Source organism: Pseudomonas sp. PvP027 (genome assembly GCF_017833005.1).
GTDB lineage: Bacteria > Pseudomonadota > Gammaproteobacteria > Pseudomonadales > Pseudomonadaceae > Aquipseudomonas > Aquipseudomonas congelans.
The window spans coordinates 2,425,172-2,482,540 of the sequence record NZ_JAFIBK010000001.1; the positions used below are offsets into that span (position 1 = coordinate 2,425,172).

At 57.7% G+C, this 57,369-nt stretch carries 52 protein-coding genes, 4 tRNA genes and 1 pseudogene (2 of these 57 only partly in view); 37 read left to right on the top strand and 20 right to left on the bottom strand.

Annotated elements, in window-relative coordinates:
- The 3 genes from JOE33_RS10150 to JOE33_RS10160 all read right to left on the bottom strand — a co-directional run.
- Positions 1-655: the 5' portion of a polysaccharide biosynthesis C-terminal domain-containing protein gene (locus JOE33_RS10150; protein ID WP_187625651.1), read on the bottom strand. 632 nt of this gene lie to the left of the window's left edge; the window shows 655 of its 1,287 coding nt (coding positions 1-655); its start codon is at positions 653-655; its stop codon lies beyond the left edge, outside the window.
- 161 nt (positions 656-816) lie between these two features.
- A complete protein-coding gene (locus tag JOE33_RS10155; RefSeq protein WP_080009322.1) occupies positions 817-2,100 on the bottom strand; it encodes an O-antigen ligase family protein in 1,284 nt (427 codons plus the stop codon).
- Between the two features lie 194 nt (positions 2,101-2,294).
- Entirely contained in the window at positions 2,295-2,684 is a 390-nt protein-coding gene (locus JOE33_RS10160) for a pilin (RefSeq protein ID WP_187625650.1), read from the bottom strand.
- Positions 2,685-2,909: 225 nt separating this feature from the next.
- On the opposite strand from JOE33_RS10160, the gene pilB reads away from it, so the two are divergent.
- From pilB to yacG, 5 genes are read left to right on the top strand one after another with little or no spacing between them, the layout of a single operon-like run.
- Entirely contained in the window at positions 2,910-4,604 is a 1,695-nt protein-coding gene (gene pilB / locus JOE33_RS10165; protein WP_187625649.1) for a type IV-A pilus assembly ATPase PilB, read from the top strand.
- Positions 4,605-4,606: 2 nt separating this feature from the next.
- The gene (locus JOE33_RS10170; protein ID WP_010437866.1) at positions 4,607-5,824 is read left to right on the top strand and encodes a type II secretion system F family protein; all 1,218 of its coding nucleotides are present in this window, start codon (positions 4,607-4,609) and stop codon (positions 5,822-5,824) included.
- Position 5,825: 1 nt separating this feature from the next.
- The gene (locus JOE33_RS10175) at positions 5,826-6,698 is read left to right on the top strand and encodes an A24 family peptidase (RefSeq protein ID WP_187625648.1); all 873 of its coding nucleotides are present in this window, start codon (positions 5,826-5,828) and stop codon (positions 6,696-6,698) included.
- Positions 6,695-7,318 carry a dephospho-CoA kinase gene (gene coaE, locus JOE33_RS10180; protein ID WP_096124562.1) on the top strand — a complete coding sequence of 208 codons (624 nt, stop codon included), beginning with the start codon at positions 6,695-6,697 and terminating at the stop codon, positions 7,316-7,318. Before JOE33_RS10175 ends, coaE begins: the two co-directional genes overlap by 4 nt.
- Positions 7,315-7,524 (top strand): DNA gyrase inhibitor YacG, encoded by a 210-nt coding sequence (gene yacG, locus JOE33_RS10185; protein ID WP_002552020.1) that lies wholly within the window; start codon positions 7,315-7,317, stop codon positions 7,522-7,524. The genes coaE and yacG overlap by 4 nt, the downstream gene beginning before the upstream one ends.
- A gap of 126 nt (positions 7,525-7,650) precedes the next feature.
- Here yacG and JOE33_RS10190 read toward each other — a convergent pair whose 3' ends face one another.
- Positions 7,651-8,112: a hypothetical protein gene (locus JOE33_RS10190; protein WP_163031783.1), complete on the bottom strand. Its 462-nt coding sequence runs from the start codon at positions 8,110-8,112 to the stop codon at positions 7,651-7,653.
- 126 nt (positions 8,113-8,238) lie between these two features.
- Here JOE33_RS10190 and JOE33_RS10195 point away from each other — a divergent pair, with 126 nt between their 5' ends.
- From JOE33_RS10195 to JOE33_RS10260, 14 genes are all read left to right on the top strand, one after another.
- On the top strand, positions 8,239-8,868 hold the full coding sequence (locus tag JOE33_RS10195) for a DUF1780 domain-containing protein (protein WP_122694368.1): 630 nt from the start codon (positions 8,239-8,241) through the stop codon (positions 8,866-8,868).
- The gene (locus JOE33_RS10200; protein WP_096139863.1) at positions 8,865-9,398 is read left to right on the top strand and encodes an MOSC domain-containing protein; all 534 of its coding nucleotides are present in this window, start codon (positions 8,865-8,867) and stop codon (positions 9,396-9,398) included. Before JOE33_RS10195 ends, JOE33_RS10200 begins: the two co-directional genes overlap by 4 nt.
- Positions 9,399-9,614: 216 nt before the next feature.
- Positions 9,615-10,913: an NAD(P)/FAD-dependent oxidoreductase gene (locus tag JOE33_RS10205; protein WP_003392712.1), complete on the top strand. Its 1,299-nt coding sequence runs from the start codon at positions 9,615-9,617 to the stop codon at positions 10,911-10,913.
- 640 nt (positions 10,914-11,553) lie between these two features.
- Positions 11,554-12,768 (top strand): methyl-accepting chemotaxis protein, encoded by a 1,215-nt coding sequence (locus JOE33_RS10210; protein WP_163009672.1) that lies wholly within the window; start codon positions 11,554-11,556, stop codon positions 12,766-12,768.
- A gap of 9 nt (positions 12,769-12,777) precedes the next feature.
- Complete coding sequence (locus JOE33_RS10215; protein WP_002553206.1) at positions 12,778-13,146, top strand: response regulator; 369 nt, start codon at positions 12,778-12,780, stop codon at positions 13,144-13,146.
- Between the two features lie 23 nt (positions 13,147-13,169).
- Complete coding sequence (locus tag JOE33_RS10220; protein WP_003347075.1) at positions 13,170-13,460, top strand: STAS domain-containing protein; 291 nt, start codon at positions 13,170-13,172, stop codon at positions 13,458-13,460.
- 46 nt (positions 13,461-13,506) lie between these two features.
- Positions 13,507-15,624 (top strand): chemotaxis protein CheA, encoded by a 2,118-nt coding sequence (locus JOE33_RS10225; protein WP_187625647.1) that lies wholly within the window; start codon positions 13,507-13,509, stop codon positions 15,622-15,624.
- A 30-nt stretch (positions 15,625-15,654) separates the two neighbouring features.
- Positions 15,655-17,310: a methyl-accepting chemotaxis protein gene (locus JOE33_RS10230; protein WP_010437763.1), complete on the top strand. Its 1,656-nt coding sequence runs from the start codon at positions 15,655-15,657 to the stop codon at positions 17,308-17,310.
- Positions 17,311-17,346: 36 nt separating this feature from the next.
- Positions 17,347-17,886 (top strand): chemotaxis protein CheW, encoded by a 540-nt coding sequence (locus tag JOE33_RS10235; protein WP_005745466.1) that lies wholly within the window; start codon positions 17,347-17,349, stop codon positions 17,884-17,886.
- Positions 17,887-17,895: 9 nt separating this feature from the next.
- Complete coding sequence (locus JOE33_RS10240) at positions 17,896-18,705, top strand: CheR family methyltransferase (protein WP_122591274.1); 810 nt, start codon at positions 17,896-17,898, stop codon at positions 18,703-18,705.
- Positions 18,702-19,235 (top strand): chemoreceptor glutamine deamidase CheD, encoded by a 534-nt coding sequence (gene cheD, locus JOE33_RS10245; RefSeq protein WP_010437761.1) that lies wholly within the window; start codon positions 18,702-18,704, stop codon positions 19,233-19,235. Before JOE33_RS10240 ends, cheD begins: the two co-directional genes overlap by 4 nt.
- Entirely contained in the window at positions 19,198-20,274 is a 1,077-nt protein-coding gene (locus tag JOE33_RS10250; RefSeq protein ID WP_010437760.1) for a chemotaxis response regulator protein-glutamate methylesterase, read from the top strand. The genes cheD and JOE33_RS10250 overlap by 38 nt, the downstream gene beginning before the upstream one ends.
- A 199-nt stretch (positions 20,275-20,473) precedes the next feature.
- Positions 20,474-21,001 carry a hypothetical protein gene (locus JOE33_RS10255; RefSeq protein ID WP_245227889.1) on the top strand — a complete coding sequence of 176 codons (528 nt, stop codon included), beginning with the start codon at positions 20,474-20,476 and terminating at the stop codon, positions 20,999-21,001.
- A gap of 14 nt (positions 21,002-21,015) precedes the next feature.
- A complete protein-coding gene (locus JOE33_RS10260) occupies positions 21,016-21,459 on the top strand; it encodes a YetF domain-containing protein (protein WP_054992652.1) in 444 nt (147 codons plus the stop codon).
- Between the two features lie 49 nt (positions 21,460-21,508).
- On the opposite strand, the gene JOE33_RS10265 is transcribed toward JOE33_RS10260, so the two are convergent.
- From JOE33_RS10265 to JOE33_RS10275, 3 genes are all read right to left on the bottom strand, one after another.
- The gene (locus tag JOE33_RS10265; RefSeq protein WP_187625646.1) at positions 21,509-22,180 is read right to left on the bottom strand and encodes a haloacid dehalogenase type II; all 672 of its coding nucleotides are present in this window, start codon (positions 22,178-22,180) and stop codon (positions 21,509-21,511) included.
- Between the two features lie 104 nt (positions 22,181-22,284).
- Positions 22,285-22,440, bottom strand: a complete 156-nt coding sequence (locus JOE33_RS10270; RefSeq protein WP_003317799.1) for a hypothetical protein — start codon at positions 22,438-22,440, stop codon at positions 22,285-22,287.
- A 151-nt stretch (positions 22,441-22,591) separates the two neighbouring features.
- Entirely contained in the window at positions 22,592-23,512 is a 921-nt protein-coding gene (locus JOE33_RS10275; RefSeq protein ID WP_187625645.1) for a LysR family transcriptional regulator, read from the bottom strand.
- 132 nt (positions 23,513-23,644) lie between these two features.
- Here JOE33_RS10275 and JOE33_RS10280 point away from each other — a divergent pair, with 132 nt between their 5' ends.
- From JOE33_RS10280 to JOE33_RS10290, 3 genes are read left to right on the top strand one after another with little or no spacing between them, the layout of a single operon-like run.
- Positions 23,645-24,139, top strand: coding sequence for a DUF1440 domain-containing protein (locus JOE33_RS10280; protein ID WP_054992655.1), 495 nt, complete (start codon positions 23,645-23,647; stop codon positions 24,137-24,139).
- 56 nt (positions 24,140-24,195) lie between these two features.
- Positions 24,196-24,765: a hypothetical protein gene (locus JOE33_RS10285; protein WP_054992656.1), complete on the top strand. Its 570-nt coding sequence runs from the start codon at positions 24,196-24,198 to the stop codon at positions 24,763-24,765.
- A 20-nt stretch (positions 24,766-24,785) separates the two neighbouring features.
- Positions 24,786-25,802: an SMP-30/gluconolactonase/LRE family protein gene (locus JOE33_RS10290; protein WP_187625644.1), complete on the top strand. Its 1,017-nt coding sequence runs from the start codon at positions 24,786-24,788 to the stop codon at positions 25,800-25,802.
- A gap of 102 nt (positions 25,803-25,904) precedes the next feature.
- On the opposite strand, the gene JOE33_RS10295 is transcribed toward JOE33_RS10290, so the two are convergent.
- Positions 25,905-27,482, bottom strand: coding sequence for a carbohydrate porin (locus JOE33_RS10295; protein WP_187625643.1), 1,578 nt, complete (start codon positions 27,480-27,482; stop codon positions 25,905-25,907).
- A 167-nt stretch (positions 27,483-27,649) separates the two neighbouring features.
- Here JOE33_RS10295 and JOE33_RS10300 point away from each other — a divergent pair, with 167 nt between their 5' ends.
- The 7 genes from JOE33_RS10300 to JOE33_RS10330 all read left to right on the top strand — a co-directional run bounded on the left by JOE33_RS10300 (position 27,650) and on the right by JOE33_RS10330 (position 36,494).
- Positions 27,650-28,924, top strand: coding sequence for an ABC transporter substrate-binding protein (locus tag JOE33_RS10300; RefSeq protein ID WP_187625642.1), 1,275 nt, complete (start codon positions 27,650-27,652; stop codon positions 28,922-28,924).
- A 21-nt stretch (positions 28,925-28,945) separates the two neighbouring features.
- Entirely contained in the window at positions 28,946-29,908 is a 963-nt protein-coding gene (locus JOE33_RS10305) for a sugar ABC transporter permease (protein ID WP_032613190.1), read from the top strand.
- Positions 29,905-30,747, top strand: coding sequence for a carbohydrate ABC transporter permease (locus tag JOE33_RS10310; protein WP_096103063.1), 843 nt, complete (start codon positions 29,905-29,907; stop codon positions 30,745-30,747). Before JOE33_RS10305 ends, JOE33_RS10310 begins: the two co-directional genes overlap by 4 nt.
- A 27-nt stretch (positions 30,748-30,774) precedes the next feature.
- Positions 30,775-31,920, top strand: a complete 1,146-nt coding sequence (gene ugpC, locus JOE33_RS10315; RefSeq protein WP_338125251.1) for a sn-glycerol-3-phosphate ABC transporter ATP-binding protein UgpC — start codon at positions 30,775-30,777, stop codon at positions 31,918-31,920.
- Positions 31,917-33,431, top strand: a complete 1,515-nt coding sequence (locus JOE33_RS10320) for a glycoside hydrolase family 32 protein (protein WP_187625640.1) — start codon at positions 31,917-31,919, stop codon at positions 33,429-33,431. Before ugpC ends, JOE33_RS10320 begins: the two co-directional genes overlap by 4 nt.
- 67 nt (positions 33,432-33,498) lie before the next feature.
- A complete protein-coding gene (locus JOE33_RS10325) occupies positions 33,499-34,491 on the top strand; it encodes a LacI family DNA-binding transcriptional regulator (RefSeq protein WP_187625639.1) in 993 nt (330 codons plus the stop codon).
- Between the two features lie 383 nt (positions 34,492-34,874).
- Entirely contained in the window at positions 34,875-36,494 is a 1,620-nt protein-coding gene (locus JOE33_RS10330; protein ID WP_122591280.1) for a methyl-accepting chemotaxis protein, read from the top strand.
- Between the two features lie 150 nt (positions 36,495-36,644).
- On the opposite strand, the gene trpC is transcribed toward JOE33_RS10330, so the two are convergent.
- Complete coding sequence (gene trpC, locus JOE33_RS10335) at positions 36,645-37,445, bottom strand: indole-3-glycerol phosphate synthase TrpC (RefSeq protein WP_122591282.1); 801 nt, start codon at positions 37,443-37,445, stop codon at positions 36,645-36,647.
- 556 nt (positions 37,446-38,001) lie between these two features.
- Here trpC and JOE33_RS10340 point away from each other — a divergent pair.
- Positions 38,002-38,442 (top strand): MEKHLA domain-containing protein, encoded by a 441-nt coding sequence (locus tag JOE33_RS10340; protein ID WP_032613206.1) that lies wholly within the window; start codon positions 38,002-38,004, stop codon positions 38,440-38,442.
- 142 nt (positions 38,443-38,584) lie between these two features.
- On the opposite strand, the gene cysC is transcribed toward JOE33_RS10340, so the two are convergent.
- Positions 38,585-39,214, bottom strand: coding sequence for an adenylyl-sulfate kinase (gene cysC / locus JOE33_RS10345; RefSeq protein ID WP_122590309.1), 630 nt, complete (start codon positions 39,212-39,214; stop codon positions 38,585-38,587).
- A gap of 193 nt (positions 39,215-39,407) precedes the next feature.
- Between cysC and JOE33_RS10350 the strand changes: the two genes are divergently transcribed.
- Positions 39,408-41,489, top strand: a complete 2,082-nt coding sequence (locus JOE33_RS10350) for a M10 family metallopeptidase C-terminal domain-containing protein (protein WP_122578935.1) — start codon at positions 39,408-39,410, stop codon at positions 41,487-41,489.
- Positions 41,490-41,948: 459 nt separating this feature from the next.
- Here JOE33_RS10350 and JOE33_RS10355 read toward each other — a convergent pair whose 3' ends face one another.
- The 3 genes from JOE33_RS10355 to JOE33_RS10365 form a co-directional block, all read right to left on the bottom strand.
- On the bottom strand, positions 41,949-42,581 hold the full coding sequence (locus JOE33_RS10355; protein ID WP_054992671.1) for a LysE family translocator: 633 nt from the start codon (positions 42,579-42,581) through the stop codon (positions 41,949-41,951).
- A 63-nt stretch (positions 42,582-42,644) separates the two neighbouring features.
- Complete coding sequence (locus JOE33_RS10360; RefSeq protein ID WP_187625638.1) at positions 42,645-43,808, bottom strand: beta-methylarginine biosynthesis bifunctional aminotransferase; 1,164 nt, start codon at positions 43,806-43,808, stop codon at positions 42,645-42,647.
- A complete protein-coding gene (locus tag JOE33_RS10365) occupies positions 43,805-44,857 on the bottom strand; it encodes a 2-ketoarginine methyltransferase (protein WP_187625637.1) in 1,053 nt (350 codons plus the stop codon). Before JOE33_RS10365 ends, JOE33_RS10360 begins: the two co-directional genes overlap by 4 nt.
- 790 nt (positions 44,858-45,647) lie before the next feature.
- Here JOE33_RS10365 and JOE33_RS10370 point away from each other — a divergent pair.
- Together JOE33_RS10370 and JOE33_RS10375 are read left to right on the top strand one after the other, a co-directional pair.
- The gene (locus JOE33_RS10370; protein ID WP_187625636.1) at positions 45,648-46,616 is read left to right on the top strand and encodes a ParB/Srx family N-terminal domain-containing protein; all 969 of its coding nucleotides are present in this window, start codon (positions 45,648-45,650) and stop codon (positions 46,614-46,616) included.
- A 297-nt stretch (positions 46,617-46,913) separates the two neighbouring features.
- A pseudogene (locus JOE33_RS10375) lies at positions 46,914-47,243 on the top strand (TraI domain-containing protein); the annotation flags it as partial.
- A 706-nt stretch (positions 47,244-47,949) separates the two neighbouring features.
- Here the strand turns inward: JOE33_RS10375 and JOE33_RS10380 are convergent.
- The 7 genes from JOE33_RS10380 to rluD all read right to left on the bottom strand — a co-directional run bounded on the left by JOE33_RS10380 (position 47,950) and on the right by rluD (position 53,092).
- Positions 47,950-48,026, bottom strand: a tRNA-Pro gene (locus JOE33_RS10380).
- A gap of 97 nt (positions 48,027-48,123) precedes the next feature.
- Positions 48,124-48,199: transfer RNA gene (locus JOE33_RS10385), tRNA-Lys, on the bottom strand.
- Positions 48,200-48,204: 5 nt separating this feature from the next.
- Positions 48,205-48,281 (bottom strand) — tRNA-Pro (locus tag JOE33_RS10390).
- Between the two features lie 29 nt (positions 48,282-48,310).
- Positions 48,311-48,386, bottom strand: a tRNA-Asn gene (locus tag JOE33_RS10395).
- Positions 48,387-48,680: 294 nt separating this feature from the next.
- A complete protein-coding gene (clpB, locus tag JOE33_RS10400) occupies positions 48,681-51,245 on the bottom strand; it encodes an ATP-dependent chaperone ClpB (protein ID WP_054992674.1) in 2,565 nt (854 codons plus the stop codon).
- A 159-nt stretch (positions 51,246-51,404) separates the two neighbouring features.
- Positions 51,405-52,133: a peptidoglycan editing factor PgeF gene (pgeF, locus tag JOE33_RS10405; protein ID WP_187625635.1), complete on the bottom strand. Its 729-nt coding sequence runs from the start codon at positions 52,131-52,133 to the stop codon at positions 51,405-51,407.
- Positions 52,130-53,092 (bottom strand): 23S rRNA pseudouridine(1911/1915/1917) synthase RluD, encoded by a 963-nt coding sequence (gene rluD, locus JOE33_RS10410; RefSeq protein WP_187625634.1) that lies wholly within the window; start codon positions 53,090-53,092, stop codon positions 52,130-52,132. The genes pgeF and rluD overlap by 4 nt, the downstream gene beginning before the upstream one ends.
- A gap of 149 nt (positions 53,093-53,241) precedes the next feature.
- Here rluD and JOE33_RS10415 point away from each other — a divergent pair, with 149 nt between their 5' ends.
- The 4 genes from JOE33_RS10415 to JOE33_RS10430 all read left to right on the top strand — a co-directional run.
- Positions 53,242-54,264, top strand: coding sequence for an outer membrane protein assembly factor BamD (locus JOE33_RS10415; protein WP_010427430.1), 1,023 nt, complete (start codon positions 53,242-53,244; stop codon positions 54,262-54,264).
- Positions 54,265-54,383: 119 nt separating this feature from the next.
- Entirely contained in the window at positions 54,384-54,623 is a 240-nt protein-coding gene (locus JOE33_RS10420; RefSeq protein WP_011266590.1) for a PP0621 family protein, read from the top strand.
- Entirely contained in the window at positions 54,613-56,205 is a 1,593-nt protein-coding gene (locus tag JOE33_RS10425; protein WP_054992677.1) for an ATP-binding protein, read from the top strand. The genes JOE33_RS10420 and JOE33_RS10425 overlap by 11 nt, the downstream gene beginning before the upstream one ends.
- Before the next feature lie 2 nt (positions 56,206-56,207).
- Positions 56,208-57,369, top strand: the 5' portion of a protein-coding gene (locus tag JOE33_RS10430; protein WP_187625633.1) for a sigma-54 dependent transcriptional regulator. Its footprint extends 176 nt past the window's final position; only the first 1,162 of its 1,338 coding nucleotides appear in the window; it begins with the start codon at positions 56,208-56,210; its stop codon lies beyond the right edge, outside the window.

A 57,369-nucleotide genomic window follows, 5' to 3' on the forward strand; every position in this document is an offset into this window, starting at 1 on the left:
ACACAAGAGGGGCTTTGATCAGCGTAGGTAAATGCCGACGAAACCCTACGAATGTCAGCAACAGACCAACCCCCCAGGCGGAGAAGATCGCGACAGGCACCAAGCCAAAGATAGCGATGCTGGAGAGAATCATCAGCACGCTCATACTTCTGGCACACACCAGAAAAAACGCGTCCTTGCCAAATTCTCCGGCGCCCTTGAACCACGAGGATAACCAGGTAACCAGCGTCATTGCGCCAAAAAAAAATACTGCGGCCGCCAATGAAACGCCATCCAGCCAGCGAGTCGCAAGATAGGCACAAAGCATCAGCATTGCGCTACTGACGAAAAGGTGCAGCAGAGCCTGGCTTGGCAGGACGTGATTCAATGCTTTCAGCGCAGCTGTAGGGGATGTTCTTTCACGCAGCAGCAGAGTCCTGATACCTGCGTCTTGAATCAATGCCAAAAACATCGCCAGAACATAGATGTAGGTGTAAGCGCCAAACGCATCAGGCCCCATGCTACGCGCCAGAAAAATTGAAAGCCCTAGCGAAATCGCAGCACCGTAAATCGTCGACATCCACTGAACGATCAGCGGGCTGCCTTTCTTTAACAAAGCAAGTAGCGAAAAACCCGGCGGTATTTCCATATCCGGCAAAGGCATCTTTGGAGACATCAAATACATCCGAAAGAAAAGGCTTTTATTTAAACAGCTACAGAGCGCCCAAGCTGCTGACTCAGGCTGCCTTACACGGTGGAGTGTGCAACAGATGAGGGTTCACCCATCGTCTCACCGAGCTACACAGCATAAGGAAAATGCTAGCAGAAAGCCCTGTGTTAGCGTCCGGGTGGAACCGCAATGACACCCTGCATCCAGAAACGAGGAAGGTATCGCCCACCGAAGTCTTCACCAAATTGCTGTCTGCGTGCGTCCATGTCGGGCAGGTCGCGAACAATGGTGTAGAGAATCATGCCTGTCGCCAGCGTCAGACAGACCAGCCACGCGCGACCGAGCACAACATTGGTCGGCCCAGGCACCTTTTGCCATTCATGCAACGCCAACAGCCAGCCTACAATGATCGCCAACCAGAGTTGTGAGTAAGGCATGACGATCACGCCATCGACCATGGACTGGGTCAGGGCACCAATGAGACTGGCGAACAGGCACAGGCGCATCAGGTCAACAGGCTCAAGGGACAGCGCACGCTTATGCACTAGCACAGCGGTGGTGCTCAACCCATACAGCGCCAGACCTGCCACACATAACGTCGAGGGAATCCCCCACTCACAGGCCCATTGCAGAATGGCCTGATGTGGGTGCGCCGCCACGGCATTCCATATATCAGCGAAATGCATGGGACCAAAACCAAGGAGCGGGCGCTCTTTGATCATTTCCCATGCTTGTTGCCAGAGGATTTCGCGCGCGGACAGAGACGTGGTCAGACGGTCGCCGGCGAAATTGCTGACTTCGATACCTAGCAAACCTGGCAACACGCTGAACAGCAGAGTGAACAGCAGGAGCCCCGTCGAAGCCGCGCCCAACTGCCAACCGGCCCAACGGCGTCCGGCAAGTCCGAGGCAGAACATAACTGCAACTGCGGCGGCCATGCCCAGCCATGTACCACGAGTTCCTCCACTGATCGCGATCATCCACCAGAGACTGGTCAGACAGAACAAACCAATTTTGATCGAGCGCCGCGTACAGGTCAGTAGTAGTGGCAGCACCAGTAAGGGCAAAGTGAAGGTCTGGAATTGACCATAGAAACGCTTGTTGGAAAAGCCGTCGAGTAGTAGGTCGGTGTCCAGGATACCTGCCGAGCCAAGAAATGCCGCTGTAGAGTTGGAGATAAACTGGATCGTTTTGACAGAGCAGATGAGGATGACAAAGCCTATAAAGGCACGATCCATCTGGTCACCATGAAGCCGCCTTTGCAGGGAGATTGCAGTCGCAATGGCACAGGAAAGTAATAAGACTGATAGTTCAGTCAGAGCCCACAGAGGCTGGCGAGCCGCAAAACTGGAAAGCAATCCTCCAGACAGCACGAGAAAAAAAACAACCTTAGTAGGAGAATCAAACAACAAAGCGGTTGAACGGCTAGAAAAAAATAAAAACAAGATCAAAACAGATAACGAACCGATAAAAAACTGCGTGAGGCGCTGAGTGTCGTGACTAGAATTATCTGGTATACACACAACGATGAGTAGCGCACAGCAAACGGATAAAAAAAACCCTGAATTTTTAGCCTTGAAAAACAACTTATCCTCTCTTCATCATAAAAAGAGGACGCAAGAGCGTCCTCTTCAACATAAATTACTTAGGAGGCTGCTCCAGTACAGGCACTGATATTAGCGTTTACCGGAACGACGGTACATGACCAAGTAATACTAGCGCCTACGGTAGCCACGTCTGGCGGAGTGGGCTGAAGTCTGACCGTGACTGCGCCCTTAGTAGCTGTCAGAAGACCGCTACCTGTGCAACCTGAGATAAGAGTAGTTCCGGTACCGCAAAGAGCAGCACCACTTGAGCCGTTCGACCAGTTTTCTGAAACAGCCAATTTAGCTGAATCCAAGCCAGCAAGCAGAGCAGAAGCCTGCGCGCGCAAGGTATAGTTTTGATAGGAAGGAATGGCCACTGCAGCCAAAATCCCGATGATCGCAACAACGATCATCAGCTCGATCAACGTGAAACCTTTTTGTGTTTGCATGCGTACTTCTCCAGGCGTCAATAAGGTAGTGCCTTGACTCTGGGCAAGCATAGCCCGTGCCAATACTGGGTAAGTCGCTACTCACTGCTTTGTGCCCTGACATTGACAACGGGGCAGTATCAGAAACCAGCAGAAACTGACAATTTTTGTCATATGCCTCGCTGCCAATTGGCAGCATCGCCCGACTAAGCTATAACCCTCACACTGTCTGTGTCTGGTGGTTATATGACTGATGCTGTCCTCACCGGTTTGGCCAAACAATTGGTCCTGGCCGAGCTCCTTACTGAACCTGTTGCGCAGCAAGCGTATCAACAGGCGCGTCGTGACAAGATTTCGTTGGTCAGCTATCTGGTTCAGAACAAACTGGTCAAAAGCCTGACGCTGGCAGAAATGGCTTCCGATCAGTTTGGCGTGCCATTCATGGACCTCGCCAGCCTGGACAAGGAAAGTCAGCCTAAAGGGCTGGTCAGTGAAAAGCTGGTTCGACAGCATCACGCTCTCCCCCTCTGGCGACGCGGCAACAAGCTGTTCATCGCCATATCAGACCCGACTAACCATCAGGCAGTGACTGATATTCAGTTCAGCACCGGCCTGAACACTGAAGCGATTCTGGTTGAAGACGACAAGCTGACCATTGCCATAGACCGTTTTTTTGACACTGAAAGCGGCCTTGGCGAGTTGGCAGACATTGATTTGGGCTTGGACATCGAGCCTGCCAGTGACAAGGAAACTTCACTGGCAACTCAGAGTGACGCCGACGATGCTCCTGTCGTGCGCTTCGTCAACAAGATGCTGATGGATGCCATACGGCTGGGCTCATCCGACCTGCATTTTGAACCTTACGAAAAGATCTTTCGCGTGCGCCTGCGCACCGACGGTATTTTGCATGAAGTGGCCAGACCACCGATCCATCTGGCCAACCGAATTGCTGCGCGCCTGAAAGTCATGGCCAGCCTCGATATCTCTGAGCGGCGCAAACCGCAGGACGGCAGGGTCAAGCTGCGCGTATCCAAAAACAAAGCGATCGACTTCCGTATGAATACGCTGCCAACACTGTGGGGCGAGAAGATCGTGATGCGGATTCTCGACCCGACCAGTGCGCAGATGGGCATTGATGCGCTGGGCTACGAGCCGGAACAGAAAGCACTGTATCTAGAGGCGCTGAAACAACCACAAGGCATGATTCTAGTGACCGGCCCGACGGGGTCCGGCAAGACTGTTTCCCTGTATACCGGCCTGAATATCCTCAATACTGTGGACATCAACATCTCTACAGCTGAAGACCCGGTGGAAATCAACCTGGAAGGTATTAATCAGGTCAATGTCAATCCGCGTCAGGGACTGGACTTTTCTCAGGCACTGCGCGCATTCCTGCGTCAAGATCCCGACGTAATCATGGTCGGCGAGATACGAGACCTGGAAACTGCCGAAATCGCCATTAAAGCCTCGCAGACCGGTCACATGGTGTTATCTACCCTGCACACTAATAGTGCTGCAGAAACCCTGACGCGCTTGCATCATATGGGTGTCGCAGCCTTCAACATCGCTACAGCCATCAACCTCATCATTGCCCAGCGGCTGGCGCGCAAGCTCTGTAGCCATTGCAAGAAAGAACTCGATATACCCCGGGAAACGCTCATCCAGGAGGGCTTTCCGGAAGAGAAGATCGGCACGTTCAAAATCTATGGCCCAGTAGGTTGTGAACATTGCAACGGCGGTTACAGGGGCCGGGTCGGTATTTATGAAGTGGTGAAGAAAACCCCTGAGTTGGAACGTATCATCATGGAAGAAGGCAATTCGCTGGAGATTTCCAGGCAGATGCGCAAGGACGGCTTCAATGACTTGAGGACCTCCGGCCTGTCGAAGGCCATGCAAGGCATTACCAGCCTTGAAGAAGTCAACCGCGTGACCAAGGATTAAGCATGGCCAGCAAGGCAGTTAAAGTCAGTGTTTACACATGGGAAGGTGTAGACAAAAAAGGCGGCAAACTCAGTGGTGAAGTGAACGGGCACAATCTTGCGCTTGTGAAGGCGCAGTTGCGCAAGCAAGGTATCAATTTCACCAAGGTACGTAAAAAGCCCGTATCGATCTTTGGCAAAGGCAAGAAGATCAAGCCGCTGGACATTGCATTCTTTTCTCGGCAGATGGCAACCATGATGAAGGCTGGCGTGCCGCTTCTGCAGTCATTTGACATCATTGCCGAGGGCGCAGAAAACCCGAACATGCGTGCGCTTGTCGGCTCACTAAAGCAGGAGGTCTCAGCAGGGAACAGCTTTGCGACTGCGCTGCGACAGAAACCGGAATACTTCGATGATCTGTTTTGCAACCTGGTCGATGCCGGAGAGCAGGCCGGGGCGCTCGAAAGTTTGCTGGACCGCGTGGCGAGCTACAAGGAAAAGACAGAAAGGCTAAAGGCCAAAATCAAGAAGGCGATGACTTATCCTACCGCCGTATTAATTGTCGCGTTTATCGTATCAGGTATTTTGTTGATCAAGGTCGTGCCGCAGTTCCAGTCTGTGTTTGCAGGGTTTAACGCGGAATTGCCAGCGTTCACATTGATGGTCATCGCGCTTTCGGAAGTCGTTCAGCAGTGGTGGCTGGCAATAGTTATATTGTTTTTTATCAGCTTTTTCATGTTTAAGCGCGCCTACAAACGGTCTCAAAACTTTCGCGATAGTATCGACCGCTTTCTTCTGAAAGTCCCCATTATCGGCCCCCTCATTTTCAAATCGTCCGTCGCGCGCTATGCACGGACACTCGCGACGACCTTTGCAGCAGGCGTCCCGCTGGTCGAGGCTCTGGATTCGGTCGCCGGAGCCACCGGTAACGTTGTATTCAGAAACGCGGTCAATCAAGTCAAACAGGATGTCTCTACTGGCATGCAGCTGAATTTCTCGATGAGATCAACAGGTGTATTTCCAAGTCTGGCGATACAAATGACAGCAATCGGGGAAGAGTCCGGTGCGCTTGACGCCATGCTCGATAAAGTCGCGACTTACTATGAAGAAGAGGTCGACAATATGGTCGACAACATGACCAGCCTCATGGAACCGATGATCATGGCGGTGCTGGGTGTTATCGTCGGCGGCCTTGTGATTGCCATGTACCTCCCCATCTTCAAACTTGGAAGCGTCGTCTGACATGCCCCTCCTCGATTTCCTGGCCAGCTCCCCCCTGGCCTTCGTCACCACCTGCTGCATTCTCGGCCTGATCATCGGAAGTTTCCTCAACGTGGTCGTCTACCGCCTCCCGATAATGATGGAGCGCGACTGGAAAGCCCAATCCCGAGAACTGCTCGGCCTGCCCGCCGAACCCGATCAACCCGTGTTCAACCTAAACCGCCCCCGTTCGAGCTGCCCGCATTGCGCACACAAAATCCGCCCGTGGGAGAACCTGCCGGTCATCAGCTATCTGCTGCTGCGCGGTAAATGTTCGCAGTGCAAAGCGCCGATCAGCAAACGCTACCCGCTGGTCGAGCTGACCTACGCAGTGTTGTCGGCCTACGTGGCGTGGCATTTCGGTTTCGGCTGGCAGGCGGCGGCGATGCTGGTACTGAGTTGGGGGCTGCTGGCGATGAGTCTGATCGATGCCGATCACCAGTTGCTCCCTGATTCTTTGGTGCTGCCACTGCTGTGGCTGGGCCTGATCGTCAACGCTTTCGGGCTGTTCACCTCGCTGAACGATGCGCTATGGGGAGCGGTGGCCGGTTATCTGGCGCTGTGGTCGGTGTTCTGGCTGTTCAAGCTGGTGACCGGCAAGGAAGGCATGGGTTATGGCGACTTCAAGTTGCTGGCAATGCTTGGCGCGTGGGGCGGCTGGCAGATTTTGCCGTTGACCATCCTGCTATCGTCGCTGGTGGGCGCGGTGCTTGGGGTGATCATGATGCGTGTGCGCAGGGTGGAAAGCGGTACGCCGATCCCCTTTGGTCCTTATCTGGCCATTGCGGGGTGGATCGCTTTGCTCTGGGGTGGTCAAATAACCGACTCTTACATGCAGTTTGCCGGTTTCAGATGACTCACCCTGATGAAAAACCCTGGATTCTTGGCCTGACTGGCGGCATCGGTAGCGGTAAAAGTGCAGCGGCGAAGTGCTTTAGCGACCTTGGCATCGACACTGTGGATGCCGATCATGCCGCCCGCTGGGTAGTCGAGCCCGGGCGCCCGGCGCTGGAGCAGATAGCGGCGCACTTCGGTAAAGACGTGTTGCAGGCCAGCGGCGAGCTGGATCGTGGCGCGCTGCGCAAGCTGATCTTCGAAAACCCTGAGCAGCGACGCTGGCTGGAAGCGCTGCTGCATCCGCTGATCAATCAGGAAATCGTCAGCCATCTGGCCAAGGCCAAATCGCCGTATGCCATTCTGGTCTCGCCACTGCTGGTCGAGTCCGGGCAATACCGCATGGTTCAGCGGCTGCTGGTGATCGATGCTCCGGCGCACCTGCAGATAGAACGCACCATGCTGCGCGACAGCTCCAGCCAGGAGCAGGTCGAAGCCATTCTCAAGGTGCAGATCCAACGTGAAGACCGCCTGCGCCATGCCAATGATGTGCTGGTCAACGACCGCGATCACGCTTGGCTCACCCGCGAAGTCGAGCGGCTGCACCATTTTTACCTTACTTTGCGTGGAGGCCAATCATGAGCCAACCAATGACCGTTCAATGCCCAACCTGCGACGCCCCGGTGGAATGGAGCGCAGCCAGTCCGAGCCGCCCGTTCTGCTCCGAGCGCTGCAAACTGATCGACCTGGGGGCATGGGCTTCTGAAGAACATGCGATTCCGGTGAGTCCGGATGCTGAGGATGAGTTGTTCTCGGGTGATCTTGAGGCTCCGCATAGGGGGCATTGATAACAAGCCAGTGTGAAGCCACTTGCTAATACGCAACCACGAGGGCTGTCTTTCAGCCGCATCTCAGGACGCCTGTGATGGCCCTTTCGCGAGCAAGCTCGCTCCCACAACGCTCATGTCTCGCGATCACTCACGCTCCAGCGCAGCCCTCAACGCATCAGCACTGCCAAATTGCTGCTGACTGACCAACTGCCCGTCGCGCAACTGTAACCACAGCACCTTATCGTCATCGCCTGCGTACTGGGGCACGATGCGTGCCTCTCGATCAAGCATCACGCGATAGCTGTAATCCCGCATTTTAGGGATGGCGAACATTTTGGCGATGATGGTTGGCATTTTCTGGATGTCAGCGACAAACACCGTGTGGCGTGATTCCAGAAAGCCTTTTGGCTTGTCCTGAAGGGCGGCATTCACCAACTTGGCGGCGTCCATGCTGCGTGCGACCAGCAGGGTTTGCGTCTGGTTGTTCAGGGTGTAGGGCTGGTCGTATTGATCGAGCAGTGTCCAGGAGGACAAACGCTCACCGACTTGCAGGGCGTTGGCGGTGAGCGGCAGCAAGGCCAGCAGCAGGATGGGAATGAGCTTCACAGGTCGATCCTCGGTAAAGGCAGCGCCTGCGGACATCTATCGCAAGCGATCAAAAAATGAATTGCCAGTCTACACCCCTGCATTCACTCTTCCAGTCATGGCAACTTGAACGCTAAGCTTGGCCCTATGGATGACTCAGACTACCTGCGCCTGTTGACGATCCAGGCCGAACAAGCCAACGCCTTTCTGTCCAATGCGCGGAAGTGGGAGCGCGAGCGCTGGGTTTGTCAGCGTCTGTTACAGGGGCTGAACATTGCGCATCGCAGTGAGGACTTCACGCCTGCCAGTCAGGAGCCGCCGGATGTGCTGTTTCGTGACGGGCGCTTCGAGGTATTTTTTGTGCTGGATGAGGGGCGGCGTCTCAATGACGAGTGGCGCGAGGAGTTGGCGCGACGACGAAGCGCGTTCTCGTTGAGTCAATTGGTACGTCGGGAAGCCAAGCCCAAGCGGATTCCTGCCTCGGAACTGCTGCACCGACTCGCCCCTACCCTGCGCAAGAAATCCACCAACTATCGCGAACGCGGGATTGACCTGGGCGGGCTGGATATCATCGCCTTCGCCAGTCTCAAGCGCGAGGTGCTGGACCTCAACAGTCACTTTCCACCACCGACCGAGTACCTGCGTCAGGGCTGGCGCTCGTTGTCGCTGGTGGGGCCGACCTTCGCTCGGGTATTGTTCGCGCATCCCGGCGCTCCGGATTTTCTGCGTACCAATCTGGGCCGCAGTGTCGTTTTCGATGTTGGAATCAGTTTATGAGCCCCTTGCAGGAACTGCTGGCCGATGTGCCTCAACAAGGTCGCGTGCGCTGGATAGGCGTGCGCCCGCAATCGCGGGTCGAGATGATCGAGCTGGATGCCGTCGAAGCGCGTCGCGAAGCGGGTCTGACCGGCGATCACTCGCGGCCCGGCCCGCGCAATGCGCGGCAGGTGACGTTGATCCAGTGGGAGCATCTGGCGGTGGTCAGCTCGTTACTGAACCGCGCAGCGGATAACCCTATCGTGCCGCAGGATTTGCGGCGCAATCTGGTGATCAGTGGCATCAACCTGTTCAGCCTGAAGAATCGCCGCTTCCGGATCGGCCAGGCGATTTTCGAAACCACCGGCTGGTGCCAGCCTTGTGCACGGCTTGAGCAGCGCCTCGGTCACGGGACGTTCCAGGCGGTGCGCGGGCATGGTGGAATTACCGCGCGGGTGTTACAAAGCGGAATCATCCGCCTGGACGACACGCTGCAGGTCGAGCCGCTGGAAATCACCGATCCCTGGCCCCCTGCCCGACAGCACGCCTGAGACCACGGATAAATTGAGCAGACACCTGAACCCGGAACCGCAAAGGTGTGTCGAAGAGTACCTTCAGGCACACCGGTATCCAGTCGAGCGCAGGCCGCTCCTGACCCGGGCAGTGTGGTGATGAACCCTTTATTGAGCCTTCTGACGCTATGAGCTGCCTTGCGCTCGCGAAGATCGAGCTCCCCCCGAATTCCTTAAACCTTCCGAGTAATCCTTATGACGCATCGTATTGTTATCGTTGGCGGAGGCGCTGGCGGTCTGGAGCTGGCTACCAGTCTGGGCAAGACCCTGGGCAAGAAAGGCACAGCCAGTGTCACGCTGGTTGATGCCAACCTGACGCATATCTGGAAACCGCTGTTGCACGAAGTGGCTGCCGGTTCGCTCAACTCGTATGAGGACGAGCTGAACTACGTGGCTCAGGCCAAGTGGAACAACTTTCAGTTTCAGCTCGGGCGCATGACCGGACTGGACCGCGCCAGCCGCCAGATTCATTTGGCCGAGACGCTGGATGAAAACGGCGCAGAACTGGTTCCGGCACGCAGCCTGGGTTATGACTCGCTGGTCATCGCGGTGGGCAGCACTACCAACGACTTCGGCACCAAGGGCGCGGCAGAGCACTGCCTGTTTCTCGACAGCCGCAAACAGGCCGAGCGTTTTCACCAGCAACTGCTCAACCACTACCTGCGCGCCCACGCAGGCCAGGCCGACAGCGCGCAGGAAATCACCGTGGCCATCGTGGGTGCTGGTGCAACCGGTGTCGAGCTGGCGGCAGAGCTGCACAACGCGGCGCATGAGCTGGCGGCTTACGGGCTGGGTCAGATCAAGCCGGAAAACCTGCGCATCACGGTGATCGAAGCCGGGCCACGGGTGTTGCCCGCGCTGCCAGAACGCATCGGCGCGCCGGTGCACAAGACGCTGGAAAAACTCGGCGTGACGGTGCTGACCAATGCAGCAGTCAGTGAGGTGACGGCTGATGGCTTGATCACTGCTACCGGGCAGGTCATCCCGGCCAGCTTGAAAGTCTGGGCGGCAGGTATTCGTGCTCCAGCCTTCCTGCATGAACTGGATGGGCTGGAAAGCAACCGGATCAATCAGCTGCAAGTGCTGCCGACGCTGCAAACCACTCGTGACGAAAATATCTTCGCCTTCGGTGACTGCGCAGCCTGCCCGCAAAAAGGCACCGACCGCAACGTCCCTCCCCGCGCTCAGGCAGCCCATCAGCAGGCATCCTTGTTGGTCAAGTCACTGCGCCTGCGGATCGAAGGCAAGACGTTGCCGGAGTACACCTACAAGGACTACGGCTCACTGATCTCGCTGTCGAGCTTCTCGGCAGTCGGCAATCTGATGGGTAACCTGATGGGCAGCGTGATGCTTGAAGGCTGGCTGGCGCGGATGTTTTACGTGTCGCTGTACCGCATGCACCAGATGGCGCTGTACGGCACCTTCCGCACCCTGATGCTGATGCTGGGCAGCAAGATCGGCAAAGGCACCGAGCCGCGGATGAAGCTGCACTAAGCCACGCCAGACGAAAGGCGTACGGGAGAACACCATCGTGCCCATGCTCCGCGTGGGCACGCCGTTCTGGACGCTCTGCGTCCGCTCTTGAATTCGCCTGTGCAGCGCAGAACTTGCGACGCAGAGCGTCGTGAAGCGCATTCCAACGCTGGAGCGTGAGGAACGATAACCTCGACTATCGTGCGGCGCTCTGCGTCGCATGCCGTTCCGGACGCTCCGCGTCCTCTTGCGACGCGCAGCGTCGTGAAATGCATTCCCACGCTGGAGCGTGAGGAACGAGAACCTCGACTATCGTGCGGCGCTCTGCGTCGCATGCCGTTCCGGACGCTCCGCGTCCTCTTGCGACGCGGAGCGTCGTGAAGCGCATTCCCACGCTGGAGCGTGAGGAACGAGAAGTGCACGGGAGAACACTCTCGTTTCTGAACGCTCTGCGTCCTCTCCTGAGTGAGTCCGGCTGTTCTGCCAGCGCGTTTACTGCGCCGACTTGCGGTGCCCCGAATACCCGCTATTTTTAACAGGATAGGGTTGTGCGCCAGGCGATCAGACGGAAGGCTCTCGTACTGGTATCAAGTTTGTCTGCGGCGCGCAGATAACCATTGAGTCGTGTACAACGCTGCACTGTTCAGGGATCGAACCCATGATGTCGAATCAATACAGCAGTACTCCTGCAGAAAATCATCCGCGTTTCATCTGGTTCTCACTCATTCCCGTCATACCCGCCATTGCCTGGATCCTCACGCAGTTCGGCACGGGTATGGCCAATCTGGTGGCTTGCGCTGCACTGCTGGCGATCGGTCTCGGCGCTTGTGCCTGGGCTGCGCGTTCACAGCAGAACGAAGTCCGCCGCGCCGTGGCTCAGACGCTGGATCACCACCAGGCGCATAGCGCTCAAAGCAGCGCCATGGCGTCCAACGCCCAGTTCAATGAAATCCTCCTTGGTGCCATGCCGATCTGGGCCAAGCAGGTCGAGAGCTCGCGCCAGCAAACCGAAACCGCGATTGTCGAGCTGAGCACGCGTTTCATGGGCATTTCCGAGCGTCTGCAGGAAACCGTGCAGGCGTCGCAACACGCTGCCGGTGAGCTGGACGGTCAGAGCGCCGATGGTGCTCTGAAAGTCTTGTCGCAGAGTGACAGCGAGCTGAGCCAGGTGATCGACTCGCTCAAATCCACTCAGGCCAGCCGCGACCAGACGCTTTCTCAGGTCCGCAGCCTCACCGCCTATACCGGCGAATTGCGCACAATGGCCGCCGACGTCGCTGCGATTGCCGCACAGACCAACCTGCTGGCGCTCAACGCGGCCATCGAGGCGGCGCGCGCCGGTGAAGCGGGTCGCGGCTTTGCCGTGGTCGCCGACGCAGTGCGCAGCCTGTCGAGCAAGTCCAGCGAAACCGGTCAGCAGATGTCCGCCAAGGTCGACATCATCAACAACGCCATCACCCAGCTGGTACAGGCCGCATCGAGCGGTGCCGATCAGGACAGCCATTCGGTGGCTGCTTCCGAACAAAGCATTCAGAACGTACTGGAGCGTTTCCAGAGCATCACCGGCCGCCTGGCCGAGTCCGCCGACCTGCTCAAGCAAGAGAGCTACGGGATTCGCGACGAAATGACCGAGGTCCTGGTGAACCTGCAGTTTCAGGACCGGGTCAGCCAGATTCTCGCCCACGTACGCGACAACATCGACTCGTTGCACGCACACCTTCTGCAAGCCAGCCAGTCCCCCGATGAGGCCGTCGCCATCGACGCCCGGCAATGGCTGGCGCGCATGGAGTCCACCTACGCGACCGACGAGCAACGTCGCACTCACCGAGGTGAATCGGCAGCACAGCAGGATTCGCAGGAAATCACGTTTTTCTAGGAGTAAATCATGGCTAAGAGTGTATTGGTGGTCGACGATTCAAGCAGCGTCCGGCAAGTCGTCGGTATCGCGCTGAAGAGTGCCGGATACGACGTTATCGAAGCCTGTGACGGGAAGGATGCACTGGGCAAGCTCACTGGGCAGAAAGTGCACCTGATCATCAGCGACGTGAACATGCCGAACATGGACGGCATCACCTTCGTCAAGGAAGTGAAGAAGCTGGCCAGCTACAAGTTCACGCCGATCATCATGCTGACTACCGAATCCCAGGAATCGAAAAAAGCCGAAGGTCAGGCCGCAGGCGCCAAGGCGTGGGTCGTCAAACCGTTTCAGCCGGCACAAATGCTTGCAGCGGTTTCCAAGCTGATCCTGCCCTGAGACCCAGGCCCATGGAGGCCAGCATGCCCACGCCAGACGAGAACGCCACCGACACTGCACGCGTGCAGATAGACGGCGAGTTGACGATCTACACCGTGACCGAACTGGCCGCCAGGTTACTGCCACAGATCGGCGCAGCTGCACGCCTGGAGGTTGACCTCTCACAGGTCACCGAGATGGACGGCGCCGGCCTGCAACTGCTGGCAGTTATCCAGCGCGAAGCCGGCAAGACCGGGACTTCGCTGCACCTGACCGGGCAAAGCAAAGCGGTCAGCGAAACCTTCGAGTTATGTAATCCGGGTGTCGTGCTGTAGCGCGTCCATTTGCAGTACTGCCCAGTGATCGATCAAGGAAGTCATCGTGAGTATTAATCTCGATCAGGCACAGCAGACGTTCATCGTCGAAGCGCGTGAGCTTTTGCAGGCCATGGAGGAATCCCTCCTGCAACTCGAAAGCGAGCCCGGCGACCTGGACGCGATCGGCGCGGTTTTTCGCGCAGCGCACACCATCAAAGGCTCGGCCGGACTGTTCGGGCTGACGCCTATCGTCAGTTTTACCCACATCGTCGAAGACGTGCTGGATCGCCTGCGTGAGGGCAGTGTTTCGGTGAGCGCCGACCTGATCGCCGTGCTGCTCAAGTCCGGCGATCACATGCTTGAATTGATCGACGTGGTCGCCAGCCGTGGCGAGCAGTTGCAGCAGCCTGCTCTGGAGCGCGAGGCGGCGCTGCGTCAGGCACTGCAGGTGTTCCAGGCACCGGCCAGCGCCGGAGCCGCTGACAGCGCGAGTGCGCCGGTGGTCAGCGACGATGAACAGTCAGCCGATAGGCTCTGGCATATCTCGCTACGTTTTGGCGTGGATGTGTTTCGCAACGGCATGGATCCGCTGTCGTTCCTGCGCTACCTCAATACCCTGGGGCAGATGGTCCAGGTCACGACGATAACCGACAGCATTCCAGCAGTTGAGGCGTGGGACCCGGAATCCTGCCACTTGGGTTTCGAGATCGATTTCCTCTCTGCTGCCGGACACGCAGCAATCAATGAAGTCTTCGATTTCGTGCGTGAAGACTGCGCGGTAGAAATCACCCCAGTGAACCAGACGCCAGACCACGTCGAGCCTACTGGCACAGAACTGGTCTCGCAGCCCGAGCACAGCCCTATGGTGGCCAGCGGCGAACTGCTGGGCGATCAGCGCGCAGTGCCTCGTACGTCCGCAACGGCAACGGCAACGGCAACGGCTGTAGAGCGCCCTTCTTCGGCCAGCGAGCAAAAAAACAAGGATGGCCGCTATGTGCGCGTCAACGCCGACAAGCTCGACGAACTGATCAATCTGGTCGGCGAGCTGGTCATTGCCAGCGCTGGCGCCAGCCTGCTGGCCAAGTCGTGCGACAACGACCCGCTTCAGGAAGCCAGCTCGACGGTATCGGGGCTGGTCGAGCAGATTCTGGATGGTGCGCTGCACCTGCGCATGATCCCCATCGGCGACACCTTCAATCGCTTCCGCCGTGTAGTGCGCGATGTCAGCCAGGAACTGGGCAAGGATATCGACCTGATTATCAATGGCGCGGAGACCGAACTGGACAAGACCGTCGTCGAAAAGATCGGCGACCCGCTCATGCACCTGCTGCGCAACTCCATGGATCACGGCATCGAGAGCGCCGAAGCGCGTCGCGCGGCGGGCAAGCCGGCCAAAGGTCATTTGAGCCTCAATGCGTACCACGACTCGGGCAGCATCGTCATCGAAATCGCCGACGACGGCGCCGGACTCAACCGCGAGCGCATCCTCGACAAGGCCCAGCAACGCGGTCTGGTGGCGGCCGGCGCAAGCCTCACCGATCAGGAAATCTACAACCTGATTTTCGAGCCCGGCTTCTCCACCGCCGAAGCCGTCACCAACCTCTCGGGGCGCGGTGTCGGCATGGACGTGGTCAAGCGCAACATCACCTTGCTGCGCGGCACGGTGGATCTGGACAGTCAGCCCGGTCAGGGCACCATCGTGCGCATCCGCCTGCCGCTCACGCTGGCGATCATCAACGGCTTTCTGGTCGGTATCGATCAGTCGACTTACGTGATCCCGCTGGACATGGTGCAGGAATGCATCGAACTGGACGAACACAACCGGCAGTTGACCCGTGACAGCGGCTACCTGGACCTGCGTGGCGAAGTGCTGCCGCTGGTCTACCTGCGCGACCACTTCAATCATGAAGGCCCGGCCGCGCGCCGCCAGAACGTGGTGGTGGTGCGTTACGCCGAGCACAAGGCCGGGCTGGTGGTCGATGACCTGCTTGGCGAGTTCCAAACCGTTATCAAACCTCTGGGCAAGCTGTTCGGCGCGCTGCGCGGCATCAGCGGCTCGACGATCCTGGGCAGTGGTGCGGTGGCGTTGATTCTCGACATACCCGCCCTGCTCAACCAGATCGTACAAATGGAGGCCCGCTCGACCCAGGCGCCTCAACCTCTGCTGCCCACTTCTCGCTGACGGATTCGCAATTCCCAAGGAGTTACTTCAATGAAATGGTTCTACGATCTGAAGATTTCCACCAAGCTGATTACCTCGTTTCTGGTGGTTCTGGCGTTGACCGCGGCCATGGGAGTCTTTGCCATCATCCAGCTCGGCCAGGTTAACCAGGCCGCTCAGGACATCAAGGAAAACTGGATGCCGTCCATGCGTGCGGCTTCGGGCATGCGCTTCTTCGCCGCCAACTATCGCTTGAAGGAAAACCGCCACATTGCAGCTGACACCGCCCAGGAAAAGGCGCAGATGGAGCTGGAAGCAGCGGACGCTCGCAAACAGTTCGAAACCCGCCTGGCCACCTACGACAAGCTGGTGGTCAGTGATGAGGATCGCCAGTTGTTCAATAGCGCTACCGCGACATGGACTGCGTACCTCAAGAGCAGCGGCGAGCTGTTCGACATGTCGCGTCAGGGCCTCGAAGCCCAGGCACGAGCACTGCTGAGGGGCGATTCCAAAATGCACTTCGACGAATTGACCAGCCAATTACAAAAAATGGTCGAGCTCAACGACGCCGGCGCGACTGTCGCGGGTGACAAGGGTACGAAGCTGTATGAAAACGCACGCATCTCAATCGTCGTCGTACTGGTTGCAGCCTTGTTGATCGGCCTGGGTCTGGCGCTGTTCATCGCCCGGATCATTTCCCGCCCGCTGAAAGAGGCTGCAACTGCCGCCGAGCAGCTGGCAGAAGGCAATCTCAACGCCCACATCGGCCACGGCTCCAAGGACGAGACCGGCATGGTGCTCAACGCTATGCGCAACATGGTCGGCAAGCTGTCGCACATCATCGGCGAAGTGCGTAATGCCGCCGACAACCTGGCCAGCGCCTCGGAAGAAGTCAGCGCCACTGCACAGTCGATGAGCCAGGCCACCAGCGAGCAGGCCGCCAGCGTCGAAGAGACCAGCGCGTCGGTCGAGCAGATGAGCGCCAGCATCAATCAGAACACCGAGAACGCCAAGGTCACCGATGGCATGGCCAGCAAGGCCGCCAAGGAAGCTACCGATGGCGGCGAATCGGTGCAGCAGACCGTCGTGGCGATGAAGAAAATCGCCCAGCGCATCAGCATCATCGACGACATCGCTTACCAGACCAACCTGCTCGCCCTCAACGCTGCCATCGAAGCCGCGCGTGCCGGCGAACATGGCAAGGGCTTCGCGGTTGTGGCCGCCGAGGTGCGCAAGCTGGCCGAACGCAGCCAGGTGGCCGCGCAGGAAATCGGCGAGTTGTCGTCGAGCAGCGTGGACATGGCCGAGAAGGCCGGCAAGCTGCTGGACGAGATGGTGCCGTCAATCAACAAGACCTCCGACCTTGTGCAGGAAATCAGTGCAGCGTCAGAAGAGCAGGCTGCCGGTGTGGCGCAGATCAACACCGCCATGACCCAACTCAACCAGGTCACCCAGCAAAACGCATCGAGCAGCGAAGAACTGGCGGCCACCGCTGAAGAAATGAGCAGCCAGGCCGAACAACTGCAACAGGCCATGAGTTTCTTCACCCTCGACGCATCGCCAAGGGCAGTCGCACAGAGCGGTAATCTCGACAGCCGCAACAGCCCGAGCCGTCAGCCTCCGCGCCCGCCGCAACAGGTTCAGCGCAAGGCATTTGCGCAAAGCATGGCGGGCGCCCCGGACGAATCGGAATTCACCCGTTTCTGATTGCCGGCTTCGATAGAGACTCCAGGGGAGAACGACATGGGCTCATTGGTCACGACTCGACAGACCGCAGCGACGGTCGAAGAAGAGGCGCAGTACCTGACTTTCATGCTCGGTGGCGAGATGTTCGCCATCGGCATTCTGGGCATCAAGGAAATCATCGAGTACGGCAGCCTGACGGTGGTGCCGATGATGCCCGCCTTCGTGCGCGGAGTGATCAACCTGCGCGGCGCTGTGGTGCCGGTGGTCGATCTGTCGGCGCGCTTCGGGCGACAGAACTCGGACATCACCCGGCGCTCGTGCGTGATCATCATCGAGGCCAACAGCGAGGACGGCCAGCCGCAGGACATCGGTCTGCTGGTCGACAATGTCTCGGCGGTGCTGGAGATTCCGGCGTCGCAGATCGAGCCGCCGCCGAACTTCGGCGCGCGAATTCGCGCCGACTTCATCAGCGGCATGGCCAAGGTCGACGGCAAGTTCGTGATCGTTCTTGAGGTCGACCGCGTGCTGTCCATAGATGAAATGTCCAGCCTCGCCGAGGCAAGCCAGTCGCTGCCGCCCGACGTCGACGCGACCTGAGGTCTGCACATGCCTGATACAGCGTCGCTCACCGATCGCGAATTCGGCCAGTTCCAGAACTGGCTGTACAACGCTGCGGGCATCAAACTCACGCTGGCCAAGAAAGCGCTGGTCGCCGGCCGTCTGTTCAAGCGTCTCAAGCATTACGAGCTGGACAACTATGGCGAGTATTTCAAGCTGATCATGACCGATCAGCGCAACGGCGAGCTGCAAGTGGCGCTGGACCTGCTGACCACTAACGAAACGTATTTCTTCCGCGAGCCCAAGCACTTCGATTTTCTGCGTCAGCAGGTGCTGACCAAGGTGACACCCGGCAAGGTATTCCGCATCTGGAGCGCCGCCAGTTCGTCCGGCGAAGAGCCCTACAGCCTGGCCATGACCCTGGCCGAGCAACTGGGCAGCACACCTTGGGAAGTGGTCGGTTCGGACATCAGCACCCGCGTGCTGAGCAAGGCGCGCAGCGGGCATTACCCGATGGAGCGCACCGAAACGTTGCCGCAACCTTTGCTGTTCAAATATTGTCTGAAAGGCATAGGTCGCCAGGAAGGGACCTTTCTGATCGACAAGTCGTTGCGCAGCCGGGTCAGCTTTGTGCAGGTCAATCTCAATGACACCCTGCCGGATCTGGGCGAGTTCGACGTCATTTTCCTGCGCAACGTGATGATTTATTTCGATCAGGAAACCAAAAGCAAAGTGGTGGCGCGGTTGATCCCGCGTCTCAAGCCAGGAGGCTATTTCATCATCAGCCACTCAGAAAGCCTGAACGGTGTAAATGACATGTTGAAAATGGTCTCCCCTTCGATTTACCGCAAACCATGAACACGCCCGTCGGTGTAGCCGAAATAGTGCTGGGGCCTGGCGAAGTGGTCTTTCAGACCCGCCCGACTCGCCTGCGCACGTTGCTGGGTTCATGCGTGGCAATTACCTTCTGGCACCCGTGGCGGCGTATTGGCGGCATGTGCCACTTCATGCTGCCCGGGCGCATACGCAGGCATCAGCCACTGGACGGCAAGTACGCTGATGAAGCGATGGAAATACTCATTCGCCACGCACTGGCCAACGGCACCCTGCCAGAGGAATATCAGGTCAAGCTATTCGGCGGCGGCGAAATGTTTCCTGCTCATCGCCATGATCCGCACCTGCGAAACGTCGCTGACAGCAACGTCCACGCGGCGCTTGCGCTGGCCGAACAGAATCGCCTGAAACTGATGGCTCAGGACCTGGGCAGCACCGGCCATCGCAGCATCATCTTCGACCTGTGGGACGGAAACGTATGGGTCAGGCACCAACCAATGGAAGCACTTGAAAAAGATGCCAAACAAAAAAATCAGTGTACTGCTGGTCGATGATTCGGCCGTGGTGCGCCAGGTACTCGTGGCCATCCTCAACGACACCCCCGACATTCACGTGATAGGCGCGGCGTCGGACCCGATATTCGCCATGGGCAAGCTCGCTCAGGAATGGCCGGACGTCATTGTGCTGGACGTGGAAATGCCGCGCATGGACGGCATCACTTTTCTCAAGAAGATCATGAGCGAGCGGCCGACTCCGGTGGTGATCTGCTCGTCGCTGACACAGAAAGGCGCGGAAACGTCATTGCAGGCGCTGTCTGCCGGGGCAGTGGAAATCATCACCAAACCCACCACTGGCCTGAAAAACTTCCTCATCGATTCGGCCGCCGAGCTGGTTGCAGCGGTACGCGCAGCCGCCAACTCCAACGTCAGAAACCTCGGCAAGCGCACCGCCGCCCCGGTGCTGACCCCGGCCAGCAAACTGACCGCCGATGCCATTCTGCCCGCTGCCGGCGGCCATGCCATGGCGCAGACCACTGAGCGCATCGTCGCCATCGGCACCTCGACAGGTGGCACCCAGGCACTCGAAGCCGTGCTGACTGCCCTGCCCCGCGTCTGCCCCGGCATGGTCATCGTCCAGCACATGCCGGAAAAATTTACCGCATCGTTCGCCGAACGCCTCAATAGCCTGAGTCAGATCGAGGTGCGCGAGGCCAGAAACAACGACCGCATCCTGCCCGGCCTCGCGCTGATCGCCCCCGGCGGCAAACACATGATGGTCACGCGCAGCGGCGCCTACTATCACGTCCAGGTCATCGACGGGCCGCTGGTCAACCGCCATCGTCCTTCGGTGGACGTGCTGTTCCGTTCGGTGGCCAAATTTGCCGGTAAAAACGCCACCGGCATCATCATGACCGGCATGGGCGACGACGGCGCGCGCGGGCTCAAGGAAATGCTCGACGCCGGCAGCGCGACAGTGGCTCAGGACGAGGCCAGCTGCGTGGTGTTCGGCATGCCCAAGGAAGCAATCAAACTGAATGCGGCGCAACGGATCATTCCGTTGCAGGAGATTCATCAGGTGATATTGCACAGGTGAGGTTGAAGCCATGACTGTGCAGTCAGGGTTTCTGTCGACTCACCGTCGATGGGCAGATAAAGTCACCACGCCCGCCCCTCCAACCCGGTCGCTACTCTTCAACGCTCACCCGCCATGGCAAAGCTTGCAGCCAGCCTGGGCAGCGGGCTGAACGGGGCGTATAGGCCCCTACAAAATTTCACTAACGGAAAGCACGTTAATGGCACTAAGCGGTGATGAAGCGCACGACCATGAGTTCCGCAGCCGGTCATATCCCGTCGAGGAAGATATGGCGCAACAGCGTCGAGTCTGGCGCTTTGAGCGCATCGGTTGGGCAGGCCTGATTGTGTTGATAGTGCTGACCCTTGCCGGTTTGTTTTCCAAAGGGCCATTGAGCCAGGTGGAGCCTCGAACGGCAGACGGCCAACTGCAGGTGAGCTACGAGCGCTTCAGCCGCAACGGCAGCCAGGACGATATGATTGTCACGTCCAAAGGCGCCCCCTCCGAAATGCGTTATCTGGTCGTCGGCAGTGGGCTGCTCGAAGGTGTGTCGATCGAGAAACTTAATCCCCAGCCTGCGCCTCTTCACAGCGAAGGCCGTGATCTGGTCATTCCGATGCAGGCCGACAAGGACGGTTTAGCCACCTTGTACCTGACTGTTCGCAGTAACGGGGTGGGACTGTACCGAGGGCAAATGCATATGCTGGGTGGCGAAACGCTGCCGATGCCCAGGTTCATCTACCCGTAGAGAGAAAGCGATTTATGGATGCAGTGCTCAGAGCAGCAGCGATTTATTTTGTCTTGATGGTCTTGTTTCGTATTGCCGGACGCCGCTCCCTTACCGACCTCACCACCTTCGATTTCGTCTTGTTGCTGATCATTGGCGAGGCCACTCAGCAAGCGCTGCTGGGCGATGATTTTTCGGTCACCAACGCAATACTGATCATCTCCACCCTTATCGCTATAGACGTCGGCTTTTCCCTGGCCAAGCGCCGATCGAAGCGGCTGGCAAAGTTTCTGGATGGCGGCCCTACTGTGATCGTGGAGGATGGCAAGCCACTGACCAAACGAATGAGAGAGGCGCGTATCAGTGAATCAGATGTGATGGAGGCAGCGCGAACCACGCAAGGGATCGTGGAGATGAAGGACATCAGGTACGCGATCATTGAGAGGAACGGCGAGATATCGATCATTCCCTTCAAATGAACGTCTGCAAGTGATCAGGGACCGCTGGAAGCCGACTCGCGAATCAGCGCTAAAACGGACCTGCGCAGAGTTTCATGGCGACATCCTGAACATCTTTACCGATTAAATCGGGCTGGGTGCCGATCGGGTTGAGCACCTTTCCCGGACGCTCGACAAACGCGGTGCGACATCCGGCCTGGGCAGCCCCGGCGATGTCCCAGGTGTGCGCAGCGACCATGATCATCTGATCCGGCGCGATGCCCAGGCGCTGTGCGACCATTTGATAGGTTGCCACGGAGGGCTTGAATTGACTGATTTCGCTGCCGGCCATGATGTGCTCGAAGCAGTCGGTCAATCCTGCAAATTCGAGCTGTTGCCGCAGCGCCTCCAGCGCGCCATTGCTCAGGGCAATGAGCACAAATCCTTTGTCGTTCAATAACTGCAGTGCCTGATGAACGTCGTTATGCGCAGGAAGAGATTTGATGCCTGCGGCCAGGGCCTGGCACTGATCATCGCCCACTTCAACCTGGTGCCGTGCGGCAACCATTCTCAACGCGCCCTGCGCCAGATCACCAAACGCCTGGTACTGGCCGGTTATGGTGTTGGTCATCCAGCACTCTTGTAGCGTCAGGAACCATTCGGTGCGCAAGCGGCTGTCGCCGAACAGTCCCTCGAAGAAACCATCGAGCGCAGCCAGATCCAGCAGCGTCTCGTTTACGTCAAAAATGATGTGTTTGAGCATGCTATAGGCCTCTGTTACCTGCCTGAATTAATGAGCTCGAAGGCGGCCCCCAGCGGATGCTGACATCAGTCAGCACCGCCAAAAGTCACGATCAGGTCACTGGCTTACGCCTGCTCTTCCTGCTCGTCATCATCGTGCTTGAGTGCTGGCTTCATACCAGGCTGAGGCGCGTGCTCGGCATTCGGCGCGATTTCTTCGCCGTGGTTCTTTTTCTCTTGCTGGACTTTTTTGTCGTGGGCGACGTTACGTGGATCGGTCATGGGAATTCCTTGATTGGCAGAGGATTCGAACACCCATCGACGTGATGCATTGGTTTGAGCGCCGGGGCAAGATTTGGAGTCAGGCCGTAGCAAGGCGTTCAGTGCATTTGAACCGGCACGCGAATAGCGGGTTGAGGTCCAAGTGACGGCGTCATGACTCAGCGGACGACAGCGTGAACGCCGGCGACTGAACCAGCTCCATGATCACTTCGCGCAAGGACTGCGCACACGGAGACAGCTCGCGATACGCCAGCGCCAGCACATAGGCAACAGGTGTACCCGGGCCCGTCAGCTCGCGACAGGCCAACCGCCCAGGCTGACGTCGGGCATAGCGCTGCGGCATCAGCGCCACGCCCATTCCCCCTGCCACCAGCGCAGCCGTGGTCTGCATCTGGCGAGGCTGTTGCACGACCCGCGGAGTAAAGCCTGCACTGGCGCAGGCCAGCAGAATATGCGAGTGCATGCCCGGACCATGATGCGGGGCGAACAGAATCCAGGGTTGATCTGCCAACGCCGCAAGACCGATGGACGTCTGCTCTGCCAAGGGATGATCCTGCGGCAGCACCGCGATCATGCGGTCCTCGAACAGCGGCTCGATATAGATATTGCCCGGCTCTATAACCGGCAGCACCAGAATGCCGACGTCCAGCCGGTCGTTGCGCAGGCCTTCAAGCTGCTCGGGAGGGGTGGCCTCCTGCAGTTGAATATCGACGTTCGGGTTCGCAGCCTGATAGCGACGCAGAAGCGCCGGCAGCAAACCATCGACAACGCTATCGACAAAGCCCAGGCGAATCGTGCCGAGCATGCCTGCCGCAGAGCGACGTGCCATTTCACAGGCCCGTTCGGCCTGCAACAGTGTCTGCCGAGCCTCGGCCAGAAACACGACGCCTGCAGCGGTCAGTTGCGTGGAGCGCGTACTGCGCTGCAACAGCTGCACGCCCAGGCATTCTTCCAGACGACGAATCGCAACGCTCAGTGGCGGCTGTGACATGTTCAAGCGCTGCGCGGCCTTGCGAAAATTCAAGGTTTCAGCGACCACCACGTACTGGCGCATCAATTTCAAATCAATCATCTGATATTTTTTTAGTATCAATGAGCTATCAAATTAGTATGTTACAAATAAATGAGCGTTGCACATACTTCATGGCTCAACGGCTAGGGCGAGATCGCTCACAGCCTGGTCTATCGAAGAAGGGGCATCGATTTGAACACGCGAGCGTATGGTGTCGCCGCACTGGCCGGCTTTGTTGGGGGCAATGTTTCCAGTTTCATCAAATGGGGCACAGAAATACCCTTCCCGCCTCGCACGCCGGATCGCCCGGTCCCCCCTGTGGAAATGCTTGATTCGCTGGGCATCAACGCTCAGCAGCTGACCTACGTGTATTCAGAGCATGTTGTGAATTACGGCAGTGCCCTGGTCCACCATGGCTTTTCCATCTTCTTCGCCATGTTCTATTGCCTGCTTGTACTCAGGTATCCGCGCACCGCCCTGTGGCAGGGTCTGGGTTTCGGCCTGTTGGTGACTCTGGGTTTTCACGGCGTCATCCTGCCGACGTTCCATTGGGCACCGCCGCTGTGGGAGCTGCCTGCCTCGGAGTTGTTATCTGAAACCTTCGGGCACTTGCTGTGGATGTGGGTGATCGAAGTCATACGGCGGGATTTGCAGCAGCGCTGGCTGCCTCACACCCGACCGGCCTGAGCAGCGCGCTGTCTTGCGAAAGACACATGGAATTTCCCTGTAAACGGAGTGACCCGATGAAGTCTCTATACACCCTGGCCCTGGCCTGCGCCGCCTGCGCGGGCATGGCGAGTGCCAATGCCGACGTGCAATCGGTGCCGAAAGAGTCTACGCAAATGACTCACAGCAACGGTCAACTGCAACCGCCTGTGTCATATGCCACGCTGTGGGCTGACGAAAAAGGTGCCACGCATGTGGGCCACTGCCGCCTGGAAGGCCTGGAGTTCAAAAGCTATGCCCCGCCAGCCGCGCCGCAATGGGTCGGCGTCTCCCCTGACGATATTGAAAGCATCGCTTACGCGGTGCTGCCGGTGGGCTATGTCGGCAACTGGCACCACGCGCCGGGGCCACAATGGGTCATCACCCTGCAGGGGCAATGGTCAGTGGAAACCACCGACGGCAGCGTGCTGGTGCAAGGACCGGGAGAGATGCAGTTCAATGCCGACACCCGGTCCCGGCCGCGTGCGGATGACGAGCGTGTAGGCCACCTGACGCGCACAGTGGGTGATCAACCCAATGTTCAGCTGATCATCAAACTTAAACCAGATGCGGCTGACAAACGTACCAACGGCAGCTGTGCCTACTGATTGCATACGGACCTGAACACATGAAACCAACCTGTAAAAAACGCTTCCTGCGCCCCTCCTCATGGTTATTGGGCGGTGCGCTCCTGGCCGCAGGTTCAGCAGGCGCAACCGACGCCGTCGCCCCTGTCCGGCAAGTCGTTATCGATCCGGCCTTCAGTCAACTGGTTGCCCCCCAGGCACGCGTCGAGCTGCTCACCGATCAGGCGAAATGGGCAGAAGGCCCGCTGTGCCTGGCCGATGGCCGTTTGATCTGGAGTGACATCAAAGCCAACAAGGTCAGTAGCTGGCAGGCAAAGGATGGCGTGTCCACCTGGCTGGAAAAGGCCGACTTTCAAAACGGGCATACGCTCGACGGCCAGGGCCGTGTGTTGGCGGCCTCGCATGGCAAGCGTGGCATCGTACGGCAGGAGCCCAATGGTGAGTGGCGTACATTGGTCGACACCTACCAGGGCAAACGACTGAACAGCCCGAACGATGTCGTGGCGGATAAAAGCGGCACTCTCTGGTTTTCCGATCCCACCTTCGGCGTGCTGAGCAAAAGCGAAGGCTATGGCGGCAAGCCCGAACAAGGCGGCGAGTTCATCTATCGCTACGTACCCGACACCGGACAGATCACCCGTCTCGATACACCCGAAGTCCACTCGCCCAACGGCCTGGCCTTCTCGCCGGATCAACAGCTGCTGTATGTGGCCGACTCACAGATGGCCCACGACTTCACCAACAAGAAGCTGGCACATCGCATCATGGTCTATCAGGTACGCGACGGTCGTTTGATCAACGGCAAGGTGTTCGCTGACATCGAGCCCGGCATCCCGGACGGGATCAAAGTCGACGCGCTCGGCAACCTGTGGAGCAGCAGCAAGGAAGGTATTCAGGTGTTTTCCGCAGCAGGTAAGCCACTGGGCAAACTGCTGGTCGCAGCTGCCGATACCAGCAACCTGACGTTCTGCTCCACTGGACAGGCAAGCTGGGCGTACATTACCGCTGCCAACAAGGTGCTCAGGGTGCAGGTGATGAAGGGCGTAGCTGGTCAGTAAGATTGTCCGATACTCACGAGTCAGGCATGAGCATCGAGACCGTAGCATTTGATAGACAAGACATAGAGCCCGGCACGCAGCGCCGGGCTTTATGTAGAGCGCCTAAAACCAGGTCTCCATCTGAATGCCGAATTGCCATACACCACCGGCGTTGAAGTCGCTTTTGCCGAAGTTGCCGGTCGTGCTGTAGCGGTCCAGGTCCGAAGACCAGTTCATGAGGCTTGCGAACACTCGCAGTTCGGGGCGCGTGAGCAGGTCACCCATGTCCGGCTTGAAGGTCGGTGCAACCGTAAACTTCCAGAAGTTACCGTCGACGGCATTGCGTTGCAGGTAGCCTTTGGGGTCGAGGTCCATGGTTTGCCAACTCAGCTCGTAGGCCATCTCGAAGTTGCTGTTGATCTCGTTGGCCAGGCGCATGTTCAGCGTGAGCCAACGGTAATCGTCGCCTTTGACATAGCGGTCTTTGCTCTGCTCGGCCAGCAGGCTCGGGCCGATGCGCCATCCCGGCGCGATAGGCGTTTCGCCATACATGGCAAGACGCAACGCGCGGGCGTCGTCGATCAGTTCGCCATCCGCGCCAATATCCTTGACCTGTGCACCCAGGCCCTGCCCGTAGAGCAACGCCGTCTTGAAGAAGCCTTCCCGACCAAAAAAGTCCTTCTGGTGATTGGCCAACATGGTGTGCAAGCCTGAGTCTGCGGGTGCAAAACCGGCTTGATTGGTGCGCGTACCGACGTCGTTTTTCTTTGCGCCAATGGCGTTGAACATCCACTGCCACTGACCGTTGTCGAAGAACTGGTTGGAGGTCAGGATGTAGCTTTCCACATCGGCATCGACGCCGCCCTCACTGAAATCTCCGTAGTTACGTCCGATCAGGGAATAGTTCGAGCGCCAGTCCTTGGTCATCTGCACATCGTAGATACCGCCACCGGTACCGGCCAGAAAGACCACGTCCGAGTCCAGCCAGTGGATATCGAAGTTATCCCTGTCGAAGCGCTTGCCGGCCCACAGCGTGGCGTTCTCGAACACCGAATTACCCTTGAACGCGGCGATGTGGTCGAGTTCGGTAAATACCTGACGCACGTTCAGGTTGCTTTCGGTGGCCGTCCAGTCGTTATAGCTTTCAACGCCATCGGCGATGGAGACGGTGAACTTGGAACGCGTGCCGTTCTGCGCATAGATTTCTTTCGACAGATCGAAGCGCATGTAGGTGTCGTCTTCGTTACCCAGGCGCCCGACTGCCCCACCGACTGAACCCGCGGGGGTTGTGTAAGGCCCGCCGCGACCGCCGCCCAGCCCGTCGTTGATCAATAGACCTGAGCGGGCATAGCCCTTGAAGCTGAACCCATCGGTGAGGTGTCCGGCACCGCTGGGCTTCTCTATGCTTTGCTGGCGGGCCTCGAGTTTTGCCACGCGGTCATCCAGAGCGGGCTGTGGACTGGCTGCCACAGTCGGCGCTGAAGCGGGTGCGGCAGGCTGCGCAGCGGGGGTGGCGAGTTTGAGTTGCTGAAGCTCCCGGGCGAGCGCCTGGGTTTGCTGTTCGGCTGCGGCTGCACGTTTTTCCGCAGCGCTGGCGCGGGCTTCGAATGCGGCCATCCGCTCTTCCAGAGTCGCGGCCTGAGAGACGGTTGTCGAGGTGCCGAGTACCCCTGCGAGTAGCCATCTTGATGCGTTCTGCATGTGGACTTCCTGTTTTGTTTTTATTGTTTTTGTGACGTTGGCCGGGCCTTTTCCCCTCAACGCAAAATTGTGCAAATCGAAGAAAAAAGGGTGCCACATCGAAAATACGCTGCTACATTGACGATGTTAACGTTAACTTTTATAAAAACAAAAATAAAGAGGGCTCTATGAAACAGCTGAAATCTCTTCTTCCCGCTGCGCTGCTCACCCTGTCTGCCGGTTTTTCTGCGCTGTCGAACGCAGCCGATCTGACGATCTCGTGCGGAGCCGTCGGAGCTGAATTGCAACTGTGCAAGGAGGCAGTCGATAGCTGGTCGAAACAGACCGGCAACAACGTCCAGGTGGTTTCCACGCCTAACTCTGCAACCGAGCGCCTGTCGTTCTACCAGCAGATCCTCAGTGCCCAGTCCACCGACATCGACATCATTCAAATCGACATGGTGTGGCCGGGGATGCTCGCCAAACACCTGACGGACCTGCGCGAACTGCTTCCGGCGAATGCGACACAAGGCTATTTCCAGGCCCAGGTGGACAACGCCACAGTCGACGGCCGGCTGGTGTCGATGCCCTGGTTTACCGATTCGGGGCTGCTGTACTACCGCAAGGATCTGCTCGACAAGTACCAACAGCCGGTTCCGCAGACCTGGGAGGACATGACCGCTACTGCCAAACACGTGCAAAAAGCCGAACGCGACGCCGGGAACGCCAATATGTGGGGCTACGTGTTCCAGGGGCGCGCCTATGAAGGCCTGACGTGCAACGCCCTGGAATGGATCAGCAGCCAGCCGGACGGCGGACTGGTCAACCCGCGCGGAGACATCGTGGTGAACAGCCAGGCCTCAAGAGTCGCGCTGACCCTGGCGAAAAGCTGGATAGGCGATATCTCCCCGCCCGGCGTACTCAATTACACCGAGGAAGAAGGCCGTGGCGTATTCCAGTCGGGAAATGCGCTGTTCATGCGTAACTGGCCTTACGTCTGGGCCTTGGTGCAAAGCAAGGACAGCGCGATAAAAGACAAGGTCGGCGTCGCGCCCCTGCCCAGTGGCGGCGCGAACGGCACCCACGCCTCAACGCTCGGAGGCTGGGGCCTGGCGGTTTCGCGCTACAGCCGCAACCCCAAGCTGGCGGCGGAACTGGTTGCCTACCTGACCAGCGCCCAACAGCAAAAACAGCGTGCCCTGGCGGGTGCCTACAACCCGGTCGTCGAGTCTCTGTATGCCGACCCCGAGTTGCTCGCGGCGATGCCTTACTACCCACAGCTGCACAGCATTCTCAGCAATGGGGTCATGCGCCCCGCCGCCATCACGGCCAACGGCTACCCGCGCGTCTCCAACGCGTTCTTCGATCGGGTGCATAGCGTGCTGGCGGGCGATATACCGGTCGATCAGGCACTGGTCGAACTGGAACGCGAACTGACCCGCATCAAACGCCGGAACTGGTAAGCCACACGTAAGGAAATCAACATGCCTGTCTCTTCTACCGACTACCCCGGAGACGACGAACTCGTCACCCGGGAAACGCCTGTACAACGTCGCAGGCTACGCGCCGCCTGGCTGTTTCTGACGCCAATGCTGGTGTGCCTGATCCTGGTGGCGGCCTGGCCTTTGCTGCGCACCTTCTGGTTCAGCCTGACCGACGCAGACCTGTCGGATACCGGCAGTGGCTCATTCGTGGGCCTGAGCAATTATCTGCTCTACGACGGCGTCATCTGGTCTGGCGTTCTGGTCGATCCGCAATGGTGGAACGCGGTGCGCAACACCCTGCATTTCACCGTGGTGTCGGTCGGGCTGGAAATGGTCCTGGGGCTGATGGTGGCGTTGCTGTTGAACGTCAAGTTCACCGGCCGCGCGCTGGTCCGTGCGTTGATTCTGATCCCCTGGGCGATTCCGACCATCGTCTCGGCGAAGATCTGGTCGTGGATGCTCAATGACCAGTTCGGCATCATCAACCACATGATGCTGAGCCTGGGCCTGATAGACGCGCCGCTGGCCTGGACCGCAGATGCGGACCTGTCGATGTGGGCAGTGATCATCGTCGACGTCTGGAAGACCGTGCCCTTTGTCACCCTGCTGATGCTCGCGGCACTGCAGATGCTGCCAAGCGATTGCTACGAAGCCGCCAGGGTCGACGGCATTCATCCGGTGCGGGTGTTCTGGCGTGTCACTTTGCCGTTGCTGATGCCCGCCCTGCTGGTCGCAGCGATCTTTCGCATCCTCGATTCGTTACGGGTATTCGACGTCATCTACGTCCTGACCTCCAACTCTTCGAGCACCATGAGCATGTCGGTCTATGCCCGCCAGCATCTGGTGGAATTCCAGGACGTCGGCTACGGCAGCGCCGCCTCCACCCTGCTGTTTCTGGTCGTGGCCGTGATTGCCATGCTTTACCTGTACCTCGGACGTCGCCAGCTGGAGGTGCGCTCATGAGCCTGCGCCAACTGAAGAAAGCGCTGCTGCGCCTGGCCTTCTGGGGCCTTGTCGGGATCGTGCTGCTGTACGCAATCTTCCCTTTTTATTACGCCATCCTGACCTCGCTGAAACCGTCCAGCGCCTTGTTTGAAGTGAGCTACTGGATCACCGAAGCCGACTTCTCCAATTACGCAACGGTCCTCAGCCAAGCGTCATTCCTGCAGGCCATCGCCAACTCGCTGGTGGTTGCGCTGAGTGTGGTGGTACTGGCGCTGTTCCTGGGCCTGACGGCGTCCTATGCTCTGGGCAGGGTCAAGTTCCGAGGGCGCGGCACGGTCCTGATGATGGTGCTCGGCGTCTCCATGTTTCCTCAGGTCGCGGTGCTGTCGGGGCTGTTTGAAGTGATCCGCGCATTGGGTCTGTACAACACCTCATGGGCGCTGATCCTGAGCTACACGATTTTCACCCTGCCCTTCACCGTCTGGGTGCTGACCACGTTCATGGGGCAACTGCCGCATGAACTGGAAGAAGCCGCAATCATGGATGGCGCATCGCCCTGGGTCACGCTGACCCGCGTGCTGTTGCCGCTGCTGTGGCCCGCACTGGTCACGACCGGTCTGCTGGCTTTTATTGCCGCGTGGAACGAGTTCCTGTTTGCCCTGACCTTCACCCTGACAGACGCCCAGCGAACAGTCCCGGTCGCCATCGCCCTGATTTCGGGTGGCAGCTCCCACGAATTGCCCTGGGGTCTGTTGATGGCGGCGTCGGTGCTGGTCACCGTCCCACTTGTGATTCTGGTGCTGATCTTCCAGCGCCGCATCGTTTCCGGCCTCACTGCCGGCGCGTTGAAAGGTTGATGCACACAACTGACAAGGAACAGCATCGTGATGAAATTGAAGCTAGCCAACATCAACAAGCAATTGGGCGGCACGCGTATTCTGCGCGACGTCAGCCTGGAGATCGCTGCAGGTGAGTTCGTTGTGTTCGTTGGCCCTTCGGGCTGTGGAAAGTCGACACTGCTGCGCCTGATCGCCGGGCTGGATTCGATCTGTGCTGGCGACCTGCTGATCGACGGACGACGGGTCAATGACCTGGAACCGCGCGAGCGTGGTGTCGGCATGGTCTTTCAGTCCTACGCCCTGTACCCGCACATGAGCGTCTACGACAACATCAGTTTCGGCCTCAAGCTGGCCAAAACGGAAAAAGTCAGCCTGCGCGAACGCGTGCTGAAAACAGCGCAGATCCTGCAACTGGACAAACTGCTGCAGCGCAAGCCCAAGGAACTGTCCGGCGGGCAGCGCCAGCGTGTGGCCATGGGCAGGGCCATGGCGCGGGAACCGGACATCCTGTTGTTCGATGAACCGCTTTCCAACCTGGATGCCTCGTTGCGGGTTCAGATGCGCAACGAAATCGCCCGGCTCCACAAGCGCCTGGGCTCGACGATGATCTACGTTACCCACGATCAGGTAGAGGCGATGACCCTGGCGGACAAGATTGTCGTGCTCAACGGCGGTCAGGTCGAACAGGTCGGCTCGCCACGCGAACTCTACGAGCGCCCTGCCAGCCTCTTCGTCGCCGGTTTTCTGGGCTCGCCGAGAATGAATTTTATGCATGTGCCCTTGCAGGCACCGGGTCGCAACAGCCTGATCGATATCCCGGCACTGGGCATGAAATCCCTGCCCTTCGACAGCTCGAATCTGACCGAGGGTGCGCAACTGACCCTGGGGGTTCGCCCGGAGCACATCACCCTCAATCCTGCGCACAACGGCGTTGGCGTCACAGTGACCGGTATCGAATACCTGGGCAGCGAGGTCTACGTGCACCTGGCTACCGGCGAAAGCGAACCCTTGATTTGTCGCTGCGATGCCAAGACCGATTGGCGGGTCGGCGACCAGGTCGCGCTGCAATTCGACGACAGCAACCTGCACCTGTTCGACGCCGATGGCCTGGCCCTGAAGCGCCATGCAGACGCCAGTCAGCACCTGACACCCGGCACCACACCGCACCTCGTACAAGCAGGCACCCTATGAGTTTTTCCGTGAATGCCATGAGCAACCCGATGTCTCCCGCCCTCGAGCGCGCGCACTATGCGCTGGAAGAGGGCCTGTCGCAGCTCATCCACGATTATCGTCCTGGTTATCACCTGGCCCCGCCGGCAGGCTGGATGAATGACCCTAACGGGGTGGTGTTCTTTCGTGGCGAATATCACGTGTTCTATCAGCACCACCCGTTCGACGCGAAATGGGGCCCGATGTACTGGGGCCATGCAAAGAGTACCGATCTGGTCCATTGGCAGCACCTGCCCATTGCCCTGGCACCTGGTGATGACGTCGACCAGGACGGTTGTTTTTCCGGCAGTGCGGTGGTGTGTGGCGACACCCTGGCACTGATCTACACCGGGCACACGTGGCTGGGTGAAGTGGGCGATGAGCGTTTTATCCGTCAGGTGCAGTGCCTGGCCACCAGTACCGACGGCATCAGCTTTATCAAACACGGCGCCGTCATCGATACCCCGCCGCAAGACGAGATGATTCATTTCCGTGACCCGAAAGTCTGGCGGCAGGATGGCCACTGGTACCTGATTGCCGGCGCACGCCTGGGTGACAAACCGCTGCTGCCGCTCTATCGATCCATGGACCTGCACGCCTGGGAATTCGTCAGCTATGTGTCCACAGGCGACGAAGGCGACGGCTATATGTGGGAATGCCCGGACCTGTTTGGCCTCAATGGACGCGACGTACTGCTTTACTCACCCCAAGGCATGCCCGCACAGCGCTACGAGCGACTGAACCGGTTCCACACCGGCTATCGGGTGGGCCAGGTCGACAGTCAATGGCAGTTCACCGGCGGGCCTTTTATCGAGCTGGACAGCGGCCACGATTTCTATGCAGCGCAGACGTTGGTGGCCGCCGACGGCAGACGTTTGCTGTGGGCGTGGGTCGACATGTGGGAAAGCCCGACCCCCACCGAGGCGCATCACTGGCGCGGCATGCTCGGCCTGCCACGAGAACTTGAAGTGCGCGCCGATCGCCTGTGCGTGCAGCCTGCACGCGAACTGACAGCGTTGCGCGACGCAACATTGCCAGGCTCCCCCTGGTGGAGTGAAGCGGGTAGCCAATGGCTGAACGACATACACGGTGACATGCTCGAAATTCACGTGCACCTGGACCTGCTCGACTGTATAGAAGGTCACCTGGGCGTAGCATTGCGTTGCAGTGCGGATGGCAAGGAGCAGACTCTGCTCTACTACGATGCGTCGCTAAAACGTTTGATCCTGGACCGCGATCAGTCGGGCACCCACGTCAGCGGTCAGCGCAGCGTAGCGATAGATCCACAACAGCACCGGCTTGAACTGCGCATCTTCCTTGATCGCTCGTCCATTGAGGTGTTCGAGCAAAACGGCAGCTTCAGCTTCAGCAGCCGCCTTTATCCACAGACCGACAGCCTGGGGGTAAAGCTTGTTGCCAATGGAACCGGAGGCCGAGTCTGCATTGCCGACGCATGGCAACTCTCCTCGGGATACCTGCAGGCAAATCATTGAAGTCGCGAAAAAAATCAGGTCTCTGTAGCATGATAATCATCAGTCAACCCGACAGGCCCCGCCTCGCATGACTTCAGTTAAAGACGTTGCAAAACTGGCCGGTGTGTCGCTGATGACGGTGTCTCGGGCGCTCAATGATCCGGGAAAACTGAGCCCCGAGACTTATCAGCGAGTTCGCAACGCGATTGATGAGCTTCAATTCGTACCCAGCCTGTCGGCTCGCCGGATTCGCGGCGACAATCTGCAGACCCGAACCATCGGCGTATTTGCCCTGGACACCGCGACGACGCCGTTTGCGGTCGAGTTGCTGCTGTCAATCGAACAGACCGCGCAGCAGGCAGGCTGGAACGTCTTTATCCTCAACCTGCTAAGCAACCCGCCCACTGACCAGAACATCGACCTGATGCTGTCGCACCGCCCCGACGGGTTGATCTTCAGCGCCATGGGGTTACGCAAAGTGAGTATCCCCCAGCGCTTGAAGAGCAAACCGCTGGTGCTCGCCAACTGCGTAGCCGATGACAGCAGCCTTGTCAGTTATGTACCGGACGACGAGACAGGTCAGTACCGCGCCTTGCACCACGCGTTCAGCAAGGGCTATCGACGTCCGCTGTTCATCAACCTGCCTAAACAGAGCCTGGCCTGGGAAATCCGCCAAGCGGGTATGCAACGTGCCCGCGAGGCATTCGGCCTGGCTCGCGACGAACTGTTGCAATACAACCTGTCCGAGCATGACGCCTATTGGGAAACTGCCGCCATCCTTGCCCGGCACATGGTGGATGGCCGTCCGCAGTTCGACATTCTGATCTGCGGCAATGACCGCATTGCCTTTTGTGCCTACCAGTTGCTGCTGGGCCAAGGCCTGAAAATCCCCGGCGATGTCGCCGTACTGGGTTATGACAACATGATCGGCATCGCCGAGCTGTTCATCCCTGCGCTGACCACGGTGCAACTGCCGTATTACGAGATCGGTCGCAACGCCGCCCGGCACTTGATCGACAGCCTTGACGTATCGGGCTCCCAGCCGGTGGATTGCCCGCTGGTGGTCAGAGAATCGTTATGAAGCCTTGTGTGGGATAGCTCATGCACCGAGTCGTCACGCAGAACGAAAACGGCTGATCTTGAGCCCTGATTTTCTACCCTGAAAGTCTGCCTGTATCGAATGGCTGCGATTGAGAGCGGTGGGCGCGGCTGGGCGTTCGGTGCCCCTCCACGTGTAGGTTTTCACTTCTGTTTCAATCACCTGCTGATAATAGCTTCAACTAAGCAAGCTTTATTCGCCGCTCACTTAGATAAATTTTCGCCCCAAAACAGCGCACTAAAAACTCAAGAACATAAAACAGGGCGCAACTAATATGGCGACTAATCCTGCAGCCTCAAGTTATAGGCTTAGTCGCCGATAGTTCTAAAACCGTAAAAATCAATTCTACAAGGAGGTCAGTGGCAATGAGAAACCTGAAAGTATCTGCGCGTGCAGCACTCAGCTTTATGTTTATTGCGCTCCTATTGGTCGCCTTGGGGGGTATTTCGGTATGGAAAATGGGGGAAATTCGCGAGACGGCCAGAGACCTTGAAAACGACGCCTTGGCCAGCGTGGTGGTCGCAGACCGAATCAATGCCACGATGCTGCGCTTGCGCCTGGAAGTCCGCAGAATGCTGTCCCAGACCAATCCGCAGGATATGGCCACCACGACCGGCATGATCGCTTCGCTGAGCGAGGAATTGAAAAAGCAGATAGCCCTTTACGCCCCTTTTGTCGCCAGCGATAAAGAAGGACAACTGTTCAAGGCCGTGTCTGAAAACACCGATAAAGCACTGGTTGCATTCGACCAGGTCACTGCACTTATCCGCCAAAACTCAACCAATGAAGCGCTGGCCTACCTAAGTTCCAGCGTCACCCCTGTTACCCGTCTTCTTGACGAGGCCGTAAACGGACTTGTTCAAATGAACATTGACGAGGCCGCAAACTCAGGAAAAGAATCCGAGGATTCGTATCAAAGCGGCTTAATGTTTGTGATTTTTATTATTGCAGCCGCGACGCTGGCGACGATTGTGCTGGCCGTGCTGTTTACCAAAAGTATCGTCACACCGTTGCGCGACATGCTGCGTGTCAACGACACCATCGCCAAGGGTGATCTGCGCAGCGTGATTACCGTCACGGGCAAAGACGAGTTTTCCGACCTGATGCGCTCTACTCAGGTGATGCAAAACAATCTGCGCGATACGATCAAGCTGATCGGCGATTCATCCACTCAACTGGCGTCCGCCGCCGAGGAAATGAACGCGGTCACCGAGGAGTCGAGCAGAGGTTTGCTGCGCCAGAATAACGAAATCGATCAGGCAGCCACCGCGGTCAACCAGATGACCGCTGCGGTCGATGAAGTGGCGCGTAATGCTGCCGCGGCATCAGATGCAGCCAAAGCCTCTGATCAGTCCACCCGCACCGGCGCAGCGCGGGTCACCAGCACGGTCGACGCTATCGAGAAACTGAGCAAGACAGTGCAGAGCACCAGTGTTGATGTAGAGCGTCTGGCCGTGCAGTCCAAGGACATCAGCAAGGTATTGGAAGTCATTCGTACGATTGCGGAACAAACCAACCTCCTGGCCCTGAACGCGGCAATCGAAGCGGCACGGGCAGGTGAGCAGGGACGCGGTTTCGCGGTGGTGGCTGATGAAGTCAGAGCGCTGGCACATCGCACCCAGACCTCGACTCAGGAAATCGAGAAAATGATTGGCGACATCCTCACGGGCACTGCACAGGCCACCAAGGCCATGAGCGAAAGTTGCGATCAGGCCGATGGCACACTCACCATCGCTCATGAAGCCGGCGCAGCGCTGACCCTGATCGCGAAAGCAATCAATGAAATCAACGAAATGAACCTGATGATTGCGACCGCATCGGAGCAGCAGGCACAGGTCGCACGTTCGGTCGACGGCAACCTGATGAGTATTCGCGATCTTTCCATCCAGAGCGCAACGGGGGCCAATCAGACGGCGACGGCAAGCTCCGAGCTTTCAGTGCTTGCTGCAGACATGAACAAGCTGGTGGCGAGGTTTTCGCTGTAAGGGTTTTCTGCTGCTTCAGGTTGGGCTCTGGGCATGCTGTGGATAGTGATTCCACAGCATTCAGGGCAACTAACAGCATACGTCTGGACAAGTGTATGACGGGTCAGAGGAGCGCATAACCGCCCCTCTGAGCCAGAACTTTAATACGTGTCAGTCAGCACTGCCGGTCAGCAGTGTTTTTGTCGCCGCAGTAACATCCTCTTTGCGCATCAGACTTTCGCCGACCAGAAAGGTAGTGATGCCGGCTTTTTTGAGTCGCAGGCAATCATTATGGTTGCCGATTCCACTTTCGCCGACCAGGAGTTTGCCTGCGGGCACCATGGATGCCAGTCGCTCGCTCACGCCGAGGTCTACTTCGAAGGTATGCAGGTTGCGATTATTGACGCCGAGCAGCGGGGAAGCCAGTTTGAGCGCACGCTCCATTTCATCTTCGTCATGCACTTCCACCAGCACGTCCATGCCCAGCGTCATGGCCGCACTTTCAAGTTCGGCAGCCAGGTCATCACTCAATGACGCCATGATCAGCAATATGCAATCCGCGCCCCAGGCACGCGCCTCATACACCTGATAAGTATCAAACATGAAGTCTTTTCGCAACACCGGGAGGGCGCAAGCGTTTCGCGCGTCGATGAGAAACTGCGGAGAGCCCTGGAAGCTTGGCGTATCGGTAAGAACGGACAAACAGGCGGCCCCGCCGGTTTCATAAGCCTTCGCCAGCTCGGGCGGATTGAAGTCTTCGCGAATCAGACCTTTTGATGGACTCGCTTTTTTTATTTCTGCAATTAACCCCATCAGACCCTGCTGCTCTTTATCTTTCAGTGCCTTATAAAAACCGCGGGGGCTGGACTGTTCGAGGGCAATCTGCTTGATGCGGCTCAACGGCAACTTCGCTTTCGCCGCCTCTATTTCCTGAAGTTTGTAATGTTTTATTTTGTTTAGAATATCACTCATGACAGTCACTCATAGTAGCGGGCAGTGTATTACGTTAAGCCCTGTGGCAGTTCGACACGAGAATGCTCGCTCTCGCGCTCTGGCAACATTTAAATCAGGTTACATTCACCGATCAACAAATAACAATTAAATTTAATTTATCAAACTTTAAATATCATAAAAAATTAATATACCATAACAGCTTATGATGTGAACCTGGGAAATACGCTCTTCGGTAATGTCACACCTCACTGAAGCCAGGCGATCAAGATGGCAAAACAACATCAACTTCCCGATCAGCCCGAGATATAGCGTGCTGTCTAAAACATAAATTCTCTGTAACAGAATCTGTGCTTGCTCGTTGATTACAGCACTGGCGGTGAAGACAATGAGCGCCCGGAAACAGGATAAGCGAGCCCGCGCGGCCATGACCATGCAGGTATCAGAGAGGCTGATTTTGAGACAACGCACAGGGCGCGTTCGAGGCGATCTTGCGTTCGCTACGGCGGCTACCAAAGGGCAAACGTTTCCAACTGACGATGCGAGGTGACAGGTGTCTCAAGAACATTTCATACAGATGCTCGATGAAAGCTACCGACATTGGACAGGCCACGGACTGCCGTCCCCTCGACAACTGGACTCGCAACAACGCCTCACCTGGCTGCACAACCAGGCGCCCTACAGCCTGTTGGCCCACGATGGCGCCGCTGACCCACGTTTTACCTACGTGAACGAATGCGCGCTGCAATGCTTCAAGTACCCACGCGACCGTTTCATCGGCATGCCCTCACGTTTCAGCGCCTCGGAGCTCGATCGCGCTGAGCGCCAAGTACTGCTGGAGCAGGTCACCGCAAATGGCATCGCCGAGGGCTACAGCGGCTGGCGAGTGGATGCGGATAACAAACCGTTCATGATCTACGCAGGTGTGGTGTGGACCTTACTGGACTCGCAGGGCCAAGCGTGCGGGCAGGCCGCGTTGTTCTGGCCGGATGAGCAGCGTATCGGTGTACTGGATTAAGGGTTTCTGGAACATTTGGCATCGCCTTCTGCCTGCACAGACATCCACTGAATCCGTATACGCGTCTGGATCAACGCCGCCGACACGTCATGCAGCACTCGTCTCGACGCGCCAATCGTATTGAACAGCAATTGGCACATTATCAGCCGAGACTGATATCCGTTGCGCTCGTCGGCGTCTCGATCAACTTCTGTTGCACCAAAAAATCTACGATCGTCAAAGCCAGTAACGAGGGCGAGCCTTTACTTCCATCAAGGATCAAGTCGGGCTCTACAGGCGGTTCGTAGGTGTCTGAAACGCCGGTGAAAGAGCGGAGTGTTCCGGCCCTTGCTTTTGCATAAAGCCCCTTTACATCTCGAGCTTCACAGACACTGAGCGGGGTGTTGACATAGACTTCAAAAAAACACCCATTTTCCATAATTTTATTGCGCATTGTGCTGCGGCTATCAGCATAAGGAGCGATAACCGCGCACAACGCTATCCCCTTATGCTTAACAACTTCAGATGCAACATAAGCGATACGAGCAATATTCGATGCACGCCCCGCTCTGGAAAAATCCAGATCTGCGCAAAGATGAGTTCGCACGACATCTCCATCCAGCAACGTGACAGGCCTCTTGATCTGTAACTGTAAATAGTCCGCCAGCGCCTGGGCAATGCTTGATTTGCCAGCGCCCGATAGCCCTGTAAATAATATTGCGAAGCCCCCAGGGGACCGGGCGCTTGTGTCGAATGGCGAGCTTCTGGAGGAAGCGTTGTCGAGGGTGCTCATATCAGTCTGGATTCGGGGAAGGTGAATTAGCTGGGTTGCCGGTCAGGTACATTGAGCTTCTCCAATAACGTTGTATACGCGGCATCAAGGACTGACGTGTTCGCATTTATTCATTCTGCCAAGGTCAGATCCAGAGGATCCGTGCAATCCCCTTCTCATTCCCTTCGGGTTCCATGTCTAAAAGGATAATGTCATGGCGTCAATCAATAGCAAGGCCACCATCAATTACACCGTGCGAACCGGCCCGGGGACAGTGCAGGTCGACCCGTCCACAGGTGGCGATTCAAACTGGAGCATCAACCTTCAGCCGGACGGCAAAATCCTTGTCGGTGGCGAAAGCTTCCAGACTGCTATTGGTTACCCAGGCTCGCCGGGCGATGAAAGCTATGGCACGCGCGGCAGCTACACGGCGGTGCGCCTCAACGCTGACGGCAGCCTGGACAACAGCTTCGGCCAGGACGGAATTGCCCTCGTGCCCGGCAATCTGGATCCGGAAGATTATGCTTACTACGTAATGGCGGTGCAGGCCGACGGTAAAGTGCTATCAGCACAGCCAGGGCTCGGCGGTCTGAAGGTAGAACGCTTCAACGTGGATGGCACCCTGGACAGCACTTTCGGCAATGGCGGCGCCGCGGGCCTTGATGTGCCCTTCGGATCCGATGGGATGGCTATTTACGCCACAGCAGACGGCTCGGTGTACGTCAGCCTTCGCGGCACTTCGCAAGCAATAGTGTTCAAGCTGGACAGCAGCGGTGCTCCGGTAGAGGATTTCGGTGCCAACGGCGCACTTGTCCTCAACCCGACCGGATACTACGGCACCGGTAATATCGCCACCGTTGTACAGCCCGACGGCAGCGTACTGCTCGGCAGTTGGCTGTACGTGGGCGCCGACGGACCCCACGACCCGGGCGATCCGGTTTATGCCGTTCAGCGACTTGCAGCCGACGGCAACCTGGATACCGCGTTTGGCGTGGACGGCGTGGTGTACTTCGATACCGCGCTGGGGCTGGACTACCGCGCTGCGATGACCGTGCAAGCCGATGGAAAGATCATCATTGCCGGCGAGAGTAATGACAATACCGCCTTCAACGTGCTGCGGCTGAATGCGGACGGTTCCTTCGATACCTCCTTTAGCGGTGATGGCAAGCTCACTATCCAGGTGCCCCAAGGCGAGTCCGCCTATGCCCACTCGGCAATCGTTCAGCCCGATGGCAAAATCCTGATCGCCGGGGACGTGATCACCCGACTGAACGCGGATGGCAGCCTGGACACTACCTTTGGCAGCCAGGACGGTAAATATCATGTGGATGGCTCCAGCGATGCCAATCACTTGCTGGGTAACGACACAGCCGAAATTATCCGTGGTCTGGACGGAGACGATGTGCTGCAAGGCGCGGGTGGCCGTGACGTGCTGGCAGGCGGGACCGGCGCAGATATTTTCCGCTTCACCCAGATCAGCGACAGCTACCGGACCGCTACCGAAACCGGCAGTGACCGGATTCTGGACTTCGACGCCTCTCAGGACCGTGTCGATCTGATTGCGTTGGGCTTTACCGGCATTGGCGATGGCCACAATGGCACGCTGGCCATCCAGGCCAACGCCGAGGGCACTCGCACATACCTGAAAAGCTTCGATGCCGATGCCAACGGGCAGCGCTTCGAACTGGCATTCGAAGGCAATCTGGTCGGGCAATTGAACAGCACCAACCTGGTGTTCACGGCACCCGCCGTCGAAGGAACGGCAGGCAAGGATCTGATCACAGGAAGCGCAATGTCGGAAGTCATCTATGGCCTCGCCGGCAACGACCGTATCGACGGCGGCAGAGGCTCGGATGTGATCATCGGAGGCGCAGGTGCCGATCTGCTGATCGGCGGCGACGACCCGAACATTTCGATTTATGCCCGTAACGGCAACGACGCTGATGTGTTCCGCTACACGGCGGCGACTGACAGCTACCGCACGGACAGCCAGAGTTTTGTGGACCTGCTCGTACGGTTCGCCGACAACAACGACAAGATCGACGTGTCGGCGCTGGGTTACACAGGGTTCGGTGACGGTACCGGTACTACGCTGAAGATGGCATATAACGCAGATCTGGACCGCACCTACCTCAAGGATGTGGAACCTGACGCCCAGGGCCATCGGTTTGAGATTGCCCTCACCGGCGACTGGACCCAGGATCTGGGCAACAACGATATGGTCTTTGCGCCAACGGCGGAGGTGTCTCTGGTAGGTGTGGCTAGCGCGGCCGCCCAAGCAACAGACATGGTGTAAACCAGGCATAGCTCCTGCGGGATAGTGAGACGCCGGGGATCGCCTTGAGACGTTTGTGCGTAGCCGGACCACAGGAAAGTTTCGCTGCACTCACCAGCCCGCACATGCGGGCCAACCCATAAGCGAGAGACCATCATCGCCTCCCGCAATCATTCAGGAAAACAAAACAGCTGTGTGCTGTCGAGAACTTATCCAGATCGGAATCGATCCACTTATATGATTCAGTGTTGTGTTACCGGGCTGGCCTGCCGCAGAAACCCAGGTATCCGGAAAGCGTCTACGCCGGATTATTTGATATATACATGGGACCCGTGTCAGCAGAACGTGAATCACGCCTCGAAGCCAACAAAGAATCACTTATTACCGACACTCGCAGCAACGCTGAACGAACAGTCGCTTTTGAATTGCGTGGAGAACTTCAAAGACACCCTCAGAACATTCGTCACTGCGCATTACTGCTTAGCTATTGGGTCGTTCCTGAGTGAGCAGAGCCAGGCCCAACACAATAAAAGTGGTCCCGCTTATTCGATTGATGATTCGCTGCGCCTTCATGGACATAAGACCTCCTGTAATCGCACCGAGCCGATGTACACCCAGCATCAAAGCGATATCCCATGTGACCTGTAGAGCGACGAAGGTAGCCCCAAGAATCAGCAGTTGAGCTTCCATGTGACCGAGCTCAGGATCAGCGAACTGAGGCACGAGCGAAACGTAAAACAATATAGCCTTGGGGTTCGCGGTTTCGACGATGAACCCTTGTAAAAGCGGTGTTGCTGACGTTTCTATTGTGCAGGCGTGTTTGGCCTCGGGGCGGGTAAGAAACGTGCGAACCCCAAGTGCGACAAGGTATGCGCACCCGATAAACTTCAGAGCCACGAATGCGGCCGGATAGGCTGCAAAGAGTTGGGCTACTCCGAACGCGAGCGCCATGGTGATGGTCAGCCCGCCGAGCGCCATGCCAAGTGCGTTGCGGCAAATCACTTGTCGAGAGCTGCGCATCCCAACGGCGATTGCATAAGCAAAACTGGGCCCTGGAACGACAAGGACGATAAGGCTAGTGAGGATAAAAGAAAGATACAGATGTACATTCATTGAGTAAGTTTTCAATACATCGAGGGTTCAGCCCGCAGGATGCGGGCCATATTTGATTTTTATTCAGACATCGGCGTAGCGTTCGATGCCCTGGCGAAGCAGCTCAAGGGCATTGTGAGTGATCGATTCCGGGTAGCCGGTCGGGATACGGATATGCGCACCTTGGGCGCCTGAATAGTTGCTCGCAGTAGCCAGCACCAGGCCGTACTCGCCCAACATTTGATCGGCGAAACCCTCGATGTCATGGACTGGCAGGTTGACGAACACCTGGGTGCCCGCAGGTGGCAGCGATGCGTACCTCGACAGGTGGCGGCCGAGGAACTCTCGAACGATGGCCCGGCTGCTGACCACTTGTTGATGCAGCGGTGCATTTCCCATCGAGATCAAGGACGCTGCCTTGGTTTGCGCAGGCGAGCAGACGGCGACACACTCAATCTCCAGCATCCCCGCCATCGCCTCGACATTGTCCGAAGAGGAGGCTACCCAACCGATCCGCAAACCAGGCGAGCCATAGTTCTTCGACACTGAATTAACGGTGTAGAGCAACGAAAGATCGTTTGTGCAAGCGAAGGGTGAGCGTATCTTCTGGTCGTCGAAGATGAAGGAGTCGTACACCATATCCAGCACCAGCGAGATGCCGCGCTCGGCCAGACTCGGCACCAGCTGCTCTATAAAGGCGTCTGAGTAAATCCCACCCAATGGATTATGTGGAAAGTTGAGGTACACCAGGCGGGTGTCTGCGCGGCATACCGCCAGGATCTCTTCGACGGTAGGGAAGGCAGCACTCATCTGATAGTAGATCAGATCGTAGCCCGTTGCTTCCAGCAGGGCGGGGACGGCACCGAATACCGGCGCCAGGCACACTGCTGAGCCAGGCTCGGCGCTACGGCGCTTGATCTGGCGAAACACAAGCGACAAGCCGTGCATTCCGCCATTGGTGACGAGGAAATTCTCGTCTGACAAATCCAGCCCGTACAGCGCGTTGTCGCGGGCGCAGATGGTGTTGATCAATGGTGGGGCACCATTGCAGTCGGCGTATTGAAAGATGTCGTTGCTGGCGGCAAACGGAGTCGGTGCTGCCGCACCTGGCCATACCGGAACATTCTCCACGAAGTAGCAAGCCGACTCCTGCAGCTCCGAACGAGCGTATTTCAGGCGCTGCTGAAGCACGCTCAGGCAGCTATCTGGCCGGACGATCTGGTGGCGTTTGTTGTAAGCCAAGGTCATGCCCTCCGCAGCAGATAGCCGATTTCCAGACCGGTCGAGTCAACCTGGTCAGACGTCGTCTCGCGGGTGACCAGGGACAAGCCAGCCTCGGCAAAAATATCCAGCCAATCCGCGTCTTGCACCAACAATTGATTGGTGAAGCAATGCAACAGATAGTAAGGGTTGTAATAAGCGAGCGCTAAGCCGTGGCGCATTGCGCCGGCATTGTCGAATTGGTTGTCGACTTCGATAATGATCAGGTTGATGACAGGGAAACGGTGGACAATCTTTTTCAGGAAGTTAACCACTGCCGGTCGGCCGGCCTGGCCAAGGATCTCATGCAGCACAAAACCAAGCACGATGAAATCGGGCTCGAAATCGAAATCCGAATCCAGGAATTCGACTGCCCCGCTGTGGCTGATGTGAACTCGATGCGACAGACCTTCTTTCTCGATCAGGTCTACAGCCTCCTCGAAGCCTCCGCGGTCCGGTTCGGCGCCCCAGGCCTGGATCTGCGGAAGCGCCTTGCAGAATTCGGCGAGGTATCGACCGTTTCCGCAACCCAGGTCCAGCAGTTTTGTGCATGTACCGGGAGCTTGGGCCATCAAAGACCTGGTCAAGGGGATAGCGTCAAAGTGGCTGATACCACAACTACCTACACCGACCTTGGTTGCGTCGCGGGTGGCCCAACCGGCGCCCTCTTGAAGGCGTTCGCCCATTTGTAGGAAGGTTGTGGCATAGCCACCGACCAGCATCACATACCAGCCCTCGAAAGGTGCCAGCGCGTGCCCTTCTTTCGATAACGAGAAACCGTCTATTGTTTCCAGAAGAATCCCTTCGTTCTTCAGGTACCTGAATAAGCCCAGTAACTTCTCTTTCTCCATTCCGAGTTCATTACAGGCCACCTCCGGCGAGGCGACCTCGTGTTTAATCAGCAAGGAAAATAATTTTGTATCGAAGAGATGATAAATCGAGATAGCCAGAACAAACTGTCGAATCGGTTCAATACCCTTAATAAGGGTTGTCTCAAAGCCAGTGTTTTCGCTTTTTATAGAGTCAAGCAGATTCATTGTATGCAATGTCCATTTGTTTATTGATTAATCCGTTAATGTTTATATTTTTACACAAAATACAAAAAGGGTGTCAATTATTTTCTCGCAAAAATTCAGACTCTCCCATTCTGACGTTGATAATAGGCCGTCTCAAAATTAACATCCCTTGTACCTGCGCGCCTATGGCTGCGGGGGCTCGCTGTATAGTATTCAGGTATATTCTGCTTTAGTGCCGCCATTCCCTGATCACCAAAGAGGACGACCCAATCACCGTTTTCAGTGCCATTCTCAGCGACGTTTGCGAAGCGCATCACTCACAGGTCAATACGCCGCTCATGCACTGTTCCAAGTGTTTTTTTGCCGACCTGAACTTGCTGAACGGGAATCAAACTTGTTGAGTGCGTCTTCCACCGTCCGCATTCCGCACAGCACGCACTGAAGGAATCCCCGTTTATGGGAGCCTACAGAATTCGGAAAAAATCATACGCCAAGGTTTACGAATCTGTGGCCCCCTTAGACGTTAGCACTACCGGAAGCCGATCAAGCATTTCTGAGTCTGGACTGCTGAGAGGATCAGAAAGCCTGGTGGCTCATCCGCTGGTGCAGCCTGAGCCACTCCGCCGAAGACATGGGGTTGCGGGTTTTCAGACGTATGAAAAAAGTTGCATCCTGTTTTTGTCAATGTCGTCACGCCCCTACCCGTACCAGCCGTTTGCACGTTCTTCGGAACCCTCCAGGCCCTCCTAACCACTCATTACATCCGCTTTCGCTCTATCGATTAATACATCATCAGTAGGTACCGCCAGCTATGAACCCTATTCGCCAAGCTTTCCTCCCACAGCAGACAGCCGTGCGGGTCAATGCCGGTCAGCAGCCCAGGTCTTCGGGTCCACAGGCCCAGACTCGTCACGCCCAAAAGCTGTCGCTGGTTAAGATAAGCAATAACTCGCTGAGGGCGCTTGATGACCACCAACATGAGCCTCCGGTAAAGCGAGCAATTGAATCGATCAATGATTCTGCCTTGGACTTTAAATCAGAGCACCAAGCAGACGCTCACTATGCAACGCCAGATGGCAGTTTGACGGTCCACGCACGACTGAATGAACAATTACGCTACGACATCATCAGCATCAGTCCGCCAAACGCGAACCCTGTCTATCTTCAGGTTCCGCCGCCTGTCACCACGCACTACGATGCGTCCCCCTCCATGGCAGCTCAGACGTCACCACGTGCCTATCCGGCCCACCCCTCACGCAGTAACCTGACGCAGACGTTGATAGAGCAGCACAATCCTGGAGAAGCCACCAACACCACAGGCGCTGACCTTATTAAAACCGCACAAAATTTAATGCAGCACGGAACATTATCCCTTTCCGGCACCGAGATTGGCCAGCGGTACGGTAATTTAATGTATAAAGCTACTTATCAACCTCATTCACCTATACACATTGAAAATTCAAGCTATGCCGATTTTCTGCCTGGTCAATCTGACCTTGTAGGGGAGCACTTGGAGTTTTACAAGGATGAATTCAGGCGTGGTCTCAGTGGAAGGCAAGAGCCTATTATCGCCGCACCTACAGAGCACGGACCACTTGTTATCGTTGAAGGGCATCACAGGTTTGCGGCAGCTTTAGCTACAGGCATGCCTATAAAAGTAATGATTAATACTGATAAAGAGTCAGCAGCAGATCAGAATTGGTCGAATGTTTCCAAAATAAAAAAAGGGGATGATGGATATGAGACAGATGTTCCATCATATAAGCAACGCGGGATGTAACCTTTGCTAGCCGCCCTTGCTCGGCAGCGCCCAGGCGCTGCCGAACAAGGACATTGATCCGCTACTGCCTGCTTCAGCCTATGTAGCAGGATATGGCATCGACACCACCGAAAGAAGATATTGAAGTGTTAAAAATCGCACAGATATCATTCTTGGGGAAGCCCGATCGACAGCCGATCAGGCGGGGCTCCTGCCTGTACAAAGTCATGTTCGGCAGATGGATTAATTTGTTGCTCTGGACTAGCTAACATACAAATCAATATCTAATGAAGCACCTATACATCCAAGCCAATGAGGCTTGTCAGCAAGCCAGCCGTAGATCAGCCCAGAGCTCTTCTGCTGTCTCAGGGTATCGAACACATCCCCACGTCCAACGCCCCAATGTTTAACCTGCTCCAGGATCAGGCGATCATTCAGCCCAATGGAGAGGAGAAGGCCATCTGGAAGGCCAGCATCGACAATGGTCGCGGGTGGAAGAACACGTTCACGGTTCTGAAAATAGCGCCGGCACTGATCCGGCCAAACACAACTGATAGACCTGAGACGTACACCGGCACGCTGACCGTAGAATCTGCACCAATGGCAGATGACAACGAGCCAGTTCCTGCTGGAGGCGACGCTGCGCGCTGATAGACACCGATCAATCTCCGCTCCAGTTAAGGACTTGACTCCGTCGACTACGACTCGCGAAACGACTGCAGAAGCCGAGAGCTCAGCTGGCCGGTCCTTGGCCAAGCCTCGCGCACTGCCTACACCGATCTCGACCATGAGCCCATCAACTGCTCCAGATACCAAGACAGTGAACCGCTACGAGACGCCCTCACCCGCTAGTGGCCGCGACACCACTGTCAGCCAGCTCACATTGCCGGCGTAGGAGCTGGTACTGAACAGTGATCGAGGAAAGACCTGTCCCAAGCCAGGATGCTGGGCATCTACGTCCTGAAACGCTGGAATTGCCCGGATGGATCGGTAGGTCAGGCTGATCACCTGCGTTGGATATTTGTAAAAATACTCAATCTGCCATTATCAGCGGATATCTTGCACTGCCGATTATTCAGTTATCAGGCCTGCTTCAGATAGGCTGATACACGAGCGGCACAGTACTTTTGCCAAAAAGCGCCCCGTACACAAACTTCCGCTAGGTACGGGAGCGCTCCAATTTCCCATCACAGCTTGCTGGTGGCCTATTTCGCGTCAGGCTGCGGCTTAAGGCGATCTCAACCGAAAATGCACCCCAAAACAAAAAAGGCGTCCCGAAGGACGCCTTTTTTGTTGGACTCAAAACGAATGTTCTTGAGTCCTGATCTTCAACCCTGATACAGCTGGGCGAAAATGGTCGGGGTAAGGGGATTCGAACTCCTGACATCCTGCTCCCAAAGCAGGCGCGCTACCGGACTGCGCTATACCCCGATGATGCTAAAAAACACCTCCGAAGAGGCGTTTTCTATTTGGGTGACGCTTGTGGCGTCACTCCCTAAGATCCAGCCAGATACAAACTGACCAAAAATGGTGGGTCGTGTGGGATTCGAACCTACGACCAATTGGTTAAAAGCCAACTGCTCTACCAACTGAGCTAACGACCCAAATATGGTCGGGGTAAGGGGATTCGAACTCCTGACATCCTGCTCCCAAAGCAGGCGCGCTACCGGACTGCGCTATACCCCGACTGAAACTGCATTGAACCTTGCGAAATCTGGCTCCACGACCTGGACTCGAACCAGGGACCCAGTGATTAACAGTCACTTGCTCTACCAACTGAGCTATCGCGGAACTATCGATTTCAGATTCAACTTTACAACATGTTGCCTTGAAACCAGCTTGCTGTTAACTCGTTGATTTCAATCTCATCGACCTTTGCGCTTCGTTTGTATCGTTGCGTTCACGTCTCTGAGGCGCGCTATTCTACAATTTTAAAAACACCTGTCAACCCTATAAATTGCTTTTTAAGACAATGATTTGCGATTTTTTTTCAGATCGCCTCTCGGGCCCGATTCTACTGCTGACCGCGCCTCAAAAAAAGGCCCTCGGTCCGAGGGCCCTTCTATAGAGCGTTGACGAGCGCGGTCAGACAAACGTGATCTCGTCGTCGACCACCTTGCCGGTGATGGTGGTACCGGGCATGAAGCTGCCCGAGAGGATCATCTGCGCCAGCGGGTTCTCGATCCAGCGCTGAATCGCGCGCTTCAGAGGCCGTGCGCCATATACCGGGTCGTAACCAACGGCGATCAGCTTGTCCAGCGCCTCGGGGCTCAGGGTCATCGACAGCTCGCGCTCGGCCAGACGTTTGCGCAGGCGGCCCAGCTGGATGTCGGTGATACCGGCGATCTGGTCACGTGCCAGCGGTTCGAAGATCACCACTTCGTCGATACGGTTAACGAACTCCGGACGGAAGTGCGTACCGACTGCATCCATCACCGCAGCACGCTGCGCCTCACGATCACCGACCAATTCCTGGATCTGCGCCGAGCCCAGGTTGGAGGTCATGACGATCACGGTATTGCGGAAGTCCACCGTGCGCCCGTGGCTGTCAGTCAGGCGTCCGTCTTCAAGCACCTGCAAGAGGATGTTGAACACATCGGAATGCGCCTTCTCCACCTCGTCGAGCAGAATCAGCGAGTACGGTTTGCGACGCACGGCTTCGGTCAGATAACCGCCCTCTTCGTAACCTACATAGCCTGGCGGTGCACCGATCAGGCGAGCCACGGAATGTTTCTCCATGAACTCGGACATGTCGATGCGCACCATCGCCTCTTCGGTGTCGAACAGGAACTCGGCCAGCGCCTTGCACAGTTCGGTCTTGCCCACGCCGGTCGGGCCGAGGAACATGAACGAGCCGCTCGGACGATTAGGGTCGGACAGCCCGGCCCGCGAACGACGCACCGCATTGGAGACCGCTACCACCGCTTCTTCCTGGCCGATCACCCGGTTGTGCAGCAGGGTTTCCATGCGCAACAGTTTCTCGCGCTCGCCTTCGAGCATCTTCGACACCGGGATACCGGTCCACTTCGACACGACTTCGGCAATTTCTTCCTCGGTCACCTTGCTGCGCAACAACTGGTTTTCGGGCTTGCCGTGCTGGTCGACCATTTGCAGACTGCGTTCCAGGTCCGGAATGATCCCGTACTGCAACTCGGCCATACGGTTAAGATCGCCCCGGCGGCGTGCGGCTTCCAGTTCCTGACGGGACTGTTCGATTTTCTGCTGGATCTGTGCCGAGCCGGTGACCTCGGCTTTTTCCGAGGTCCAGATTTCTTCAAGATCCGCGTACTCAAGCTCAAGACGCTCGATTTCGCCCTGAAGTTTTTCCAGGCGCTTGATCGCCGCCTCGTCCTTTTCCTTCTTAAGGGCCTGAGCTTCTACCTTCAGCTGGATCAGACGACGCTCAAGGCGGTCGAGCACTTCAGGCTTGGAGTCGATCTCCATGCGAATACGGCTGGCCGCTTCGTCGATCAGGTCGATGGCCTTGTCCGGCAACTGGCGGTCGGTGATATAGCGATGGCTCAGCTTGGCTGCGGCGATGATCGCACCGTCGGTGATGGCGACCTTGTGGTGCACTTCGTAGCGCTCTTTCAGGCCACGCAGGATCGCGATGGTGTCTTCCTCGCTTGGCTCGTCGACCAGGACTTTCTGGAATCGACGCTCAAGCGCAGCATCCTTCTCTATATATTGGCGGTACTCGTTGAGCGTGGTAGCGCCGACACAATGCAGCTCACCACGCGCCAGCGCAGGTTTGAGCATGTTGCCCGCATCCATCGAGCCTTCGCCCTTGCCGGCGCCGACCATGGTGTGCAGCTCGTCGATGAACAGGATGATCTGGCCTTCCTGCTTGGACAGTTCGTTGAGCAGCGACTTGAGACGCTCTTCGAACTCGCCACGGTACTTGGCACCGGCAATCAGCGAGCCCATATCCAGCGAAAGCAAGCGCTTGCCGCGCAGGCCATCGGGTACTTCGCCATTGATGATGCGCTGCGCCAGGCCCTCGGCAATGGCAGTCTTGCCCACGCCAGGTTCGCCGATCAGCACCGGGTTGTTCTTGGTACGGCGCTGCAGGACCTGAATGGTGCGACGAATCTCGTCGTCACGACCGATCACCGGGTCGAGCTTGCCCTCTTCGGCACGCTTGGTCAGGTCGACGGTGTACTTGTCCAGCGCCTGACGCGACTCTTCGACGTTCGGGTCATTCACGGCACCTTCGCCGCGCAGGTTGTTGATTGCATTTTCCAGGGCCTTTTTGCTGACGCCCTGCCCCAGCAACAATTTGCCGAGCTTGCTGTTCTCGTCCATTGCCGCGAGCAGCACAAGCTCGCTGGAAATGAACTGGTCGCCTTTCTGCTGCGCCAGACGGTCGGCCTGGTTGAGCAGGCGCGCCAGATCCTGCGACATGTTGACGTCGCCGGTCGGGTTCTGGATTTTTGGCAGCCGGTCCAGCTCTGCGCTCAGTTCCTTGCGCAGGCTGTTGATGTCGAAGCCTACCTGCAACAGCAGAGGCTTGATGGAACCGCCCTGCTGCTCAAGCAGCGCCTGCATCAAGTGCGCAGGTTCGATGGCGGGATGGTCGAGGCCGACGGCCAGCGACTGGGAATCGGATAACGCTAACTGTAATTTACTGGTCAATCTGTCGATACGCATTTGTCACCTTCCTTTAATGCAGGCCGGAGCAATGAACACACCTATAAAGAAAACCTGCTTGGTAGCCAGTTAGATGCGGACGATTCTGCGCGTTTCAAGCAGGCCGGGGTTGATACAGATCAGGCAAGCCTAGCTGGCTTGTGCAAAACAGCCCGGTAATCAGGCGTGTTCGATCCAGATCAGCGAAGCGAAGCGGCCAGTGCGCGCGGCACGCCGGTAGGAAAAGAAGCGCGGATCGGTGAAGGTATCCAGCCCGCCGCCATACACGGCGCAGATACCCTGGGCGGCCAGTCGTAACCGGGCGAGCGCGTAGATGTCGGCCATGAAACGATCAGGATTCGAACTGGCGACAAACGCAGTGGCTGTCTGCGGGTGGCTGGCCATAAAGGCCTCACGCACCTCGGGACCGACTTCGAACGACGGCTGGCCGATGGCCGGTCCCAGCCAGACCATGATCTCTTCGGGAGCACTCTTCAGGCTGTCGGCAGTGGCCTCCAGCACGCCGGCCGCCAGTCCGCGCCAGCCGGCGTGCGCTGCAGCTACCCGCGTGCCGTCACGACGACAGAACAGCGCGGGCAGGCAATCGGCCGTCATGATCGTGCAGGCCACGCCAGGCGTGCTGGTCCAGCTGGCATCGGCCTCGACGACGCGGGAGGGATCGGCAGGTACGACGTCGACGCCATGCACCTGCCTCAACCATGCGGGCCGAGCATTGAGACTGGAGGTCAGGCGCTGGCGATTGGTCGCCACGGCCTGCGGGCTGTCATCGACGTGATCGCCCAGATTGAAGCTGTCGAATGGGGCCAGGCTGACCCCACCCGAGCGAGTGGTAACGCAGGACTTGATCTGTGCTGGTGCAGGCCAGTCAGGTATCAGCCAGTCATTCACCCGATGAACGCCTCACGATCCTGCTTGAGCAAGGACAGCAACCAGACGAAATCGTCCGGCAAAGGCGATTCCCAGCTCATGCGCTTACCGGTGGTCGGATGATCCAGCTCCAGGAAGCGGGCATGCAACGCTTGCCGCGGGAAGGTCTTGAGCGAATCGACCATGGTCAGGCTGGCCGCTGGCGGAATACGGAAACGACCGCCATAGGCCGGGTCGCCGACCAACGGGTAGTTGATGTACGCCATGTGTACGCGAATCTGGTGAGTACGGCCGGTTTCCAGCTTGACCCGTACATGGGTGTGCGAACGGAAGCGCTCCAGTACGCGGTAATGACTGACCGCCTGCTTGCCACCTTCCATCACTGCCATGCGCTGACGCTGCTGGCCGTGACGGCCGATCGGCGCATCGATCTTGCCACCTGCGGTCACCACGCCGATCACGATGCACTCGTAGATACGGCTGACACTGCGACTCTGCAACTGGGTAACCAGCTGTGTCTGTGCCTGAATGGTCTTGGCGACCACCATCAGACCGGTGGTGTCCTTGTCCAGACGGTGCACGATGCCGGCACGCGGAACATTGATGATGTCCGGCACATGGTGCAGCAGGGCGTTGAGCAGCGTGCCATCGGCATGACCGGCAGCCGGATGCACCACCAGCCCGGCGGGCTTGTTGATGACGAGGATCTGGTCGTCTTCATAGATGATGTCGAGCTCGATGTCCTGAGCGACCCATTCACCCTGGGCCTCCTGCTCGGCAATCAGCTCGAGAACAGCGCCACCATGCACGATGTCGCGAGGGCGCAGAACGCCTCCGTCCACAGTCAGGCGGCCGTCCTTGATCCAGGCGGAAAGGCGCGAGCGCGAGTGCTCAGCGAATAATTGTGCGGCGACTTGATCGAGGCGTTGACCGCCCAATTCGGACGGCACCTCTGCGCGGAGTTCTATATTTTCGGACATGACCAGACTAGGTGGCGGCTAGCCTTTGGTTTCGGCAGCGCGCTTGTGGTTAAATACGGCGTCTTTTGTCCCGCCGGTATCGCGGGGCGCTCATCATAACAGGACGGCCCCGCCCAAGACAGCAGGCCGTTATAGGGACGCAAGCCGCCATGCAAGTGAAACACCTGCTGCTGATCGCCATCCTCGCATTGACTGCGGCCTGTTCGTCGAAGGAAGTCATCGACGAAAACCTCAGCGAAGTCGAGCTGTACCAGCAGGCGCAGGCCGACCTGGGAAATAACAGCTATAACAGTGCCACTGAGAAGCTCAAGGCGCTGGAATCTCGCTATCCGTTCGGTCGCTACGCCGATCAGGCCCAGCTCGAGTTGATCTACTCGAACTACAAGAACGGTGAACCCGAAGCAGCCAAATCCGCTGCCGAGCGTTTCATCCGCCTGCATCCACAGCACCCGAACGTCGACTACGCGTATTACATGAAGGGCCTGACCTCCTTCGACCAGGACGTGGGCCTTCTGGCGCGCTTCCTGCCGCTGGACCAGACCAAGCGTGACCCGGGAGCTGCCCGCGACTCGTTCAACGAGTTCGCCCAGCTGACCAGCCGCTTTCCGAACAGTCGCTATTCGCCTGACGCCAAGCAGCGCATGATCTACCTGCGCAACCTGCTGGCTTCCTACGAAATCCACGTAGCCGACTACTACCTGACCCGTCAGGCCTACGTCGCCGCCGCCAACCGCGGCCGCTATGTAGTGGAAAACTTCCAGGAGACGCCTTCGGTAGGCGACGGCCTGGCGGTGATGGTCGAGTCTTATCAGCGTCTGCACCTTGACGACCTGGCTGCCACCAGCCTGGAAGTGCTGAAGACCAACTACCCGAACCACCCGCAACTGGCGGACGGCAAGTTCACCCCGCGTGAAGCCGAAGCCGATAACCGCTCATGGCTGTCGAAAGCGACCCTGGGCCTGATCGACGGTAGCGCGCCGCTGCCACCGGGCCAGACCCGCGCCGATCAGGACATGAAGAAGCAGTACCAGGACGCCAAGGACTCCATTCCGAAAGAGCTGCTGCCGGAGAATCAGGCAGAGCTGGACGAACAGGCCGAGAAAGAAGCCGAAGAGAAAGGCACCAAGAGCCGTTCGTGGTTCAGCTACATGACCCTGGGTCTGTTCGACTGATCCTGAGCACATGAAAAAAGGGGCCTTCGGGCCTCTTTTTTTGTGCATCAATTTTGCCACTGTGCGCCCGCTCGCGGCTTGGCTACACTGCGCCATCGTCAATCACTAAGCTGGTAGTCATGATTCGCTTACTTATGTGGGTCGCGTTGATCGCGGCGGTGGTCTGGTTCGTCAAGCGTCTGATCAATCCCCCCAAGCCGAAACCCCGCGCAGAGCCGCCTGAGCTGGCGTCTACCCCCATGGTGCGTTGCGCACAGTGTGGCGTTCATCTGCCACAGGATCGTGCGCTGAGCCAGGCACAGCAATGGTATTGCAGCGAGGCACACCGGCTGCAGGGCCCCGCGGCACGTGACCGCTGACTCACCGTCCCTCGTCAGCCCGCAGGCGCAGCGGATTCTGCGGCTGTACCACCTCTATCGACTGACCATCGGCATCGTACTGGTCCTGTTGATTTCCAGCAGCCTGGAAACCGAACTGCTGCAACTGGCCAACCAGAACCTGTTCCGCTCGGGCTGCTGGTTGTATCTGGTGTTCAACATTCTGGTCGTCGTGCTGCTGGAGCGCCCCAGCCGTCAGGCACAGTTTTTCGGCCTGGCGATGACCGACGCGATCATGCTGTCCGCGCTGTTCTACGCAGCGGGCGGACCTTCCAGCGGTATCGGCAACCTGTTGATTGCCTCGGTGGCGATCAGCAACGTGTTGCTGCGCGGCCGTATCGGTCTGCTGATCGCTGCGGTTTCCGCCATTGGCATCATCTACCTGACGTTCTACATCAGCTTCGGTACACCCTCGGTTTCCAACGACTACGTGCAGGCTGGCTCGCTGGGCGCCTTATGCTTCGCCGCTGCCCTGCTGGTGCAGGCGCTGACAGCGCGCATGCAGGTCAGCGAGGTACTGGCCGAACAGCGCGCGGCGGATGTCGACAGCCTTGAAACGCTCAACGCGCTGATCCTGCAACGCATGCGTACCGGCATTCTGGTGCTGGATGCCAACCATCAGGTGCTGCTGGCCAATCAGGGGGCCTTGAACCTGCTAGGCCAAGAACGACTGGTCGGCCAGATCATCGACACCTGCTCGCCACAACTGGTCGAACGCCTGCGCCAGTGGCTCGTCAACCCGATCATGGTGTCGCGCAGCATCACCACCACCCCTGTCGGGCTGGTACTGCAACCGAGCTTTGCCACGCTCAACCGTGGCGATCAGCGTCAGACGCTGATTTTTCTAGAAGACCTGTCGCAGATCGCCCACCAGGCGCAGCAGCTCAAGCTCGCCGCACTGGGACGCCTGACCGCCGGGATTGCCCATGAGATACGCAACCCGCTGGGCGCCGTCAGCCATGCGGCGCAGTTGCTTAATGAATCGGAAGAGCTCAGCGCGGCGGATCGACGCCTGGGGCAGATCATTCATGAGCAGTCGGGACGCATTGACCGGGTCATTGAAAATGTCCTGCAGTTGTCGCGCAGACGCGAAGCGCAACCCGAACTGCTCGATCTGAAAACCTGGCTGGAACACTTTGTCGCTGAATTTCGCAGTTCCGCTGCGCCCAATCAGGCGATTCATGTCGACATCAGTCCCGGCACACTGACAACTCGCATGGATTCCGGACAGCTGACGCAGATCATGACCAACCTGCTGCAGAACGGCCTGCGCTACAGCGGCAAAAATCATCCGTCAGCGCAGGTCTGGCTGAAACTGCACAATGACCAGAGGAGCGATTTGCCTACGCTGGAGGTTCTGGACGACGGGCCGGGGGTCAGCGAGCAACACCTGAGCAAGATGTTCGAACCGTTTTTCACCACTGAAAGCAAAGGCACCGGCCTTGGTCTATATCTGTCACGTGAACTGTGCGAAAGCAATCAGGCGCATCTGGAATATGCGCCCCGCCCCACGGGTGGTAGTTGCCTGCGCATTACCTTCGCCCACCCGTTCAAGACGAGCTGAGCATGAGCCAACGGCAAAAAATCCTGATAGTCGATGACGAGCCGGATATTCGCGAACTCCTGGAGATCACGCTGGGGCGCATGAAACTCGACACGCGCAGTGCCCGTAACGTTGCCGAAGCGCACGACTGGCTGGCCCGCGAACCGTTCGACATGTGCCTGACCGACATGCGTCTGCCGGACGGTAATGGCCTTGAGCTGGTGCAACACATACAGCACGGCTACCCCCACGTACCGGTGGCGATGATCACTGCACACGGCAATGTGGATACTGCGATCAACGCGCTGAAGGCCGGGGCTTTCGACTTTGTGACCAAGCCGGTCGACCTCGGCAGGCTGCGCGAGCTGGTCATTAGCGCGCTGAGCCTGCCCGGCGCACCACCCACGCGGAGCATCGACAACCGCCTGTTGGGCGACTCGCTGGCGATGCGTACCTTGCGCAATCAGATCGGCAAGCTGGCACGCAGCCAGGCGCCGATCTACATCAGCGGTGAGTCGGGCAGCGGCAAGGAGCTTGTAGCGAGGCTGATCCACGAGCAGGGCCCGCGCATCGACAAACCTTTCATACCGGTGAATTGCGGTGCCATCCCTTCCGAACTCATGGAGAGCGAATTCTTCGGCCATCGTAAAGGCAGTTTCAGCGGTGCCCACGAAGACAAGCCCGGTCTGTTTCAGGCGGCGCATACCGGCACGCTGTTTCTCGATGAGGTCGCCGACCTGCCACTGGCCATGCAGGTCAAACTCCTGCGCGCCATCCAGGAAAAATCCATCCGCAGCGTCGGCGGCCAGCAAGAGCAGATCGTCGACGTGCGCATTCTGTGCGCCACTCACAAGAATCTGAATGCAGAGGTCGCGGCCGGTCGGTTTCGTCAGGATCTGTATTACCGATTGAACGTGATCGAAGTACGCGTGCCACCGTTACGCGAGCGGCGTGAGGATATCGACCAACTGGCAGCCAGTGTTCTCAAGCGCCTTGCCGGGAACGGCGCGCAACCCGTCGCGCGCTTGAACGCGCGGGCGCTGGAAACGCTGAAGAGCTATCGATTCCCCGGTAACGTGCGCGAGCTGGAAAACATGCTGGAGCGCGCCTACACGCTGTGTGAGAACGACGAAATCCACGCCAGCGACCTGCGCCTGACCGAGTCCGCCAGCCCTCAGGAGAGCG

What these genes read in the sequence shown, in the direction of transcription:
- JOE33_RS10290 (WP_187625644.1), top strand. Translation starts at nt 24,786, where the DNA reads ATGAAACCAACCTGTAAAAAACGCTTCCTGCGCCCCTCCTCATGGTTA.
- JOE33_RS10200 (WP_096139863.1), top strand. Translation starts at nt 8,865, where the DNA reads ATGAGCCCCTTGCAGGAACTGCTGGCCGATGTGCCTCAACAAGGTCGC.
- yacG (WP_002552020.1), top strand. Translation starts at nt 7,315, where the DNA reads ATGAGCCAACCAATGACCGTTCAATGCCCAACCTGCGACGCCCCGGTG.
- JOE33_RS10340 (WP_032613206.1), top strand. Translation starts at nt 38,002, where the DNA reads ATGCTCGATGAAAGCTACCGACATTGGACAGGCCACGGACTGCCGTCC.
- JOE33_RS10300 (WP_187625642.1), top strand. Translation starts at nt 27,650, where the DNA reads ATGAAACAGCTGAAATCTCTTCTTCCCGCTGCGCTGCTCACCCTGTCT.
- JOE33_RS10295 (WP_187625643.1), bottom strand. Translation starts at nt 27,482, where the DNA reads ATGCAGAACGCATCAAGATGGCTACTCGCAGGGGTACTCGGCACCTCG.
- JOE33_RS10210 (WP_163009672.1), top strand. Translation starts at nt 11,554, where the DNA reads ATGTCGAATCAATACAGCAGTACTCCTGCAGAAAATCATCCGCGTTTC.
- JOE33_RS10160 (WP_187625650.1), bottom strand. Translation starts at nt 2,684, where the DNA reads ATGCAAACACAAAAAGGTTTCACGTTGATCGAGCTGATGATCGTTGTT.
- JOE33_RS10310 (WP_096103063.1), top strand. Translation starts at nt 29,905, where the DNA reads ATGAGCCTGCGCCAACTGAAGAAAGCGCTGCTGCGCCTGGCCTTCTGG.
- JOE33_RS10370 (WP_187625636.1), top strand. Translation starts at nt 45,648, where the DNA reads ATGAACCCTATTCGCCAAGCTTTCCTCCCACAGCAGACAGCCGTGCGG.
- JOE33_RS10350 (WP_122578935.1), top strand. Translation starts at nt 39,408, where the DNA reads ATGGCGTCAATCAATAGCAAGGCCACCATCAATTACACCGTGCGAACC.
- cysC (WP_122590309.1), bottom strand. Translation starts at nt 39,214, where the DNA reads ATGAGCACCCTCGACAACGCTTCCTCCAGAAGCTCGCCATTCGACACA.
- JOE33_RS10265 (WP_187625646.1), bottom strand. Translation starts at nt 22,180, where the DNA reads ATGCTCAAACACATCATTTTTGACGTAAACGAGACGCTGCTGGATCTG.
- cheD (WP_010437761.1), top strand. Translation starts at nt 18,702, where the DNA reads ATGAACACGCCCGTCGGTGTAGCCGAAATAGTGCTGGGGCCTGGCGAA.
- JOE33_RS10255 (WP_245227889.1), top strand. Translation starts at nt 20,474, where the DNA reads ATGGCACTAAGCGGTGATGAAGCGCACGACCATGAGTTCCGCAGCCGG.
- JOE33_RS10250 (WP_010437760.1), top strand. Translation starts at nt 19,198, where the DNA reads ATGCCAAACAAAAAAATCAGTGTACTGCTGGTCGATGATTCGGCCGTG.
- JOE33_RS10170 (WP_010437866.1), top strand. Translation starts at nt 4,607, where the DNA reads ATGGCCAGCAAGGCAGTTAAAGTCAGTGTTTACACATGGGAAGGTGTA.
- coaE (WP_096124562.1), top strand. Translation starts at nt 6,695, where the DNA reads ATGACTCACCCTGATGAAAAACCCTGGATTCTTGGCCTGACTGGCGGC.
- JOE33_RS10320 (WP_187625640.1), top strand. Translation starts at nt 31,917, where the DNA reads ATGAGTTTTTCCGTGAATGCCATGAGCAACCCGATGTCTCCCGCCCTC.
- JOE33_RS10330 (WP_122591280.1), top strand. Translation starts at nt 34,875, where the DNA reads ATGAGAAACCTGAAAGTATCTGCGCGTGCAGCACTCAGCTTTATGTTT.
- clpB (WP_054992674.1), bottom strand. Translation starts at nt 51,245, where the DNA reads ATGCGTATCGACAGATTGACCAGTAAATTACAGTTAGCGTTATCCGAT.
- JOE33_RS10415 (WP_010427430.1), top strand. Translation starts at nt 53,242, where the DNA reads ATGCAAGTGAAACACCTGCTGCTGATCGCCATCCTCGCATTGACTGCG.
- JOE33_RS10305 (WP_032613190.1), top strand. Translation starts at nt 28,946, where the DNA reads ATGCCTGTCTCTTCTACCGACTACCCCGGAGACGACGAACTCGTCACC.
- JOE33_RS10240 (WP_122591274.1), top strand. Translation starts at nt 17,896, where the DNA reads ATGCCTGATACAGCGTCGCTCACCGATCGCGAATTCGGCCAGTTCCAG.
- JOE33_RS10215 (WP_002553206.1), top strand. Translation starts at nt 12,778, where the DNA reads ATGGCTAAGAGTGTATTGGTGGTCGACGATTCAAGCAGCGTCCGGCAA.
- JOE33_RS10260 (WP_054992652.1), top strand. Translation starts at nt 21,016, where the DNA reads ATGGATGCAGTGCTCAGAGCAGCAGCGATTTATTTTGTCTTGATGGTC.
- JOE33_RS10230 (WP_010437763.1), top strand. Translation starts at nt 15,655, where the DNA reads ATGAAATGGTTCTACGATCTGAAGATTTCCACCAAGCTGATTACCTCG.
- JOE33_RS10235 (WP_005745466.1), top strand. Translation starts at nt 17,347, where the DNA reads ATGGGCTCATTGGTCACGACTCGACAGACCGCAGCGACGGTCGAAGAA.
- JOE33_RS10355 (WP_054992671.1), bottom strand. Translation starts at nt 42,581, where the DNA reads ATGAATGTACATCTGTATCTTTCTTTTATCCTCACTAGCCTTATCGTC.
- JOE33_RS10195 (WP_122694368.1), top strand. Translation starts at nt 8,239, where the DNA reads ATGGATGACTCAGACTACCTGCGCCTGTTGACGATCCAGGCCGAACAA.
- pilB (WP_187625649.1), top strand. Translation starts at nt 2,910, where the DNA reads ATGACTGATGCTGTCCTCACCGGTTTGGCCAAACAATTGGTCCTGGCC.
- JOE33_RS10275 (WP_187625645.1), bottom strand. Translation starts at nt 23,512, where the DNA reads ATGATTGATTTGAAATTGATGCGCCAGTACGTGGTGGTCGCTGAAACC.
- JOE33_RS10285 (WP_054992656.1), top strand. Translation starts at nt 24,196, where the DNA reads ATGAAGTCTCTATACACCCTGGCCCTGGCCTGCGCCGCCTGCGCGGGC.
- JOE33_RS10420 (WP_011266590.1), top strand. Translation starts at nt 54,384, where the DNA reads ATGATTCGCTTACTTATGTGGGTCGCGTTGATCGCGGCGGTGGTCTGG.
- JOE33_RS10325 (WP_187625639.1), top strand. Translation starts at nt 33,499, where the DNA reads ATGACTTCAGTTAAAGACGTTGCAAAACTGGCCGGTGTGTCGCTGATG.
- JOE33_RS10360 (WP_187625638.1), bottom strand. Translation starts at nt 43,808, where the DNA reads ATGACCTTGGCTTACAACAAACGCCACCAGATCGTCCGGCCAGATAGC.
- JOE33_RS10220 (WP_003347075.1), top strand. Translation starts at nt 13,170, where the DNA reads ATGCCCACGCCAGACGAGAACGCCACCGACACTGCACGCGTGCAGATA.
- rluD (WP_187625634.1), bottom strand. Translation starts at nt 53,092, where the DNA reads ATGTCCGAAAATATAGAACTCCGCGCAGAGGTGCCGTCCGAATTGGGC.
- JOE33_RS10205 (WP_003392712.1), top strand. Translation starts at nt 9,615, where the DNA reads ATGACGCATCGTATTGTTATCGTTGGCGGAGGCGCTGGCGGTCTGGAG.
- JOE33_RS10175 (WP_187625648.1), top strand. Translation starts at nt 5,826, where the DNA reads ATGCCCCTCCTCGATTTCCTGGCCAGCTCCCCCCTGGCCTTCGTCACC.
- trpC (WP_122591282.1), bottom strand. Translation starts at nt 37,445, where the DNA reads ATGAGTGATATTCTAAACAAAATAAAACATTACAAACTTCAGGAAATA.
- JOE33_RS10365 (WP_187625637.1), bottom strand. Translation starts at nt 44,857, where the DNA reads ATGAATCTGCTTGACTCTATAAAAAGCGAAAACACTGGCTTTGAGACA.
- JOE33_RS10270 (WP_003317799.1), bottom strand. Translation starts at nt 22,440, where the DNA reads ATGACCGATCCACGTAACGTCGCCCACGACAAAAAAGTCCAGCAAGAG.